Origin of the sequence: Allobosea sp. 67-29, assembly GCF_001898115.1 — a bacterium.
Classification (GTDB): domain Bacteria; phylum Pseudomonadota; class Alphaproteobacteria; order Rhizobiales; family Beijerinckiaceae; genus Allobosea.
Genome location: NZ_MKSQ01000019.1, coordinates 24,047 through 74,526 on the forward strand (window position 1 = coordinate 24,047; position 50,480 = coordinate 74,526).

At 67.5% G+C, this 50,480-nt stretch carries 69 protein-coding genes and 2 tRNA genes (1 of these 71 cut by a window edge); 39 read left to right on the forward strand and 32 right to left on the reverse strand.

From position 1 onward, the window contains the following. Positions 1 to 274: 274 nt before the first annotated feature. Genes BGO20_RS14895 through BGO20_RS14905 form a run of 3 tightly spaced genes read right to left on the reverse strand, consistent with a single transcriptional unit; the run spans position 275 to position 2,727 of the window. Positions 275 to 892 (reverse strand): ParB/Srx family N-terminal domain-containing protein, encoded by a 618-nt coding sequence (locus BGO20_RS14895; protein ID WP_291664482.1) that lies wholly within the window; start codon positions 890 to 892, stop codon positions 275 to 277. Then, positions 889 to 1,647 carry a hypothetical protein gene (locus tag BGO20_RS14900; protein WP_291664481.1) on the reverse strand — a complete coding sequence of 253 codons (759 nt, stop codon included), beginning with the start codon at positions 1,645 to 1,647 and terminating at the stop codon, positions 889 to 891. The genes BGO20_RS14895 and BGO20_RS14900 overlap by 4 nt, the downstream gene beginning before the upstream one ends. Positions 1,648 to 1,698: 51 nt before the next feature. Then, positions 1,699 to 2,727: a hypothetical protein gene (locus tag BGO20_RS14905; RefSeq protein ID WP_291664480.1), complete on the reverse strand. Its 1,029-nt coding sequence runs from the start codon at positions 2,725 to 2,727 to the stop codon at positions 1,699 to 1,701. 377 nt (positions 2,728 to 3,104) lie between these two features. Between BGO20_RS14905 and BGO20_RS14910 the strand changes: the two genes are divergently transcribed. Further along, positions 3,105 to 3,533: a type II toxin-antitoxin system HicB family antitoxin gene (locus BGO20_RS14910; RefSeq protein ID WP_291664479.1), complete on the forward strand. Its 429-nt coding sequence runs from the start codon at positions 3,105 to 3,107 to the stop codon at positions 3,531 to 3,533. Between the two features lie 77 nt (positions 3,534 to 3,610). Here BGO20_RS14910 and BGO20_RS14915 read toward each other — a convergent pair whose 3' ends face one another. Then, positions 3,611 to 3,763, reverse strand: a complete 153-nt coding sequence (locus BGO20_RS14915; RefSeq protein WP_291664478.1) for a hypothetical protein — start codon at positions 3,761 to 3,763, stop codon at positions 3,611 to 3,613. Positions 3,764 to 3,837: 74 nt separating this feature from the next. Between BGO20_RS14915 and BGO20_RS14920 the strand changes: the two genes are divergently transcribed. Next, complete coding sequence (locus tag BGO20_RS14920) at positions 3,838 to 4,590, forward strand: hypothetical protein (protein WP_291664477.1); 753 nt, start codon at positions 3,838 to 3,840, stop codon at positions 4,588 to 4,590. A gap of 11 nt (positions 4,591 to 4,601) precedes the next feature. On the opposite strand, the gene BGO20_RS14925 is transcribed toward BGO20_RS14920, so the two are convergent. Genes BGO20_RS14925 through BGO20_RS14975 form a run of 11 tightly spaced genes read right to left on the reverse strand, consistent with a single transcriptional unit; the run spans position 4,602 to position 12,226 of the window. Beyond that, positions 4,602 to 5,390: a hypothetical protein gene (locus BGO20_RS14925; protein ID WP_291664476.1), complete on the reverse strand. Its 789-nt coding sequence runs from the start codon at positions 5,388 to 5,390 to the stop codon at positions 4,602 to 4,604. Beyond that, the gene (locus tag BGO20_RS14930) at positions 5,387 to 5,593 is read right to left on the reverse strand and encodes a hypothetical protein (protein ID WP_291664475.1); all 207 of its coding nucleotides are present in this window, start codon (positions 5,591 to 5,593) and stop codon (positions 5,387 to 5,389) included. The genes BGO20_RS14925 and BGO20_RS14930 overlap by 4 nt, the downstream gene beginning before the upstream one ends. Further along, on the reverse strand, positions 5,590 to 5,940 hold the full coding sequence (locus tag BGO20_RS14935; RefSeq protein WP_291664474.1) for a helix-turn-helix domain-containing protein: 351 nt from the start codon (positions 5,938 to 5,940) through the stop codon (positions 5,590 to 5,592). The genes BGO20_RS14930 and BGO20_RS14935 overlap by 4 nt, the downstream gene beginning before the upstream one ends. Then, the gene (locus BGO20_RS14940; protein WP_291664473.1) at positions 5,937 to 7,778 is read right to left on the reverse strand and encodes a ParB/RepB/Spo0J family partition protein; all 1,842 of its coding nucleotides are present in this window, start codon (positions 7,776 to 7,778) and stop codon (positions 5,937 to 5,939) included. The genes BGO20_RS14935 and BGO20_RS14940 overlap by 4 nt, the downstream gene beginning before the upstream one ends. After that, positions 7,775 to 8,485: a hypothetical protein gene (locus BGO20_RS14945; protein ID WP_291664472.1), complete on the reverse strand. Its 711-nt coding sequence runs from the start codon at positions 8,483 to 8,485 to the stop codon at positions 7,775 to 7,777. Before BGO20_RS14945 ends, BGO20_RS14940 begins: the two co-directional genes overlap by 4 nt. Then, positions 8,482 to 8,751, reverse strand: coding sequence for a hypothetical protein (locus tag BGO20_RS14950; RefSeq protein ID WP_291664471.1), 270 nt, complete (start codon positions 8,749 to 8,751; stop codon positions 8,482 to 8,484). The genes BGO20_RS14945 and BGO20_RS14950 overlap by 4 nt, the downstream gene beginning before the upstream one ends. After that, entirely contained in the window at positions 8,751 to 10,643 is a 1,893-nt protein-coding gene (locus BGO20_RS14955) for an ICP22 family protein (RefSeq protein WP_291664470.1), read from the reverse strand. The genes BGO20_RS14950 and BGO20_RS14955 overlap by 1 nt, the downstream gene beginning before the upstream one ends. Next, the gene (locus BGO20_RS14960) at positions 10,640 to 11,275 is read right to left on the reverse strand and encodes a hypothetical protein (RefSeq protein WP_291664469.1); all 636 of its coding nucleotides are present in this window, start codon (positions 11,273 to 11,275) and stop codon (positions 10,640 to 10,642) included. The genes BGO20_RS14955 and BGO20_RS14960 overlap by 4 nt, the downstream gene beginning before the upstream one ends. A 2-nt stretch (positions 11,276 to 11,277) precedes the next feature. After that, positions 11,278 to 11,451 carry a hypothetical protein gene (locus BGO20_RS14965; protein ID WP_291664468.1) on the reverse strand — a complete coding sequence of 58 codons (174 nt, stop codon included), beginning with the start codon at positions 11,449 to 11,451 and terminating at the stop codon, positions 11,278 to 11,280. Next, positions 11,451 to 11,918 (reverse strand): hypothetical protein, encoded by a 468-nt coding sequence (locus tag BGO20_RS14970; protein ID WP_291664467.1) that lies wholly within the window; start codon positions 11,916 to 11,918, stop codon positions 11,451 to 11,453. The genes BGO20_RS14965 and BGO20_RS14970 overlap by 1 nt, the downstream gene beginning before the upstream one ends. A gap of 53 nt (positions 11,919 to 11,971) precedes the next feature. Further along, positions 11,972 to 12,226, reverse strand: a complete 255-nt coding sequence (locus tag BGO20_RS14975) for a hypothetical protein (RefSeq protein ID WP_291664466.1) — start codon at positions 12,224 to 12,226, stop codon at positions 11,972 to 11,974. 96 nt (positions 12,227 to 12,322) lie between these two features. Between BGO20_RS14975 and BGO20_RS14980 the strand changes: the two genes are divergently transcribed. Beyond that, entirely contained in the window at positions 12,323 to 12,958 is a 636-nt protein-coding gene (locus BGO20_RS14980) for an XRE family transcriptional regulator (protein ID WP_291664465.1), read from the forward strand. On the opposite strand, the gene BGO20_RS14985 is transcribed toward BGO20_RS14980, so the two are convergent. Further along, complete coding sequence (locus BGO20_RS14985; protein WP_299858221.1) at positions 12,955 to 13,323, reverse strand: hypothetical protein; 369 nt, start codon at positions 13,321 to 13,323, stop codon at positions 12,955 to 12,957. The two genes, BGO20_RS14980 and BGO20_RS14985, sit on opposite strands and share 4 nt — an antisense overlap. A gap of 176 nt (positions 13,324 to 13,499) precedes the next feature. Here BGO20_RS14985 and BGO20_RS14990 point away from each other — a divergent pair, with 176 nt between their 5' ends. The 15 genes from BGO20_RS14990 to BGO20_RS15060 are packed head-to-tail and all read left to right on the forward strand — an operon-like array spanning position 13,500 to position 19,318. Beyond that, positions 13,500 to 13,733 carry a hypothetical protein gene (locus tag BGO20_RS14990; protein WP_291664463.1) on the forward strand — a complete coding sequence of 78 codons (234 nt, stop codon included), beginning with the start codon at positions 13,500 to 13,502 and terminating at the stop codon, positions 13,731 to 13,733. A gap of 3 nt (positions 13,734 to 13,736) precedes the next feature. Then, a complete protein-coding gene (locus BGO20_RS14995; RefSeq protein WP_291664462.1) occupies positions 13,737 to 14,195 on the forward strand; it encodes a hypothetical protein in 459 nt (152 codons plus the stop codon). Beyond that, positions 14,192 to 14,458, forward strand: a complete 267-nt coding sequence (locus BGO20_RS15000) for a hypothetical protein (protein WP_291664461.1) — start codon at positions 14,192 to 14,194, stop codon at positions 14,456 to 14,458. The genes BGO20_RS14995 and BGO20_RS15000 overlap by 4 nt, the downstream gene beginning before the upstream one ends. After that, positions 14,455 to 14,868, forward strand: coding sequence for a hypothetical protein (locus BGO20_RS15005; protein ID WP_291664460.1), 414 nt, complete (start codon positions 14,455 to 14,457; stop codon positions 14,866 to 14,868). The genes BGO20_RS15000 and BGO20_RS15005 overlap by 4 nt, the downstream gene beginning before the upstream one ends. Beyond that, entirely contained in the window at positions 14,868 to 15,635 is a 768-nt protein-coding gene (locus BGO20_RS15010) for a methyltransferase (protein ID WP_291664459.1), read from the forward strand. Before BGO20_RS15005 ends, BGO20_RS15010 begins: the two co-directional genes overlap by 1 nt. Next, a complete protein-coding gene (locus BGO20_RS15015; RefSeq protein ID WP_291664458.1) occupies positions 15,632 to 16,069 on the forward strand; it encodes a hypothetical protein in 438 nt (145 codons plus the stop codon). The genes BGO20_RS15010 and BGO20_RS15015 overlap by 4 nt, the downstream gene beginning before the upstream one ends. Then, entirely contained in the window at positions 16,066 to 16,344 is a 279-nt protein-coding gene (locus BGO20_RS15020) for a hypothetical protein (protein WP_291664457.1), read from the forward strand. The genes BGO20_RS15015 and BGO20_RS15020 overlap by 4 nt, the downstream gene beginning before the upstream one ends. Beyond that, on the forward strand, positions 16,341 to 16,733 hold the full coding sequence (locus tag BGO20_RS15025) for a hypothetical protein (protein WP_291664456.1): 393 nt from the start codon (positions 16,341 to 16,343) through the stop codon (positions 16,731 to 16,733). The genes BGO20_RS15020 and BGO20_RS15025 overlap by 4 nt, the downstream gene beginning before the upstream one ends. A 1-nt stretch (position 16,734) precedes the next feature. Beyond that, entirely contained in the window at positions 16,735 to 16,977 is a 243-nt protein-coding gene (locus BGO20_RS15030; protein ID WP_291664455.1) for a DUF2312 domain-containing protein, read from the forward strand. Further along, positions 16,974 to 17,255 (forward strand): hypothetical protein, encoded by a 282-nt coding sequence (locus BGO20_RS15035; protein ID WP_291664454.1) that lies wholly within the window; start codon positions 16,974 to 16,976, stop codon positions 17,253 to 17,255. The genes BGO20_RS15030 and BGO20_RS15035 overlap by 4 nt, the downstream gene beginning before the upstream one ends. Next, positions 17,255 to 17,536 (forward strand): hypothetical protein, encoded by a 282-nt coding sequence (locus BGO20_RS15040; protein WP_291664453.1) that lies wholly within the window; start codon positions 17,255 to 17,257, stop codon positions 17,534 to 17,536. Before BGO20_RS15035 ends, BGO20_RS15040 begins: the two co-directional genes overlap by 1 nt. Beyond that, complete coding sequence (locus BGO20_RS15045; RefSeq protein WP_291664452.1) at positions 17,533 to 17,913, forward strand: hypothetical protein; 381 nt, start codon at positions 17,533 to 17,535, stop codon at positions 17,911 to 17,913. The genes BGO20_RS15040 and BGO20_RS15045 overlap by 4 nt, the downstream gene beginning before the upstream one ends. Further along, the gene (locus BGO20_RS15050; protein ID WP_291664451.1) at positions 17,900 to 18,166 is read left to right on the forward strand and encodes a hypothetical protein; all 267 of its coding nucleotides are present in this window, start codon (positions 17,900 to 17,902) and stop codon (positions 18,164 to 18,166) included. Before BGO20_RS15045 ends, BGO20_RS15050 begins: the two co-directional genes overlap by 14 nt. Next, entirely contained in the window at positions 18,163 to 18,342 is a 180-nt protein-coding gene (locus BGO20_RS15055) for a hypothetical protein (protein ID WP_291664450.1), read from the forward strand. The genes BGO20_RS15050 and BGO20_RS15055 overlap by 4 nt, the downstream gene beginning before the upstream one ends. Next, the gene (locus BGO20_RS15060; RefSeq protein ID WP_291664449.1) at positions 18,335 to 19,318 is read left to right on the forward strand and encodes a DUF5131 family protein; all 984 of its coding nucleotides are present in this window, start codon (positions 18,335 to 18,337) and stop codon (positions 19,316 to 19,318) included. The genes BGO20_RS15055 and BGO20_RS15060 overlap by 8 nt, the downstream gene beginning before the upstream one ends. An 11-nt stretch (positions 19,319 to 19,329) precedes the next feature. Here BGO20_RS15060 and BGO20_RS15065 read toward each other — a convergent pair whose 3' ends face one another. Next, positions 19,330 to 19,596, reverse strand: a complete 267-nt coding sequence (locus BGO20_RS15065; protein WP_291664448.1) for a hypothetical protein — start codon at positions 19,594 to 19,596, stop codon at positions 19,330 to 19,332. A 29-nt stretch (positions 19,597 to 19,625) separates the two neighbouring features. Between BGO20_RS15065 and BGO20_RS15070 the strand changes: the two genes are divergently transcribed. The 12 genes from BGO20_RS15070 to BGO20_RS15125 are packed head-to-tail and all read left to right on the forward strand — an operon-like array spanning position 19,626 to position 25,857. Beyond that, on the forward strand, positions 19,626 to 20,126 hold the full coding sequence (locus BGO20_RS15070) for an ASCH domain-containing protein (protein ID WP_291664447.1): 501 nt from the start codon (positions 19,626 to 19,628) through the stop codon (positions 20,124 to 20,126). Further along, complete coding sequence (locus tag BGO20_RS15075) at positions 20,123 to 20,395, forward strand: hypothetical protein (RefSeq protein WP_291664446.1); 273 nt, start codon at positions 20,123 to 20,125, stop codon at positions 20,393 to 20,395. Before BGO20_RS15070 ends, BGO20_RS15075 begins: the two co-directional genes overlap by 4 nt. Further along, positions 20,392 to 20,913, forward strand: a complete 522-nt coding sequence (locus tag BGO20_RS15080) for a DUF1643 domain-containing protein (protein ID WP_291664445.1) — start codon at positions 20,392 to 20,394, stop codon at positions 20,911 to 20,913. Before BGO20_RS15075 ends, BGO20_RS15080 begins: the two co-directional genes overlap by 4 nt. Then, positions 20,910 to 21,161 carry a hypothetical protein gene (locus BGO20_RS15085; protein ID WP_291664444.1) on the forward strand — a complete coding sequence of 84 codons (252 nt, stop codon included), beginning with the start codon at positions 20,910 to 20,912 and terminating at the stop codon, positions 21,159 to 21,161. The genes BGO20_RS15080 and BGO20_RS15085 overlap by 4 nt, the downstream gene beginning before the upstream one ends. Beyond that, entirely contained in the window at positions 21,158 to 22,018 is an 861-nt protein-coding gene (locus BGO20_RS15090; protein WP_291664443.1) for an HNH endonuclease signature motif containing protein, read from the forward strand. Before BGO20_RS15085 ends, BGO20_RS15090 begins: the two co-directional genes overlap by 4 nt. Continuing rightward, positions 22,015 to 22,320: a MerR family transcriptional regulator gene (locus tag BGO20_RS15095; RefSeq protein ID WP_291664442.1), complete on the forward strand. Its 306-nt coding sequence runs from the start codon at positions 22,015 to 22,017 to the stop codon at positions 22,318 to 22,320. The genes BGO20_RS15090 and BGO20_RS15095 overlap by 4 nt, the downstream gene beginning before the upstream one ends. Next, a complete protein-coding gene (locus BGO20_RS15100; RefSeq protein ID WP_291664441.1) occupies positions 22,317 to 23,714 on the forward strand; it encodes a hypothetical protein in 1,398 nt (465 codons plus the stop codon). Before BGO20_RS15095 ends, BGO20_RS15100 begins: the two co-directional genes overlap by 4 nt. Then, a complete protein-coding gene (locus tag BGO20_RS15105; RefSeq protein ID WP_291664440.1) occupies positions 23,714 to 23,983 on the forward strand; it encodes a hypothetical protein in 270 nt (89 codons plus the stop codon). Before BGO20_RS15100 ends, BGO20_RS15105 begins: the two co-directional genes overlap by 1 nt. Then, positions 23,980 to 24,216 carry a hypothetical protein gene (locus BGO20_RS15110; protein WP_291664439.1) on the forward strand — a complete coding sequence of 79 codons (237 nt, stop codon included), beginning with the start codon at positions 23,980 to 23,982 and terminating at the stop codon, positions 24,214 to 24,216. The genes BGO20_RS15105 and BGO20_RS15110 overlap by 4 nt, the downstream gene beginning before the upstream one ends. Next, complete coding sequence (locus tag BGO20_RS15115; RefSeq protein ID WP_291664438.1) at positions 24,204 to 24,719, forward strand: hypothetical protein; 516 nt, start codon at positions 24,204 to 24,206, stop codon at positions 24,717 to 24,719. The genes BGO20_RS15110 and BGO20_RS15115 overlap by 13 nt, the downstream gene beginning before the upstream one ends. After that, entirely contained in the window at positions 24,716 to 25,288 is a 573-nt protein-coding gene (locus BGO20_RS15120) for a J domain-containing protein (RefSeq protein ID WP_291664437.1), read from the forward strand. The genes BGO20_RS15115 and BGO20_RS15120 overlap by 4 nt, the downstream gene beginning before the upstream one ends. Continuing rightward, on the forward strand, positions 25,288 to 25,857 hold the full coding sequence (locus tag BGO20_RS15125) for a DUF4326 domain-containing protein (RefSeq protein ID WP_291664436.1): 570 nt from the start codon (positions 25,288 to 25,290) through the stop codon (positions 25,855 to 25,857). Before BGO20_RS15120 ends, BGO20_RS15125 begins: the two co-directional genes overlap by 1 nt. Before the next feature lie 4 nt (positions 25,858 to 25,861). On the opposite strand, the gene BGO20_RS15130 is transcribed toward BGO20_RS15125, so the two are convergent. Both BGO20_RS15130 and BGO20_RS15135 read right to left on the reverse strand, forming a co-directional pair. Next, the gene (locus tag BGO20_RS15130) at positions 25,862 to 26,110 is read right to left on the reverse strand and encodes a hypothetical protein (RefSeq protein WP_291664435.1); all 249 of its coding nucleotides are present in this window, start codon (positions 26,108 to 26,110) and stop codon (positions 25,862 to 25,864) included. 279 nt (positions 26,111 to 26,389) lie between these two features. Next, positions 26,390 to 26,464: transfer RNA gene (locus tag BGO20_RS15135), tRNA-Thr, on the reverse strand. A 230-nt stretch (positions 26,465 to 26,694) separates the two neighbouring features. On the opposite strand from BGO20_RS15135, the gene chrA reads away from it, so the two are divergent. Then, a complete protein-coding gene (gene chrA, locus BGO20_RS15140; protein WP_291664512.1) occupies positions 26,695 to 27,894 on the forward strand; it encodes a chromate efflux transporter in 1,200 nt (399 codons plus the stop codon). Between the two features lie 64 nt (positions 27,895 to 27,958). Here chrA and BGO20_RS15145 read toward each other — a convergent pair whose 3' ends face one another. Next, positions 27,959 to 29,617 (reverse strand): MFS transporter, encoded by a 1,659-nt coding sequence (locus tag BGO20_RS15145; RefSeq protein WP_291664434.1) that lies wholly within the window; start codon positions 29,615 to 29,617, stop codon positions 27,959 to 27,961. 296 nt (positions 29,618 to 29,913) lie between these two features. On the opposite strand from BGO20_RS15145, the gene BGO20_RS15150 reads away from it, so the two are divergent. Next, positions 29,914 to 30,432 (forward strand): hypothetical protein, encoded by a 519-nt coding sequence (locus BGO20_RS15150; RefSeq protein ID WP_291664433.1) that lies wholly within the window; start codon positions 29,914 to 29,916, stop codon positions 30,430 to 30,432. 90 nt (positions 30,433 to 30,522) lie between these two features. Here BGO20_RS15150 and rlmB read toward each other — a convergent pair whose 3' ends face one another. Further along, positions 30,523 to 31,329, reverse strand: a complete 807-nt coding sequence (gene rlmB, locus BGO20_RS15155; protein ID WP_291664432.1) for a 23S rRNA (guanosine(2251)-2'-O)-methyltransferase RlmB — start codon at positions 31,327 to 31,329, stop codon at positions 30,523 to 30,525. A gap of 102 nt (positions 31,330 to 31,431) precedes the next feature. On the opposite strand from rlmB, the gene BGO20_RS15160 reads away from it, so the two are divergent. After that, on the forward strand, positions 31,432 to 31,986 hold the full coding sequence (locus tag BGO20_RS15160) for an AAA family ATPase (RefSeq protein WP_291664431.1): 555 nt from the start codon (positions 31,432 to 31,434) through the stop codon (positions 31,984 to 31,986). Between the two features lie 169 nt (positions 31,987 to 32,155). Further along, positions 32,156 to 32,240: transfer RNA gene (locus BGO20_RS15165), tRNA-Tyr, on the forward strand. A 238-nt stretch (positions 32,241 to 32,478) separates the two neighbouring features. Here BGO20_RS15165 and BGO20_RS15170 read toward each other — a convergent pair. The 8 genes from BGO20_RS15170 to BGO20_RS15205 all read right to left on the reverse strand — a co-directional run bounded on the left by BGO20_RS15170 (position 32,479) and on the right by BGO20_RS15205 (position 41,048). Then, positions 32,479 to 33,225 (reverse strand): SDR family NAD(P)-dependent oxidoreductase, encoded by a 747-nt coding sequence (locus tag BGO20_RS15170; RefSeq protein WP_291664430.1) that lies wholly within the window; start codon positions 33,223 to 33,225, stop codon positions 32,479 to 32,481. A gap of 19 nt (positions 33,226 to 33,244) precedes the next feature. Then, entirely contained in the window at positions 33,245 to 34,213 is a 969-nt protein-coding gene (locus BGO20_RS15175) for a carbohydrate kinase family protein (RefSeq protein ID WP_291664429.1), read from the reverse strand. 48 nt (positions 34,214 to 34,261) lie between these two features. Beyond that, positions 34,262 to 34,954, reverse strand: coding sequence for a class II aldolase/adducin family protein (locus tag BGO20_RS15180; RefSeq protein WP_291664428.1), 693 nt, complete (start codon positions 34,952 to 34,954; stop codon positions 34,262 to 34,264). 132 nt (positions 34,955 to 35,086) lie between these two features. After that, on the reverse strand, positions 35,087 to 36,082 hold the full coding sequence (locus tag BGO20_RS15185; protein WP_291664427.1) for an MDR family oxidoreductase: 996 nt from the start codon (positions 36,080 to 36,082) through the stop codon (positions 35,087 to 35,089). Positions 36,083 to 36,136: 54 nt separating this feature from the next. After that, positions 36,137 to 36,895 (reverse strand): IclR family transcriptional regulator, encoded by a 759-nt coding sequence (locus BGO20_RS15190; protein ID WP_291664426.1) that lies wholly within the window; start codon positions 36,893 to 36,895, stop codon positions 36,137 to 36,139. Between the two features lie 98 nt (positions 36,896 to 36,993). Continuing rightward, entirely contained in the window at positions 36,994 to 38,085 is a 1,092-nt protein-coding gene (locus tag BGO20_RS15195) for an extracellular solute-binding protein (protein WP_291664425.1), read from the reverse strand. Between the two features lie 36 nt (positions 38,086 to 38,121). Continuing rightward, positions 38,122 to 39,909 (reverse strand): ABC transporter permease subunit, encoded by a 1,788-nt coding sequence (locus tag BGO20_RS15200; protein WP_291664424.1) that lies wholly within the window; start codon positions 39,907 to 39,909, stop codon positions 38,122 to 38,124. Beyond that, positions 39,906 to 41,048: an ABC transporter ATP-binding protein gene (locus BGO20_RS15205; protein WP_291664423.1), complete on the reverse strand. Its 1,143-nt coding sequence runs from the start codon at positions 41,046 to 41,048 to the stop codon at positions 39,906 to 39,908. The genes BGO20_RS15200 and BGO20_RS15205 overlap by 4 nt, the downstream gene beginning before the upstream one ends. 257 nt (positions 41,049 to 41,305) lie before the next feature. Here BGO20_RS15205 and BGO20_RS15210 point away from each other — a divergent pair, with 257 nt between their 5' ends. From BGO20_RS15210 to BGO20_RS15230, 5 genes are all read left to right on the forward strand, one after another. Further along, positions 41,306 to 42,121, forward strand: a complete 816-nt coding sequence (locus tag BGO20_RS15210; protein ID WP_291664422.1) for a CoA transferase subunit A — start codon at positions 41,306 to 41,308, stop codon at positions 42,119 to 42,121. Then, positions 42,118 to 42,867: a CoA-transferase gene (locus tag BGO20_RS15215; protein ID WP_291664421.1), complete on the forward strand. Its 750-nt coding sequence runs from the start codon at positions 42,118 to 42,120 to the stop codon at positions 42,865 to 42,867. The genes BGO20_RS15210 and BGO20_RS15215 overlap by 4 nt, the downstream gene beginning before the upstream one ends. A 37-nt stretch (positions 42,868 to 42,904) precedes the next feature. Beyond that, positions 42,905 to 44,152, forward strand: coding sequence for a CaiB/BaiF CoA transferase family protein (locus tag BGO20_RS15220; RefSeq protein ID WP_291664420.1), 1,248 nt, complete (start codon positions 42,905 to 42,907; stop codon positions 44,150 to 44,152). Beyond that, positions 44,149 to 46,461: a molybdopterin-dependent oxidoreductase gene (locus BGO20_RS15225; RefSeq protein ID WP_291664419.1), complete on the forward strand. Its 2,313-nt coding sequence runs from the start codon at positions 44,149 to 44,151 to the stop codon at positions 46,459 to 46,461. The genes BGO20_RS15220 and BGO20_RS15225 overlap by 4 nt, the downstream gene beginning before the upstream one ends. A 76-nt stretch (positions 46,462 to 46,537) precedes the next feature. Then, entirely contained in the window at positions 46,538 to 47,107 is a 570-nt protein-coding gene (locus BGO20_RS15230; RefSeq protein WP_291664418.1) for a peroxidase-related enzyme, read from the forward strand. A 550-nt stretch (positions 47,108 to 47,657) separates the two neighbouring features. On the opposite strand, the gene BGO20_RS15235 is transcribed toward BGO20_RS15230, so the two are convergent. From BGO20_RS15235 to BGO20_RS15245, 3 genes are all read right to left on the reverse strand, one after another. Then, positions 47,658 to 47,948 carry a hypothetical protein gene (locus BGO20_RS15235; RefSeq protein WP_291664417.1) on the reverse strand — a complete coding sequence of 97 codons (291 nt, stop codon included), beginning with the start codon at positions 47,946 to 47,948 and terminating at the stop codon, positions 47,658 to 47,660. Positions 47,949 to 48,371: 423 nt separating this feature from the next. Continuing rightward, positions 48,372 to 49,094: a SapC family protein gene (locus BGO20_RS15240; protein WP_291664416.1), complete on the reverse strand. Its 723-nt coding sequence runs from the start codon at positions 49,092 to 49,094 to the stop codon at positions 48,372 to 48,374. A 47-nt stretch (positions 49,095 to 49,141) separates the two neighbouring features. Further along, on the reverse strand, positions 49,142 to 50,480 hold the 3' portion of the coding sequence (locus BGO20_RS15245) for a ShlB/FhaC/HecB family hemolysin secretion/activation protein (protein ID WP_291664415.1). Its footprint extends 296 nt past the window's final position; only the last 1,339 of its 1,635 coding nucleotides appear in the window; its start codon lies beyond the right edge, outside the window — the gene reads right to left on this strand; its stop codon occupies positions 49,142 to 49,144.

Below are 50,480 nucleotides of genomic sequence, written 5' to 3' on the forward strand. Positions count from 1 at the left end.
TGACCTCTCGCTGGGGTGGGCTGGATGCCCTGCCTGAAACGACACGAGCCCCGCCGGGGCTGAACCTGCGGAGCTCGTGGGTGCGACGGTCTCGCCTGCATGCAGGCACAGTTCGTCACGGTGCATTTCTGGTGTGCCATGTGCCTCGAATTGCGCAAGGCCTTGGGGGCTAGGATCGACACTATCGACACTATCGACAGAGGCGCGCACCGATGAGAGACCGAACTTGCCCGCCTCATACCCGCTGCTGCCATGATGCCGGCTCTTCCGCCAATCATGCGTCACCCTCCGTCTTGTGCGAATCAGCGCCAGATCCCGCCGTGATCGTCGTGGAGCGGGCCTTCCGCTTCTTCCGAGCCCGCCGGGTCAGATCCTTGTCCGGGACGATGGTGCGGCCGCAGCGGGAGCAGACCTCATCGGGTGTGTCATCCTCGGGCTTCTCCTCGTCGGCTTCCTCTTCGCCGGCGAGAATGGCCTCGAGCTCTCCATCCTCGAAGCCCGTCGCCGAAAGGTCGAACCCGCTGGCCGACAAGGCCTCGATCTCGGCGCGGAGCAGTTCATCGTCCCAGCCGGCCTCCTCGGCCAGGCGGTTGTCGGCGATGACGTAGGCGCGGATCATCTCCTCGCTCCAGCCCCGGGCTATCGTCACCGGGATCTCGGCATAGCCGGCGAGCTCGGCCGCCATCACGCGGGCATGGCCAGCGATGATCGTGCCGTTCTCGTCCACGAGGGGGCCGAAGGTGACGCCGAAGCGGCGCATCGAATCTGCGATCTTCTCGACCTGCTGCGCGGTATGGGTGCGGGAATTCTGCGCATAGGGCAGGAGCTCGCGGACGCGCCGTGTTCCCCTTTCGAGCTCGGGCGGAAGTTCCGCCTTCTGGCGCCTGGTCATGGTTCCTTCCTTCCCTTGGCGGCCTTCGCGCCCTTGGGCTTCTCCTCGGGCCCGCCGGTGACGACGCGCACGATCTCGACGGCGTTGACGTCATGCCCCCAGGCGGCCTTGGCGTTGCGGGCCTTGCGGCGCTTGGTGCGGTAGAAGCCACCGGCCCAGGCCATCTCGACCATGCCCTCGACGGCGAAGCGGATCTGATCCGGCGTCGCCAAGCCTTCGTCGCGGCAGCAGGCGGTCAGCGCTTTCCAGCGCCGTTCGCCCAGCGTGCCGCCGCCCATCGCGGCCTTGGCCCGCCTGATCTCGTTCTTGATGCCTTCGGCCTGATCGATCATGCGGCGGGCCTCATCGTCGACGAGCGCGTCGGACTTTCCCGCCGCCCGCAGCGCTTGCAGTTCCAGCGCGTTGAGCCGCATTCCACCGCCGCCGCGTTCGCCGGTCGAGGACGGCGGCGACCGCCGCAGCGCCAGCACGATCTCGTCATGGGCCTTCAGCCGATCGGCGAGCCAGCTGGCGGCATCGTACTCCTCAGGCCCTATTCGGACCGGCACATGCAGGACGAACATCAGGCCCAGCGTGGTGCCGAGCCGCGGATCCAGCACCCCCTGCGCGCCCAGCGCCCGGAAACGCTGAGCCTGAGCCTGCCGGGTTCCGGCCCTGTCCTGGATCAGGGCGCTGTCGAGGATGCGCCCGGCCCTGTCTCGCTTGACCTTGAGCGGGTCTTTCCGTTTCCGTCCCGTTCTCTTCGTCGTCGTCATCGTCACCGCATCTGGTCGAAATGGCTCAGCCCCGAGTCTTTCCGATCGTGGTCAGGCCGCGGCCGGTCCGTCGCGGGTCCGCGGCATGGTCTCCGGCCGCCAGCCCGAAGGCGGGAAGCGCGTCGGCCGCCACCAGCCGGAACGGCCCTCATGACGGGACGCCGACGGCATTCCGGGCTTGCCGGCCTCGCGATAGGCGCGGTCCCAGGCCGCGAATTCGGGAGTGCCGATGGCGATGAAGACCTGCTTCGCCGGCAGCGAAGTCGTGCTGTCGGAGGGGAAGTCGAGGAACAGCCGGTCGGAGAGATAGGTCTTCAGGTGGCTGCGCTTGCGGCCGCCGCGCTCCCGGCTGCGGACATAGGCGCCGGCAGCGGCGACGGCATGGCGGCGATCCGTCTCGACAAGGCGCTGGAACGCGGCCTCGGCCTGGATCCGGCTTTCGCCATCCTCCCATGGCCAGGCCTCGGCGATCTCGTCGAACCGCGCCGGCGGCCGCGGGGGCTCGGCGATGACGTAGCCGCAGGCATCGAGAACCGAAGACGGAGCACACACACCTTCTTTGGCCGCTGCCAGGAGCGGGGGTAAGGGGGTGTGGGATAGTTCTTGGTTATTCTCAGTTCTTATATACGCGTCCGGATTTGCCGGATGCGGCAAAGCCGGATGTGGCTCGGAACACTCCGGGAACAGATCGCCTTCATGGGGCTGGGCCACGTCCTGATTTTCCGGATGTGGCTCAGCCTCCGAAACACCAGCGCTAGGCGGCGATGCTTCGTCGAGCACAACATATTCGATCCCGCAATAGGCCTTGGTCACCTCGTCACGCTTGCGCTCGCGCGTGATCCAGCCGGCCTCGACGAGCTCGCGGACAAGCTCATGCATCTTGTCGCGGCCAACTTTGAAGCGGCCGCGCAGATGCTCGACCGACAGTGACCAGTCCGAGGGCCGCGACCGCAGCCAGGCCAGCAAGCCCATCGCCGCGAGCGAGAGCCGCTCGTCGTCGAGCACCTCGTTTTCGAGGATCGTGAAGTTGCGTGTGCGGCGCCGGCGGATGATCATGCCGCCCTCAGAAGCGTCGTACATTTTTGTCCGATCCGACTTGACTTTCGGACATTTTTGTACGATACACACCTCATCGCAATCGGAGATGAGGTGTGAATAGAGATCAGCTTGTCCGGGCCCTTCGGCGCTATTGTCGGAAGCGAGGCATTTCCATCGCTGTCGACAAGAAGAAAGGAAACGGCTCCCACTACAGGATCACGGTCGCTGACCGAATTTCGACCCTGCAGATGGACCTGAACCCCGGCAGAATCGAGCGCTTCCTGAAACAACTCGGGATCGACCCCGCCGACCTCTAGTCGGCGGGAGTTCCGGGTGGCCTCTAGAGGACAAGGCTGGGAAGCAAATCGATGATCAATGTTCGACCCCTCGGATCCACAACACAGAGGAGTACTGAATGGATGGCTTGGTTTATGTTCGCCACGGCGATCACCCGCGAGGGTGACGATTACGTGGTGAGCGTGCGCGATCTTCCGGAGGTTGTGACCTCCGGCTCTTCCATCGAGGAGGCGATCGCGCTTGCAGCGGATGCGATCGAGGTCGCTGTCGTCGGTCGTATGGACGACGATATGGAGATCCCGGTTCCTTCGGCCTTGCAGCCCGGCGAGCGCGCAATCGCGTTGCCCGCCACGCTGGCCGCCAAGGCGGCTGTGTATGAAGCCTGGAAGGCAAGCGGTCTCAAGAAGACCGAATTCGCCAAGAAGCTTCATCGCAATGAGGGCGAGGTGCGCCGTATTCTCAATCCGCGCCACGGCACCAAGCTGGACCAACTCGACGAAGCAGCCCGTGCTCTGGGCGGTCGTCTGGTGGTCAGCTTCGAGCCGGCTTGAATACCGGAGTTTTAACCGGAGCAAGATGGGGCCCGCCGGGTGCAACCGGCGGGCCCTTTCGTTCGCAGAGGGCGGCCTCATGAAACCGCCCCGCAATCGCAGCGCCACATCAACACCGACCAGAAGCCGTGCACGCGACCGAGATCGCCGACGATCATCCAGCCGCGGCGATGATAGGCATCGACCTTGGGGTGAGGGACGTAGCGGAAAAGACCTGTGCGGATCTTCACACGCGCGCCCTCCGCGGATTGATCACGTCACGCCGGACCGGCACGGTGGGGACATGCAGAGGCCAACCCGGGAAATGCTCGTCGCCAGCGCGATCGTGCTGTGCCTGGCGGCCGCGCTTCATCTCTATGTCTGGCTCGAGCCGGCCTGCAGCATCGAGAGCCGCCGCATCGTGATGAAAGCGGCCGGCGGCGTCGGCTGCTTTGAATTCTGGCTGAACCGCTATCAATCGCTGATCGGCAGCATTCTGACGACGGCGATCGCCGGCGCCACGCTGCTTTGGGTCGCCCGCCAGTTCGATGCATCCCGCCGCCAGACAGCCATCGCCGGCGCCACGGTGCTGCGGCTTCGCGTTGCCGAGTTGAACTGCGAGCGCGCCTTGGTCCAAAGGATCCTCGACCTTCTCCGGCAGATCTCGCCCGCCCCGCAGGACGTCAGCGGCCCCATACCCATGGTCGCCCTCAACCAGGTCAGAGAACGGCTGGTGTCGGGCTGGGACGAACTGGCAGAGTGTCTTCGCGAGATGCAGACCTTTGATCTTGCGGGTGATGCTTCGCTGGCCGCCGCGCCGCGGAAGATCGTTCTCAACCTGCTCTTCAGCATGCAGACGAACCTTACGCTGGGGCTTGCGGCGATTGCCGAGATTCAGCGAAACGGGATCTGGCAGGATTCTCCCGTCCGCGATCGGCTCTACAAACATTGGAGCGGCAATGTCCGCCGGGCTCACGAAGCCGGCGATTTCCTCCGCCAGATGGATGGAGCCTTGCGTTCCGAGATTGCCACGACGCTGAAGCACATTCAGGCCTTCGAGCGAACGGCGATAAGCTGACGAACTGGAGGTCACATCAGCCTCCCGAACTCGCCTGCGGGCTCGGCCGGCTTCCAGTCGTCGTATAGCGCAGCGATCTCGTCGAAATTTCGCGGATGCTGCCGCTTGAAGTCCGGCCAGTGCGGCCCGGATCGCCAGGCGCCATCGATGGCGACGAGCCATTGATTGTCGAGGAAGCGGCGATGATCGATCTCGAGGTGCTTGAAGTCCTGGCGGCATAGCCAGCCACGCTTCTCCAGGACGACGGCGAGCTTGAGCGCCTTGACCTTCCATGCGGTGAGCTGCAGCGGTGATTTCACGCCGGCGGCGACATCCGGCACGACGGGAGGCAACGCTTCCCGGCTGACCGGCAGCATCTGAGGCCAGTCGCTGGTCCAGCGATCCCACTCGTCGATGTCCTGGCGGGGAACCTCTGGGCGGACGCGGCCGTCCTCATCGAGCGTGACGACCTGGATGCCCGCGCGCTGGCAGAAAAGGTGATGCAGCGCCGACCCGGTCCCTTCCGGGACGAGCACAGCCCGGCAATCCGGCCCGGGCAAGCACGCCATATGGCGGCTTTCCAGCGCCTGCAGGATGACGTCGTCGTTGAGCCTGAGCTTGGCCTGGATACCGATCTGGAATCCGTCGCGCTCTCGTACCAGCAGGATGTCCCAGCCAGCCGTCTCGGGATAGGCGATCCACCCTGTCGGCTTCGGCCCTTGGCGTTCCCAGCCGGGGCGTGCGACGGCGCCGGTGGCGATCGCGATGAACTGGGCGCACATCGCGGCTTCGCTGGCGAATTTGGCGACGCGGCGCTTCATCGAGGCTCGCCGCTCCCAGCCAGCTGCTTGCTGAATCGATTGGGTTTCCGCAGGGCGATGCCGCTGCGCCGCGCCAACAGTCCGGGATAGGAGGGATCGACGCCGAACGCCGCGGCGATCGCCCTGACCGGCTCCACTCCGGCGCTGTAGCGACGCAGCATCTCGCTGGCCTGTTCCTCCGAGAGATACCGGCGCTTCTTCATGGCGCGGCCTGCGCGGCGGCGACGAGTTCATCCAGCCCGAGGTCGAGATCCGCGGCGATCAGCAGCATCGGTTCGCCGGCGAGCAGGCGCCCGCGGATGTCGGCCGGATCGGCAGCACGGCGCGGCGCCATGTCAGCCTCCGGCTTCCAGGACATCAGCGACCGCTTGGCGCGCAGAGCGCTCGATTTTCCCGGCTGCCTCAACGGCACGCCGCGCCGTTTCGCCAGCTTGGCTGGATAGCCGATGCTGACGCCGAAGCCAGCGGCGATCGCGGCAATGGGCTCGCCGGTCTGATACCGGCGAACGATCTCGGCCTTGACGCTGTCGGCGACGGGCTGGACGATCATGCCGTCTCTCCCGGCATCGTCTGAGGCTGATAGTGCACGGTCCGCAGCGGCCCGGGCAGCCACCCGGTCGCGGTGGCGAGCTCCGTCGCCCGCTCCGCAAGCTCCGCCTTCTTGCCCTTGATCGTACCGGCCCCGGCCTCCTCGGCAGCGGCTTTCGCCACCGCGCCCGGGGCCTGCGCGAAGAACCGGCCGGGATCGAAGGCCTTCGTCACCGCCGCGCGAAAAGCGTCCGGCGCGATCGCCGCGACCAGGACGTCGCGGCCGCTGGCGAGCTTCGGATCCATATCGACCTGCGAACGGCGGGTTTCGAGCGCGCCGGCGACGGCCTTCGCGAATTCGACGAGCAGCTGCTCGCGGTCCAGAGCGGCAAGCTCGGCGAACCGGTCGGTGAAGCTGAAATCGTGATACAGCAGCTTCCGACGCGGCGAGCCGTCCTGCTGCAGCCGGACCGGCGAGCCCCAGCGCGAGGCGGTGAGCCCGGCGATCGCGGCACGCAGCGCCAGGACCGGATCCGCGACCAGGCATTCCGCGATGACGTCACCGAGGTCGTCGGAGAGGTTTTCGGAAAGCCCCCTCGGCAGATCCGGGCCGGTATCTTCCGCCGCGGTGCTGGCGGAGGAATCGGCCTCCTCGTCATCCGCATCGGCGAAATTGCCATCCGCATCGCCGTGCTCGTTGCCGGTATCGTCCTCGTCGTCGATTTCTTCGCCGTCTTCCGAGTCGACCTGGGCCGGCCGCAGCCGCAGGACATCGAGCTCGACGGAGCCGTCCCGCTGGATCTCGATGATCACGCCCGATGCCGCGCGGGCGGCTGCATCGTCCGCGGCGCGCCTGGTCGCCGCCTGAGTGGCATTCCAGCCGGCATTGCCGCCCCTCTTCGCCGCGGCCTTCTCCTCGTCGGTCATCCAGCGATCGAGCGGGAGACGGGCCCAGAGATAGCTGCGCTCGACTTCGCCGCGATGGACCGCGAAGGCCCAGCCCTTGCCGAGGAGCTCCTGCTTCAGCACCTCGACCTTCTCCGACCACAGCCGGGACAGGATGTCGGGCGCCTCGACGAGGACGATGTCGCCGAAGAGATCCTCGCGCAGCGTTCCGCCGGCGGCGAGATAGGCTTCCCTGCCGACGAAGCTCATGGCTGAGGAATTCGCCTGCTCCCGCCCGGCCCGCAGGATCCGGGAGACCTCCCATTCGTTCCAGTGGCTCTTGCTCTTCAGCCCGGCGGCAAGCGCCTCGCGCTGGACGTCGTGGTCGTCGCAGAGCGTGAAGGCTTCCGCCTTTTCCTGGCCGATCCGGCCGTCGCGCCAGGCCTTGCGGACCTCCGGAGCCAGGCCGCCGAGGGCGAGGCGCTGACGGACCTGTCGTTCCTTCAAGCCGAAGCGATCGGCGATCTCGGCGACGGCGAGCCCGGAATCCTGTAGGTCCCGGAACGCCTCGAACTCGTCGACGGGGTGCAGCTGCACCCGCATCACGTTTTCCGTCAGGCTGATCTCATGGAGATCCCGGGCGGCAGCGAAGGTCACCCGGACGGGGTGGTCCTTCGGTATCGTACCGCGCTTCGCCAGGAGCTTCAGCGCCTTCAGCCGGCGGTTGCCGGCGCCGACCTTGTAGCGGCCTCCCGCCGTCGCGACGACGAGCGGCTGCAGAAGGCCCCGATGCGCGATGGAAGCCGCGAGTGCCTCGATCTCGACTTTCGAGGCCGAGGTCCTGACATTGTCGTCACCGCCTTCGTCGAGGCGGTCGAGCGGCACGGTGGTGTCGTCGGGCAGTGGCGGCGGTATCTCGAGGGCGTCGTCGGCGGCCTTCGGCCAGACGTCTTCCTGGAAGTCGGCATCGATCATGGATTCAGCCTTTCCATGGTGGAGGAGCGGGTGAGGGTTTCGAGGTCGCGGCCGAAGCGCAGCAGGGACTCGGTGCTGGGGAGATCGGGGCCGGCCAGCGCGGCGAGCAGCTCCGCACGCAGGGACGCGGAGCCGGGGCGCCGATTGACGAAGGCGATGCCGTGGGAAACGGCGGTACGGCCGCGGCCGATCTGGCGCGCGATCGCCTTGGGTTCCGCCGCCGCCGCAATGCCGGCGAGCCAGGAGAAGCAGTGGCGGGCCCGGGCGGCTCGCAGGCTGCGGCCGGCGCCGGCGAGCTCCTGCCGGCTCAGCCCGAAGGCCAGGGCTACCGCCATCATGCAGTCTGCCAGCGGCACCGGCGCGCAGATCGCGGTCACGACTGGATACGGGGAGAGCAGGGCGGCGACATCGCGGGCGACGTCGTCGTCGGGGCGGCCGAGATCGACCCCGCGCGCCGAGATCCGGCGCCGTGCGGTGAAGCAGGCCTCGTTGACGAACGCCGGGGTGACGCCGAGCCAAGCCGCGATGTCGAGCGACTTCAGCCCGGCGACATCGCGCATCAGCCAGGCGCAAAGCCGGCGCAGCCAGAGAACGTCGGACTGGAATTCCTGCTGGCGCAACCGGTCTTCCGCGACGCCGGTGACGCGGGCGGCAAGCGCTGTCATCGATCCGGCTGCCGTCACGAATTCGCGGGAGAACACCTTCATGCCGGGTCGCCGAGGCTGACGACGTCCTGAAGCCCGAGACCGATGACGAGCTCGGGATTGGAGCGCAGCTTGACCGCGATCTTATGGGCGAGCCCCAGAGCCTCGCCCTGCCGCCGGGTCTGGGCGACGACATCCGTGTCGATGCCGTCGCGACCGAGCCGGGCGGAGGCGCATTCCATGATGTTGATGGCGAACATCTCGGTCTGAGCGGCATTGCCGAGGCGGCGGATCAGCTCGTCGAGCGGCATCGGGGTCGGCGCAGGCATCAGGCTCTCCTCAACCGGACATCGGCCTTACCGACCCGGACGACTTCGACGCCGATCGTGCCGAGATCGGCCTTCCAGTGGCTGAGCTGGGCGAGCACGGCGTCGCCGCTGCGGACCGCGCATTTCTTGGCGACGACGGTGGCGTCGAAGAGCTCCCCGGCGGCGAGCGTCATCAGCACGGCATTGATCAGCGGGAAGCCCTTGAGGACGCCGGCCGGACCGACGATCCAGCCGCGGTCGACGGCGAGGACCTCGCCTTGCTTGAGCAGGACGAGATCGCCGGGATGGTCGACGTCGCGCGCTCGACGCGAGGCGGGGGGCGCGTCCTGAGAAGGCTGGGCAATCGCGGCCGGCGCCGATTCCAGGGGCGACGCGGCGGTCCGCACGGGCTGCGGCGGCGGTTCGGCTGGTTCCACCGGTTTGAGGCGCTCGGCCTCGGCCTTCAGGCGGGCTTGATCACCGACACGGATATCGGGGCTGGCCGCCTTCCGCTTCTGGGAGATGATCGCGCCGACATAAGGGGTGCTCTTGCCGACCCGCTCGCCGATCTCGCTCTGCTTCAGCAGGGTATCGCGCCAGAGCCGCACGATCTCGTCGGTGGCCGTCGGCTGCTGCGCCGCGGCCTTCGCACGGCCGTCGCGCGCCGCCTTCTCCTCGGCGAGCTTCCGCGCCTTGATCTCGGCGCGGACGGAATCGCCCCGCGATACGCGGGCGTCGCCGAGGCTGCGCGCCGATTTCAGGATCTCCGACGCCTTGTATTCCTTCAGTCCGAGCTCGGCGGCGAGATCGCGTTGCGTCCGCTCGGTCGTGTCGTAGAGCTCGATCAACCGCTCATGCAGATCGGGGCGTCGGTCGGAAGAAGGAGAGGACGAGGAGGCCGGCTCGGCTGGGGGGGTGAAACCGGCCTCCTCTGCGGCACTCTCTCCGCCCGTCGGGGTGCTCGCGCTATCGACCCCCTCATCGCCGGTTTCCTCCGCATGAGATGGCGCTGCAGCAACCGGAAAGCCGCCCACCATGCCGTCTGCCGTATCCGGCAAATCCTGCCCGGGTCCCGCCGGCCTAGCAGCGGTGTCGGCGGGCTCCGGCGCTTCGAGCGTCGTCTCCTGCTGACGGACTGTCCCCTTTTCCTGCGCGTCCTCCTGGACGGCTGGCGGGGCCGGGAAAGCCGCGACGTCTCCACCCGAGGATTGGGCCTCGGCGTCGCGTTCGGCGCACTCTCTTGCCCCTTCGGGCAAAACATCCGGGACGAGGTCGGCCCGTCGGCCTTCCTCGTTGAACCCGGCGGGCAGAATGTCGTCGGACTTGCTCGGGAGCGCCGTCGCGCAGTCCTCACCGACCCCGTCTACTGCCATGGGCGCCTCGGCCGGGGTCTCAGTCCCGGACAAGTTGATGCCGCGCAGCCGATCACCCCGGATGATGCGGGGATCGCCTGCCTTGCGGAATTCATTGAGAAAGAAGGATACCGAGCCCGGCGTGGATCCCGTCAATTCGGCGAGCCGGCCATTCCGGAGCGCGGTCGAGCCGTAGAGGTTGGCGATCTTCTCCCGCTTCTCCGACGGCTGCAGCGCTTCTTCGATCGTGAGCAGACCGCCGAGGCTGATTTCGTCGTTCCTGAGGAACTGCACGATCGGCTGGCCGATATCGATGTCCATACGCGCATGGCGTTCTGCCTCACGCGCCATCTCGGTCGAGACGACGACATGATCCGCGGCGCGCATCCGATCGACGATGTCGGCGACCGAGGCCGGCGCTGCAGGCGGCCCCGGCAGAGGAGCGCCGTCCAGGACGTGCAGCAGTGTCTGCGTCGCCGACAGCCCGGCCCGGGAGCCGAGATCGACCAGGCGGGCGAGCATGGCGCCGGCGCCGGCGAATTCGCGGGAGAGCGCCGTCATGCTGCCCTCATCGACTTGTCGAGCTTGGCCAGCGCCTTCGGATCGAGCTTCCGCGCCTGGTTCGGCGAGTAGACCAGGGGCTTGCAGCTCCGGCACCAGGATGTCGGCTCAGCGCCGGAAGCGCCGGGCCGGAAGGTCACCGGCCGCCCGCAGACCCGCTTCTCCCAGGGCCCGGCCTGATCCCAGCCCGGCAGCGGCATCGCGCATTGCAGGAAGCCGCGCTCGAGGAAGAGAACCCCGGGATTGTCGCCGGCGGGCTCGGCAGCCGTTTCAGCGGTCTCGGCGAAGCCCGCCATGGCTTGGGCCGCGTGGTTCCGCCCGGCCTCGGCCCTGATCTCGGCACGGCGGCGCTGTAGTTCGGCCGCGACTGCTCTGGCGTCCGGCTTGGGCGGCTCTGCCGCGCGGGCCTTGCGGCGCTCGGCGGCTTCCGATTTCTGGCGGGCCAGCGCCTCGTCCTGTCCACGGAAGGCGATGCCCTTGCGGTTCGCCCGCCCGAGCACGGCCATGCGGGAGCGGTTCACGCCGAACAGGTCGCCGAGCAGGATGGAGGCTGCGGCCGCGCTCTGCCCCTGCTCGGCGCAGCGCCGTAGCAGGTCGTCCTCTTCCGGTGTCCACTGGTCCTTGAACGCCATGGTCAGCCCCTGTCGCGGTTGGAGAAGGCTCCGGCGCGTGCGAGCCAGAGCCGGTAGCGGGCGGCGGCGTCCTCGGCCGCGTCCTGCCTGCCTTGCCAGGCGGAGAGCCAGTACGAGGCCCGCCATGCGCAGAACCAGCCGCAGAGGCCGGCGAAGTGCCGCATCGGGCCGCGCATCAGAGCCGGCTCCGCGCGATCTCCGTGTCCAGCTCGGCACGCAGCGCCTGCAGGCGGGCGCCCAGCCTGTCGGCCCGCTCGACGGCGATCAGCTTGTCGAGCCAGCCCGGAAGCCCGACGGGCGAGGGCCCATAGAGCGCCTGCAGCAGCTCGGGGCCGTAGCAGGTCGCCAGCCACAGCATGGCGATGCCACTCGGCGCCGATCGGCGCTTCAGCCATTTCCGGACCTGCTCCGCCGAGATCTGGCCGCGGCAGCGCGCCGCTACGGCATCGGCGGTCTTCAGCGGGTGCTTCCGCCGCAGGAAATCGGAGAGGTGGTCGAGCCAGTCCGGGGCGACGAAGCCGAGGCGGCTGGACAGATGTCCGGATTCCGGGGCCCGCGGTTCGCGGTTCGGGGAAACCTCTCCGGTCGGCAGCTGCCAGGAAGGGTCATCGATCGCCACCGCCCCCTGGAGCCCCAAGCTCATGTCCATCGTCTCAGCCCTCGTCTCAAATTCCGGTCCGGCGTCAGCCCGGATCGTCATGCAGCAGCGGTTTCGGCCGCGCGCCTGGCCTCGGCCTTATCGGCCCGCCAGCGCGCGAAATCGGAAGCGTCGACGCAGAGCCCGGCATCGGCCGCGGCTGTCTCCAGCGCCGGCCAGTGCTCCGGAGCGATCGAGTCGCGGGACGACATCACCGTCAGGTGCTCGCGCCGCAGACCGGTTTTGTCCGCCGCCTTCGCGGGTCCGCCGAGAGCCAGGATCAGCTCCCGGAAGCATGTCGGTGTCGGCGTCATCGCTCATCCGAAACTGCGTCGATGAGGAGTGACTACAAAATGCGCTCAGATTCGTCAATCACCAAATGTAATCACGTCGCGCGTATCAGATTGTGCATGGCAACAAACCCGGACTGGTCGACCCAGTCCGCCCGGCTGCGCTGGGCACGCGAGACTTCAGGGCTGGGGTCGGCGCGACAGGTGGCCGCCGATCGCGGCTGGCCGAGCTCGACCTACATCACGCATGAGAACGGCAGCCGGCTGAAGAAGGGCCTCTCCGAGGAGGATGCCCGCAAATACGCCCGCGCCTTCCGGGTCGATCTGGCCTGGCTGATGACGGGGGCCGGTGAGCCGCGGCGGACCGCCGAACCCGGCGAGGTCGTCGCGACCATCATGGGGCGGGTCGGTGCCGGGGCCCGGGTCATGGTCGAGGATCATGCGGATGCCTGGCCGGTGGTCGGCATCCCGCTCGAGATCGCCGAGACCTGCGAGCTCTATGAGATTACAGGCTCCAGCATGCTGCCGCTGTTTCACGACGGCGACGTGCTCGCCGTCGAACGCCGCTATCTCACACCGCAGCAGCTCATTGGCCGGATGGCGCTCGTCGTGCTGGCTGACGGCACCCGGCTGATCAAGACGATCAAGCGCGGGCCCGACGGGCTTTTCAACCTGACAAGCCTAAATTTCGAGGACATCGACGAGGTCGAGATCGTCTCGGCCGGGCGCATCGCGTGGGTGAAGTTCGCCGGCTAGGGCCGCGCCATCTCGATCACGCCGGCCTGCAGGGTGACGCGCTGCACGGATCCTTCGTCCGTATCCACCATCTCCTGCGCGACAGCCCTGACCTCGACGAGCGCGTTCACCCGGCATCGGCGGGCTGCCAGATTCGCGGTGCCCTTGCAGGGGCCGATCAGGCTTTCGGCGATGGATTGATCGGTCAGCGGGCCGAGCGCGGTAGCCTGTATCACCAGGACCTGACCGTCGAGGCGCGTGGCGCACAGAAAACCGTCGCCGGGATCGACGCAGCCGATCGACGTAACGCGGACATGCTTTCCGATGAAGGCGTGCGGGTCTTTCAGGAAGGCGCGACCATCCGGCACCCTCGTCGACTCAGCCATGGCCGGCATCGCGAGCAACGCCAGCGCTGCTGCTGACGCGAATCGGATCCGCCCCATTTATGCTTCCTCCAGTCCGCGCGACAGCATAACGGGCCGGTGAATACATTTCGTGCTTGACGACTGTTGATTGCATTATGTAATCATCGCGGCATCGAAACGCATCCGGGGCTGATCCGATGTCGCCTGTCGCTGCCCGCCCGCTTGCCGGGATCATCCGCTTTGAGCCGCCTCCGGCCGCCCCCGCGGCGCCTCTGCAGCCGATCTGCTACCTCCCGACTTCTGACGAGATCCGCGCCCATGGCGCCAAGCTGCTGCTCCGCCGTGCGCTGTTGTCCCTGGTGGAGCTCGCCTGCGTCGGCGTCTTCCTCGCCGCGGTCCTGATCTGGGCCGCACTCGGCGCGGGGGCGTGAGCGATGGCCAGCCTCGCCCGTTTCGGCCATGACGCCGATCCGGCCCGGGATTTCTGTCTCGAGGTCGATTCCATCGCCGCGCAACTGGCCGAAGATCGGCCGCTCACGAATTACCTGCGCGAGCGGATCTCGGCCGCGCTCGACTTCATCGTCGGCGGCGATATCGCTGCCGTTGCGGCGAAGGCGAAACTGCGCCAGATCGCGGACGGCATCCGCGCGGAGATCGGCGCGATGTCGCGCGAGCTCGGCTCCGGCTCCATCACCCTCACGGCGCCGAACGGCGCGATCTATCACCTGACGCTGGAAGGTGACGATCTCTGGGTGCACCTCGAGGCCGCGCCCGGACAATCCGCCCGTATCGACTATGAGGCCAATGCCGGCAACGAAGGCTGGCTCCGGCCGCAGCAGCGTCCCGCGCTGCGTTCGACGATGCCGATACGGCGGGCGAGGGCGGCAGCATGATGTCGGCGTTCGTCATCGGCGCCGGAGTCGGGCTGCTGCTCGTCCTGATCGTGTGGATCGACCGGGCGCATGCCCGGACCTGGCGCCAGCGTCAGCTGCTCAACGACTACATCTACGACCAACGCGATTGGTGGCGGCTCTGGAACGAGCTCGACCAGGTTCCCTATGAGCGGCACTTCCGGGCCGTTTTGCTCGGCCGCGACCCGGCCGGGCTCTACTCGGCGCAGCTTGCCACTGCTCTGGCCGGCGAGGTGGCGCGATGACGGCTTCGCTCGATGCATCGGTCCGGCTGCCGCTGACGGATCTCGACGACGCCGCGCAGGTTGCCGCGCAGCGTCTGCGCCTGGTGGCGGCGGCGCCGGAGCTCGACGGCATCGTCACGGTGACGGCGGCCCAACGCCTGGAGCGCGCGGTCGAAGCCGATCGCCAACGCCGGGCCGAGCAGATGCTGGCCGGCTGCGGCGGGGATGTCGGCTTCGGCGCCTTCCACAACCGGTTGCGGATCCTGCTCTCGATCGACCGGCACGAGCTTGTCGAAGCCGGCGTGCTCGACACCCAGGACCTGCTGGGCTGGTCGCAGTTCCAGCACGACCCCTTCCGCGCCTTCCTCCGCCTCGATACGCGCCGGGCCTCGGCGCTTTGGGGCCTCGTCCAGTCCAGGGAGACCCGGTGATGCGTGCGATCCCGGCCGAAGTTCTCGCCGAGCTCGACAAGTCCGTCTGCGCCGGCAATTCGCTGACCCTGACCGGCCGGATCGAGCCCAAGCTCTACCGGGCCGTCAACAAGGTCGTCGAGGCCGCCGGCGGCAAATGGAACCGCAAGGCGGGCTGCCATGTGTTCGACGGCGACGCCGGCGAGGCAATCGAGCAGGTCATCCTGAGCGGGGGCGTCGGCCGGAAGCAGGAGCTCGGGCAGTTCGACACGCCTCCGGAAATCGCGGCGCGGGTCGCCGCGCTGGCGGAGATCGAGCCCGGAATGCGGGTGCTGGAACCCAGCGCCGGCATCGGGTGCCTTGCCTTGCCGGCACTGCGCGCCGGCGCCCAGGTCCTCGCGGTCGAGATCGACCCGAAGCGGTCTCTCAGGCTGGTGAGCGAACTGACCGGCCACGACGCCATGGTCCTGGAGGGCGACTTCCTCGCCTTCGCGGCGGCCGGCCAGATCGGCGTCTTCGATCGGGTGGTGATGAACCCGCCCTTCGCGCGGCAGGCCGATATCGACCATGTCATGGCGGCGGAGCGTCGCATGAAGCCGGGCGGCGTCCTCGTCGCGGTGATGTCGGCGGGCATCGTCTTCAGGACCAACTCGAAGACCTTCTTCTTCCGGCAGTGGCTCGCCGATCGCGGCGACCTCGTCGAACACCTGCCCGCCGATTCCTTCAAGGCGTCGGGCACGAGCGTAAGTGCCTGCATCGTCAAGCTGTCGGCGCGAGGCAGCCGATGACGCTCGATCTCGCCCTGGCGCGGAAGGCGAAGCGTACCGGCCTCACCGGCCACGAGCTGGGCCGCAAGCTTGGCGTCTCGCATGGCGAGGCCAATACTCTTGCCGATGTCGGCCGGAAGCTTGCCCGCATCGACGGCTATGCCCTGACCGCGGGCGAGATCCTGGTCATGAAGATCATCGCCGCCGCGACCCGCGAGGGCCTGTCGAACGGGGCGACGAAATCGCCGGAATCCCGCTGCGTTTCCACCAAGGCGGGAAAGTCGCGTGGTTGGTGTGCCGCGACCGTCGGCAAGCGCCTGTTCGTCAGCCGTCATAACCGGGTCACCGGGCGCGCCGAGCGCGGCCTCGGCTTCGTCGAGCTCGCCGGCAATGGCTATGTCTGGCTGACCCCGGCGGGCTGGGCTGTGATCCACGCCATGGAGTCCGGCCGATGAGCGTCCCCGTCGACGAACACGACCAGGCGCTGCTCGAGGCCGTGGTCCGCGGCGAGGCCTACCAGGGTGCCCTGCAGCGATATGCACATGGCAACGGCAGCTCGGACGGCGTTGCCCGCACGCTGCTGCGGGAAGCCCGGTTCTGGCATCAGCGCCAGGCGTTGCGCGCCGCGCTCCATGCCTTGCGGTCCTACGAAAACGGCAATGCCTCGCCTGACCTGGCGAAGGCGATCGCCGACATCTGCGAGATCGAACTGAAGGGAGGCGCGACGTGATTGTCGATCGCGAAGACATGGAGCGCAAGCTCGCTCCAAGCCGTGCGGCGCTCGCCTCGCGGGCCAGCGCCCCTGGCGCCGCCGGTCTCCGGGCGCGCGTTGGCTTGGCCACAACGGCGCTGGACGACTGGTATGCCGATGAGATCGCGCGCGGCAGCAGCCAAGCCGAGATTTCGACGGCGCTGGTGTCGCGTCTCGGCGAGATCGTCGGTGTGACCCTCGCCAGCTTCCGGGCGGAGAGCCCTAAAGGGCTGGAGCACGTTGCGGCCGTCCGGGCTTCCCTGGTCGAGCTGCTCGAGATCTCCATCAACAAAACGCTGGCGGCCATCGACGCGATGTCGACGGAAGAGCTCGCCCAGCATTCCTACGCAATCCACCAGGAGCAGTGACATGGACGACCCGGTTCAGGGCGATCAGCTGAAGAGCATCGTCGAGCGCATCGAGCGCCTCGAGGAGGAAAAGAAGACGATCGCCGACGACATCAAGGAGGTCTACGCCGAGGCCAAAGGCATCGGCTACGACGTCAAGGTGCTGCGCAAGGTGATCGCGATGCGGAAACGCGATCTCGACGAGCGCAAGGAGGAAGAGGCGATCATGGACCTCTACCTCCAGGCCGTCGGAGAGACGGCATGACGGACGGCGACCGCGCACTCGACTTCGACGCGGTCAGCCGCGAGCTCGCCGCGCTCGGCATCCATCGGGTCGACGGCGAGCCGTTCACCGAGCGGCAGGTCCGCCGGCTCGCCGACGACCACAAGCTGCCGTTCTTCAAGGCGCCGCATGGTCGCCGGCTAATCATGCGCAGCGCGCTGATGGAAACCGTCGCGGCGTGGCAGGTCAACGCCCGCCGCGAGATGTCCAATGCCCGGGCCGAAGTGGAACGGGCGCGCCGTCCGAAGGGGAGGGCGTGATGCACCCGATGACGATGTCCGGCATCTCGGATCACGAGCGTGACTGCCTGCAGCACGCCCTGGGGCTGAACCGCGCTCGCAACCCCTATCGCAACATGTTCATGGCCGAGCCCGGCTCGCCTGACGATCTCGTCTTCCAGGAGCTGCAGCGTCGCGGCCTCGCCCGGCTGCACAGTGGGCCGCGCCCCGGCCTTTACCCCGACAACAGCTGGCGCGTCACCGAGGCCGGAGCCCGTGCCGCCGGTGCCACCCCCGACCAGGCCAGGAGGATCGCAGCATGACACAGACGACGGAGGAGGCGGCCGTGGCCACCGAGGATGACGGCTGGGATTGGTGCGTCGTCGAGATCTTTGGGCATCGCCGCCATGTCGGCCGCGTCCGCGAGGAGGAGCGCTTCGGGACCAAGATGCTGCGCATCGACATCCCGAAGGTTGATTACGAGACGCAGGCCATCACCGGTTTCAGCAGCCACTACTACGGCGGTGCCTCAATCTTCTCGATGACGCCGACGGACGAGACCTCCGCCATCCGCGTCAACCGCGGCTATGCGCCGCCGTCGCGCACCGCCCTGCCGGCTCCGGCCGAGTCTCCCGACGAAGACCAGGATGACGATTTCCTCGCCGATGACGACGAGGAGGACAACGATGTCGACGGTTGATCGCAGCCAACACGTCATGGAGGCGGTATCGCGCGATCTGCGCCGTATCGCCGGTGTCGTCGACGAGGAGATCCGCGAAGCGGCCGGCGAGCCCGTCGCGTTCACGCTGTTCGTCTGGACCAAGGGCCGCTGCAGCTACATCAGCTCCGCAACCGAGCGGGGCGAGATCATCACCGTGCTCGGGGCGATGATCGCACGCTGGAAGGCGGGCGAGGCGGATATCCCGGCGCACCTGGCGAGGCCGGACCAATGATGCCGCTCTTTCAGGCCGGCGCCGCCGTTTTCGGCGTGTTCGGAGCGCTGGAAGGCGTCCGGGCAGTCTCCCTGTTCCGGGATCGTAACCCCCAGGCCTCATCCGCCGCGGGCGCTGCAGCACTCCTGCTGAGCCTGGGCCTGATCTTCATCGTGATGGCGCGCATCGATGGGTGAGAATTCCGCGATCGAGTGGTGCGACCACACCTTCAACCCCTGGGAGGGCTGCCAGAAGGTCGGCCCGGGTTGCGACCACTGCTATGCCGAGACCCGCAATCGCCGCTTCGCCGGCGTTGCCAACTGGGGGCCGCACGCTCCGCGGCGCCGGACCTCGGCCTCGAACTGGGCCCAGCCGCGGATCTGGAACCGGAAGGCGCAGGCCTTTCGAGCGAAGCATGGCCATTGGCCGCGGGTGTTCTGCGCCTCGCTGGCGGATGTGTTCGACAGCGCCGTCGACCCGACCTGGCGCCGCCAGCTCTGGGAGCTGATCCGCGATACCCCGGATCTGCGCTGGATCTTGCTCACCAAGCGAGTCGGCAACATCGCCGGCAAGCTGCCGTTCGGCTGGCTCGATGGAGCTTTCGACCATGTCGGGCTGATGATCACGGTCGTCGACCAGGACGAGGCCGATCGTGACATCCCCAAACTGCTCAACGTTCCGATCGCAGGCCGGCAGTGGTTCGGCGTCAGCCACGAGCCGGCGCTCGGCGCGATCCGCTGGAGCGGGGTGTCGTCGGACGGCAAGCGGATGTGGAACTGGCTGACCGGGGAGAGCGGGACCATGTATCCCGATGGCCCGGATTTCGATCATGGCCCGCGGCTGTCCTGGATCATCTATGGCGGCGAGAGCGGGGCTGACGCTCGCCCGTCGCATCCGGACTGGGCTCGCGCCGACCGCGATCTCTGCGCTGAGACCGGCACCGCCTTCATGCTGAAGCAGTGGGGGGAGTATGGGCCCTGCGAACTTCATCCCCCGGGCACGGCCGAATGCTCGGTCGTAACCTCCACAGGACGTCATCTGGTCGGCCAGGACGCCGTCTGGGGTGATCCCAGTGATGAGCGGGCCGAGATCATAGCGCGCTTCGGCAAGACCAAAGCCGGGCGCCTTCTCGACGGCCGCGAGCATCTCGAATTCCCGGAGGCGCTTTCATGAGGCGCCAACTCTTAGTGCCGAGGCAGTCCGTTCGCCCGGAGAACCTCAACTTGGCCGAGGGCGTGAACGACCAGCCCCAGGGCGGCATCGATCACCGCGTCCGAGACGTCCGGAGCAACATTAACGAGCAGCGCGCGGAGCGCCTTGTCGCTGTCCGGCACTCGGTCAGCCATGCCCAACACCTGCATCGCAAGCGCCGCGACCGATGTGGCGAGTGCGACGCTCGATACTTCGACAGCTCGCTGTTCCCAGCCTTCAGGCATCGAATCATTGGACATGCCGGCATCATGAACAGGAGAGCCCGGGCATGAAAGCCCTTACCGTGTGGCAGCCCTGGGCCTCGCTGATTGCCATCAAGGCGAAGCCTTTCGAGTTCCGCGGGTGGCTGCCGCCGCCGGCGATCGTCGGTCAGCGCATCGCGATCCACGCCGGGGCTCGGCCGGTGCGGGGCTCGGAGGTCCGTGCCCTGCTGCTGGCGCTGAAGGGCGATGCCAGGATGACCAATCCCTGTCTCAACGCCGAGATCGCCATCCCGGCGCTGGAGCAGATCCTGGCCTCGCTGTCGAAGTCGCCGGATACCCTGTTCGGCACAGCCAGCGAGCGTTCGATCCCGCTTTCTCATGTCGTCTGCACTGCCGTCGTCGGCCGGCCGCGCCGCGGCGACGACATCGCGGGAGAGTTCGGCGCCGGCAACGATTCCGACCGCGACGGCACCTTCAACTGGGGCTGGCCGATGCTCGACGTCCAGCCGCTGGAGCCGCCGATCCCGGCGAAAGGCGCGCAAGGGCTATGGGAGTGCAGGCTATGATGACTGCCGGAGAGCGCTTCCGCCCGGCCTGGCGCGACCTCAGGCCCGGCGACCCATGGACATTCATCACGTCCGATCCGATCCGCATGGGTATTCGGGGTGGCATGCATGCCGAGGCGGGCAGCATCATCGAATGGCTGCCGGGTGACGGCCTGCCGCTGCTGTTCCGCGTCGACGAGATCGCGTGGTCCGATATCCGCCGGAAGCGCCTCGCCTATAGCTGCACGCATATCGCCCAGCCGCCTGTTTTCGAGGGGCGAGAGCCATGACGCTGTTCCCCGCCACACCTCCCGCCGGGTCGGCTGTGACCTCGCCTTGCGGACGGTACCGCTACCTCGCCGTTCGTGAATTCGGCGGGCCCGGCCCGGTGATCTCGATCGGGTTGGTCAACCCGTCGACGGCCGATGGCGAGCAGAACGACGCCACGATGCGCCGGATGGTCGGCTTCGCCCGCCGCATGGATGCCAGCCGGCTGCTGGTCTGGAACAAGTTCGCCTGGCGCGATCGCGATGTCCGCGCGCTACGCGGAGTCGGTGATCCGATCGGTCCGGAGAACGACCGCTACATCGAGCAGGCTCTGCGGGAATCGGAGATCCGGGTCGTCGCCTGGGGGCCGCTGGCGAAGCTACCTGCGCGGCTGCACGGCCGCTGGCGCGAGGCCTGTGCGATCGCCGATCGGATCGGCGCCGAGCTGCAGTGCTGGGGCAGGGCCGGGGACGGCCATCCCCTGCACCCGCTGATGCTGCCTTACGAACTGCCGCTGAAACTCTGGGAGCGCCCGCTGTGAAGAACAAGCTGTCAGACCTCAACGATCATCTCTTCGCGCAGCTCGAGCGTCTCGGCGAGGAGGGGCTGACGCCCGATCAGATCGCCAGCGAGGTGAAGCGCGCGGAAGCGATCGTCCAGGTCTCCGGTCAGATCGTCAGCAACGCCGCTCTGCAGGTAAAGGCGGCATCGCTCATGGCCGAGCACGGCTCGAAGATCGGGCCCTATATGCCGGCGATCGAAGGCCGTGGCCTCAAGGCGATCCCATGAAGCGCCGGGTCATCCCCTACAGCGACGAGGAGATGGCCTGGCTCGAGGCCACCCGGATGATGGTGATCTCCGATTATCACAGCGGTTTCGTCACCGCTTTCGACAGGCCCGATGTTCGCATGGAGCACCTCCATGCCTTGCGGAAGCGCAAGGGCTGGAAGGTCGGCCGGGCCGGAGGCCGCTATGCCGGGCGGCTGCGGCTGTTCAATGCTGAGGAGGTTGCCTGGCTACGGGCCAACGCCACCCTGCCACACGAGGAGTATTATCGCGGGTTCCGCGCGGCTTTCGGCCGGGAGGACGTTTCTCCTGCCCAGGTCAGGGCGGCGCGGAAGCGCCAGCGCTGGAAGACCGGGCGTACGGGCCGGTTCGAGAAAGGCCAGGCGCCGCGGAACAAGGGCAAGCGCTGCGCGCCGGGTACCGGCGGGCTTCATCCGAACGCCGTCCGGACGCACTTCAAGAAGGGGCAGCGGCCTCACACCTATCGCGGGCCCGGGCATGAGCGCATCGACGAACAGGACGGCTACGTCATCCTGATCGTCGAGGAACGCAACCCCTGGACCGGCGCCGCGACCAGGCAGGTCCACAAGCATCGCTGGCTTTGGGAGAAGGCCAACGGCCCGCTGCCGGAAGGCTTCGTCCTGAAATGCCTCGACGGCGACAAGACCAACACCGATCCGTCGAACTGGGAGGCGGTGCCGCGCGCCGTCCTCGCCCGCCTCAACGGTGGTCGGCACAAGACCTTCCTCGCCTTCGACGACGCGCCTGCCGAGCTGAAGCCGACGCTGCTGGCCAGGGCGAAGCTGCAGCACAAGCTCAGCACCCTCAAACGCCGCACTGAGAAGGAATCGCAGCGATGACGACCTATGGCATCGGCCAGATGGCCGCGGAATTCGGCCTGACCCTGCGGGCCCTGCGCTTCTACGAACAGCGCGGCCTGATCAAGCCGACGCGCAAGGGCCGCGAACGCCTGTACTCCGACGCCGATCGGGAGCGGATCCGCAGAATCGTCGAGCTCACAGGTCTGGGCTTCAGCCTGCGCGAGATCCAGGCCGGGCAATTCGACCGAGAGAGGCTCCAGCAGCAGCTCGAGCACATGCGCCGGCAGCGCTCCGATATCGATGGAGCCATCGCCGAGCTCGAACGGAGGATCGTGGCGTGACGTCCCCAGCAGAAGCCTTGCCTTCCCAGACGAGCGGAGCGTGGGAATGGCGCAGTCGGGTCAAGGGAGGCGCATGGGACGCATGGGAACAGGGTCGCTTCGGTCAGGAAATTCCGCCCTTCGCGGACGTGCAGGAACGCTGGACAGGCCCCGCCACCCTCGCCAAGTCCGCCTCGGAGCCTGCGGGCGGCGGGGACGGATGGAGAGATATCAGCACGGCGCCTAAAGACGAACGCGTCACCTTCATCGCATGCGAAGGGCCTTTCACCTATCAGTGCGGCTGGCAGGTCGAGGATGATGGCGAAGGCCGTCGTCGCGAGGGCTGGTATGATTTCGAGAACCAGTCTTTTGAGAACCCAACCCTGTGGCAGCCTTTCCCCAAGGCGCGTGACGCCGCCCTGTCCGCTCCCGCGTCGCCATCCCCTGCCGAGGCAGAAGCGCGGGAAGATGCTTGTCTATTCGGCGCGGGGTACTTGCGCGTCAATGCGGACGGTTCGCTGGACCGGATCGAGCCGCGTTCTGTGAAGTTCAAGGCTCCCCGTGCCGAGGCAGAAGCCTTGCCGACCGGGGGGGATGCGGTGGCGAGCTATCCTAGCCGGGTGGCGCAGGCGTGCGCGGTTCTGTTCGATGGCGACCCCACCGACGTTGCCGAGCGCCGTGATCGCTTTGCGGAGGAGGCCAACGAAGTTTGTCAGGCTTTCGGCATGACGCGCGAGGAGGCACACGCTCTCGTCGATTACACCTATGGTCGCCCGGTAGGCGAGCCCGGCAAGGAGATCGGCGCGGCTATGACCTCGCTGACATCGTTGGCCAATGAGGCCGGATACGGCCTGATGGAATGCGCCGAAGCCGATCTCGCAAACCTCATCCGGCCGGAGACGATCGCGCGCATCCGTGCCAAGCGAGCGACACGCCACGGTCGCGGCCCCCTACCGGGTCTCTCGACACCTGCCGAAGCAGAAGCGCGAGACAGCGTTGCGCGCGCGATAGCGAGAGGCGATGGCATCGAGCTCGATTGGCTCCCCGATCAGTCGAGCCCTCGCTGGCAGCGCTACCGCAAGCTGGCCGACTTCGCGCTGGCATCCCTCCCGACCCCGAAGGCAGGGAAGATGGTCTGCGCAGCGGATTACGTCGTCTGGTCCAACGAGCATAGCGCATGGTGGGGGCCTGACGAAGCTGGCTATCGCGCCAAGCTCGAGGAAGCAGGCCGTTATGACCGCGAGCAGGCGCTCGCCATCTGCGCCGGCGCGCGCGGCGGCCGCCAGTATAACGAAAACCCCTCCGAGGTCCCGGTCCTCTTCGAGGATGCGGCGCGGTTCTGGCCGAATGACGCGCCCGAATGGCGCAGCGAACGCTGGCGCCGAAGCATGCCCGCCGATGAGGAGGGGGCGTGATGCTGGCGAACGAAGACGAGTGCCGCGCGATGGGGCTTGACGTGAAAGCCGTCGACAGGATCGCACGCCGCATCAATAGAGCCATGAAAGACGCGAACAGACTCGGGCTGATCCTTTTTGGCGGCGCCGGCAGCGGTTCGCTTCGCGGCGATGCCGACGAGCGCGGCCGTCGCCTGATCGTTGCAGATTTCGACGGCACCAATTGGGATGGTGGAGACGGCGGCGGAGGCCAATGCGAAGACGGCTTGCTGCGTGGAGAAGGTCTATGAAGCCGGCCATGCTCACGGCCCTGCACTGGCCGGGCGAACTGCCGCGGCTGGGCGACTACATCATGGCGGCGCGCGGCCGCACCGCCTTCAAGGTCGTCGAGATCCTGATGCCGACGAAGCCTGGCGCCCGGTATGTCGCTCGATTCCGCTGCGAGCGTCACTACGCTCTCCCGCATGATGCCGTGATCCATGGCTGGGAATGGGCGAAGAGGGAGCGGTCATGCCGGTCCTGAGCTACGGCGGCGCCATCGTTCCCTGGAATGCGTCCTGGACCGGCGAGGACCGCTATGAGGTCCGACCGTGCCGCTGGGCCAAGGGCAAGCGGGCGATGTGCTCGCCGCACAATCCCGGCGTCGGCAAGCCGGTCTTCGCGAAGCCGCATTTCGTCCGGCAGCGCCGCTCTATCATGGAGATGCGCTGCACCGTCTGCGGGGACGAGACGCCCGCCGGCGATCGCTGGTGGTTCAAGCTCGGCGAATTCAATGAAGGCTGGTTCATGACGGCCGAGTCGCCGGTGCATCGCTGCTGCGCTGAGCTCGCCTTGAAGCACTGCCCGCACCTCCGCGGCCGCGCCGGGGACCTCGAGCGCTTCCCGGGCGGAGCGTCCGTGCTGTTCTCGATCATCGCCGGCGCCGCCGTGGAACGGGATTTCGGCGTGGCGGTCACCGCGCATCAGCCGGCGATCGGGCATCTCAAGCTGGCCTGGCCGGCCTCGCACTTCAGGGTGAAACGATGACGACTCCCTATCCGCTGTCCTGGCCGCACGGCATGCCGCGCGCGAAATCCCGTCGGACATCCCAGTTCCGGACCAGCCTGTCAGGCGCCCTGGCGAATGTCCGCGACTCGCTGCGCCGCTTCGGTGCCGACAGCGGCCGTCCGGTCAGCGAGATCATCATCTCGTCCAACGTCAGTCTGGGCCAGGACAAGCCGTCCGATCCCGGCGTCGCCGTGTGGTTCCTCTGGGACGGCGAGCAGCGCTGCTTCGCCGTCGACATCTACGGGAAGCCGGCCGAGAACCTCCAGGCCATTCATCACGTCCTCGAGGCGCGCCGCACCGAGATGCGTCATGCCGGCGTCGCCATGGTGAAAGCCGCGATGGCCGGTTTTGCCGCGGCGCTTCCTCCGCCGGGCAGCAAGCCCTGGAACGAGATCCTTGGCGTCGCCGCCGATGCCTCGCCAGCGGCGATCGATGCCGCCTACCGGCGCCTGGCGGCCGAACGCCACCCCGACAAGCCCGGGGGATCCGAGGCGATGATGGCCGAGCTCAACGCCGCGCGCGACCAGGCCCGCAAGGCGCACCGCTGATGGCGCAGTATGGGCAGCGGATCCAGCGCAGCCGGAAGCCTGGGGCGCGGGTTCCCAGCGATACCGTCTATGTCGGCCGCTCCGGGAAAGGCCTCGGCCGCTGGGGCAACCCCTTTCGCGTCGCCGGCCCGGCTGCGATCGCGCTGGCCGGCTGCTGGCATCTCGACACCTGGAAGGCCCGGCAATGGGCGGCGGCGAAGCTCTTCGCCCACTGGATCGCCGGCCGGCTCACCGATATGACTCAACCGGTCCAGGATGCAGCCCTGGCCGAGCTCCGGCAGCAGGGGAGCCCGCTGCCGCCGACGCTGGATCAGATCCGCGCGGAGTTGACCTGGCACGCCGGCGGCGACGGCCGCGATCTCTGCTGCTGGTGTTCGCCTTTCGTCGACTGCCACGCCGACATCCTGCGCGCCGTCGCGATCGGCGCCGATCCCATCATCGCTTCGGGGACGTCGCCGCTCTGGGCGGACAATTTCCGGATGACAGAGCGGAATCGCGAATTCGCCCGCCGCGAGATCCGTGAGAACATTCGCCGCCGCGGCTATGTGAAGGGCTGGACGGCGTGGTGATAGGCTAGGCGCCTATCAGTCTCGGCAGCAGAAGTGTCCCGGCCTGCGCAAAGGCCGAAATAGCGGCGAGCCAGGCCGCGATCGCATTTCGCCGCGCCTGCTTCTCGATCTTGTTCACCACGGACCACGGCGGCCCGCTAGCCCACGCTGTAGGCATTGGGGTGGCGATAATCGCTGCTGCCACCCAGAATCCGCCGGACCCGAGTGCAGCGATGGCCGCCACTGCCGGCAGCCAGGTCAACAACGTCGCCATATGATTCCCTCCCGCTCTTGAGATGCGACGATCGCTGCCGATGGTCGACGTGTCCAGCGAGGGGTGAAACGTGAACACCGAGGCTGGGTTTTGTACGGATTTTGTCGAGGCGCGACCGTGGCAGGCGAGGGCAGTGGCGGGCCTAGGCCGGTGCGGCGCGGGCAGAGGCCGCAACCGCATCACAACGAAACCTGCGACAAATATGCGTAAAATTATGCCTGAAGGCTCGAATCCCGGCCGAAACAGCCAAGAACTCAACTGCTGGGTCGCAAGTTCGAATGGTGCCGGAAGAGGGGATCGAACCCCCGACCTTCGGTTTACAAAACCGCTGCACTACCGCTGTGCTATTCCGGCGCCGATTGCCGGCCGGAACGGCCGGCAGCCGCCCTTCGGACCCGAGCCCGTCGGCGACCCCTAGCGGTTACCAGCCGGCGGGCAGGAGAGCAAGCACGGCGAGCGGACCGCGCGGCAGCGGCTACCGCCGCCGGGCGACAGGCGATAAAGCGCTTCTCCTGTCCCTAGGCCACGGATGCGGAGCGCGCTGCGCCATGAACTCCTCCTTGCAAGCGGATGTGCCGCAGGACATGGCCGGGCGGACAGAGCCCCCGAGACCGGGCGAGGTCTTTCGCGCATTCCTCAAGCTCGGGCTGACATCGTTCGGCGGGCCCGTCGCCCATCTCGGCTATTTCCGCGACGAGCTCGTGCTGCGGCGCAAATGGATCGACGAGGCCGGCTATGCCGATCTCGTCGCCCTGTGCCAGTTCCTGCCCGGCCCGGCCTCGAGCCAGGTCGGCTTCGCGCTCGGCCTGCTTCGCGGCGGCCCGTTGGGAGGGCTGGCGGCGTGGTGCGCCTTCACGCTGCCCTCGGCTGCGCTGCTGGTTCTCTTCGCCATGGGGGCGGGCGCCTTCGGCGGGCCGGTCGGGTCGGGCCTGGTTCACGGGTTGAAGCTGGTCGCGGTGGCGGTCGTGGCGCAGGCCGTCTGGGGAATGGCGCGCTCGCTGGCTCCGGACAGGCCGCGCGCGGCGATCGCTCTTCTCTCGGTCTTCGTCGTGGTTTTCGCGACAGGGTCGATCGGGCAGATCGCGGCGATCCTGGCCGGTAGCCTTCTCGGCGTCTGGTTGTGCCGCGACGGCGCGCCCGCGAGCCCGGCCCATCTCGCATTTGCGCTGTCGCGCCGCGCGGGCGCCTGCGCCCTGGCGGCCGCCTGTCTGCTCCTCGCGGCGCTGCCGCTGGCCGCGGCGGCGAGCGGCAGCCACGCCCTCGCGCTGTTCGACGTGTTCTATCGGGCCGGCGCGCTGGTGTTCGGTGGAGGACATGTGGTTCTGCCGCTATTGGAAACGGCGGTGGTGCGGCCCGGCTGGATCGACGCGAACGGATTCCTCGCCGGCTATGGCGCGGCTCAGGCCGTTCCCGGCCCGCTGTTCAGCTTCGCAGCCTTTCTCGGCGCCGCGATGGAACCCTGGCCCAACGGCATGCTCGGAGCCGCGATCTGCCTGGTCGGCATCTTCGTGCCCGGGCTGCTGCTCGTGGCGGGGGCGCTGCCGTTCTGGAACGCCTTGCGCCGGCGGCCGCTCGCACAGGCCGCGATGCGCGGCGCCAACGCCGCCGTCGTCGGGGTGCTCGCGGCGGCGCTCTACAGCCCGGTCTGGACAAGCGCGGTGACCGGCCCGCCCGATTTCGCGGTGGCACTCGCCGGCTTCGTCCTGCTGACGGTGTGGAAGGCGCCGCCCTGGCTGGTGGTGGTGCTGACCAGCGCGACCGGCGTGGCGCTCGCACTGCTCTGAACGCTGGCCATAAAAAAGGCCCCGCCCTTGCGGGCGGGGCCGTGATCGCCGCCGCGGGCGGCGATCACTTCAGGATGTCGCGATCCTTCGTCTCGGGCAGGAAGAGCAGGCCGATCACGAAGGTGCCGAGCGCCACGATGATCGGATACCACAGACCCGAGAAGATGTTGCCGCTCGCCGCCACGATGGCGAAGGCCGTCGGAGGCAGGAAGCCGCCGAACCAGCCGTTGCCGATGTGGTAGGGCAGCGACATGCCGGAGTAGCGGATGCGGGTCGGGAAGAGCTCGACCAGCAGGGCGGCGATCGGGCCGTAGACCATCGTGACGAAGAGCACGAGCACGAACAGGATGCCGACGGCCTTGAGCGCGCGGCCGTCGCTCAGGACCTGGCCGATCGAGGGCGTCTTCAGGATGCTGGCGTCACCCGCCTTGGGATAGCCGGCAGCCTGGGCCGCCGCGACGAGCTCGGCTGCTCCGCTGGGGGCGTCCGTGCCGTTGACCGTCGCCTTGAGCGGCGAGCCTGCCGGGCCGGGGACCAGCTCGTAGTGGATCGAGTTGGTCGCCAGCGTGCGGCGGACCACGTCGCAGGGCTTGGTGAAGGTGCGCACGCCGACGGGGTCGAAGAGCGTGCCGCAGGCGGCCGGATCGGAGGTGAGCACGACCTTGACGTTCTCGGTCGCGCTGGTGAGCTTCGGGTTCACCGTGTTCGCGAGCATCGTGAACAGCGGGAAGTAGGTCAGCGCCGCGATCAGGCAGCCGGCCAGCAGGATCGGCTTGCGGCCGATCTTGTCCGAGAGCCAGCCGAAGAAGATGAAGAACGGCGTGCCCAGCAGCAGCGAGAACGCGATCAGCAGGTTGGCGGTGGTGCCGTCCATCTTGAGCGTCTGGGTCAGGAAGAACAGCGCGTAGAACTGGCCGGTGTACCAGACCACGGCCTGGCCGGCGGTGCCGCCGAGCAGCGCGACGATGCCGATCTTGGCGTTGGCCCAGGTGCCGAAGGCTTCGGTGAGCGGAGCCTTCGAATGGGTGCCTTCCTCCTTCATCCGCAGGAACGCCGGCGATTCGGCGAGCTGCAGGCGGATCCAGACCGAGAAGCCGAGCAGGATGATCGAGAGCAGGAAGGGCACGCGCCAGCCCCAGGCGGCAAAGGTCTCCGGCGCCATGCTGAGGCGCAGGATCAGGATGACGATCAGCGACAGGAACAGGCCGACCGTTGCCGTGGTCTGGATCCAGGAGGTGTAGAAGCCGCGGCGACCCATCGGGGCGTGCTCGGCGACATAGGTCGCGGCGCCGCCGTATTCGCCACCGAGAGCGAGGCCCTGCAGCAGGCGGCAGGCGATGAAGATGGTGGGAGCGGCGTAGCCGATGCTCTGGAAGCTCGGCAGCAGGCCGACCAGGAAGGTCGAGAGGCCCATCACCACCATGGTGACGAGGAAGGTGTATTTGCGGCCGATCATGTCGCCGAGGCGGCCGAAGAACAGCGCGCCGAAGGGGCGCACCGCGAAGCCCGCGGCGAAGCCGAACAGCACGAAGATGAACTTCGCCGTATCGTTGTCGCCGGGCACGAAGGTCTGCGCGATGTTGGCGGCGAGAGAGCCGGCCAGATAGAAGTCGTACCACTCGAAGACCGTGCCGGCCGACGAGGCGATGATGACCTTCCGTTCTTCCCTGGTCATCGGCCGCGGCGCGGAGGCCGATCCCGATGTCTGCGATGCCATGCTCATGGCGTGTTGCCTCCCCTGGTGAAATGCGCTTCCGCAGCGCGGCCCGGCTTCGATCGATCCGGTTTCCGCGCCGCCGGAACGGCGGGATTCCCGCACCGTTCCGGATCGACGCTGAGGTTTGCGCGCGGAAAGACACGGGCGCAATCAAGCACTTGGTCTTGCACCGTTGGTCTTAAGACTATCGATGGAGGAGCGATGCGGCGGGGAAGCGCCGTCGATGCAGGCTGGTCAGCGGCCGCCGGTTCACTATAATCCAATTGCGGAGGCCTGACGAGATGCGGATGAGGAGACGCACCATGGCGTTGCGTATCATCGGCCTGTCCTGCGGACTGCTGCTGGCCGCGAATCTGTCGCTCGACCCGGCTCTGGCCGGCGGTCGCGGAGGCGGTGCCGGGGCCCGTGCGACGAGCACCGCCTCGATCCATCACCCCGAGATGCGCGCCTTCCGGAGCAATCCGCGGGCTGCTCGCGCGGATTTTCGTCGCGGCCGGCACCATCGCTGGGCCTGGGGCGGCCCGGGCTTTGTCGATCCCTGGCTCTTCTATCCGCCGGGGAGCAGCGCAACGGTCGCCGTCATCGCGCATCCCGCCGAACCGGCGCCGCCCGTCGATGCCGATTCCTTCGAGAACCTGACGGCGCGCGCCGGCATCCGCCGGGGGCCGCCGCCCGAGCCGACGATCTACCGGCTGGAAGGTCCGCGCCTGCGGCCCGCGGCGCGGGTCATCCGCATCGGGGCGGCCGAGCCCGCCGGCAGGCGGACGCGCTATGCCCATGCCGAGACCGGAGCCTTGCTGCTGACCGTGCCGCGGCGGTAGGCCGATCCCGCAGGAGAGCGCCTGGCGTTGCGGCCAGGCGCGCCGCCTCGCCGCCGGTGGTCCGACGGAAACCGGCGGCCGACGTACCGGTCAGCGCCGGCGGCTCGCGGCGTAAAGCGCGATCGCCGTCGCGTTGGAGACGTTGAGGCTGGTGATCGCGCCGGGCACTTCGAGCCGGGCGACATGATCGCAGAGTTCGCGGGTCCGCTGGCGCAGACCCTTGCCCTCGGCGCCCATCACCATGACGAGCGGCCGGCGCAGGGCGACCTCTTCGAGCGCGACATCGCCTTCCGAATCGAAGCCGAGGCGCAGGAAGCCGCGTTTGCCCAGCGTCTCCAGCGCGTCGCCGAGATTGCGGACGGCGACGAGCGGGACATGTTCGAGCGCGCCGGAGGCGGATTTCGCCAGCACGCCCGTCGCGGCCGGGGAGTGGCGGATGGTGACGATCACCGCCGCCGCGCCGAAGGCGGCAGCCGAGCGCAGGATCGCGCCGACATTGTGCGGGTCGGTGATCTGGTCGAGCGCGAGGACGACGGCATCGTCCGGCAGGCTGTCGAGATCGGGCGAGGGCAGGGGCTCACAGACCAGATAAAGTCCCTGATGCACCGAATCGGGCGTCAGCAGCCGATCGATCTCGGACGGGCGCACGAGTTCCGCCTCGACCGGCAAGTCACCGATCTCCTCCCGCAGGCGGCGCAGCGCATTCTCGGTGGCGAGCAGGCGCCGGAAGCGCCGGTGCGGGTTGCGCAGGGCCTCGACGACGGGGTGGACGCCATAGAGAACGGCCTCGTCGATATCGCCGGGACGGTGCGGCGGCGGGGCGCCGGCGCGGCGGGCATGACCGCCCGGCCGGTTGCCGGCCGGCCTGGCCTGTTTGGGACGGAATGGCGGCGCCATCGCTTTCTCCAGAATTTCTCCGCCTGCCGTGCCACGGCACGGCGCTCTTGACCAGCGCGGAACGATCCGCGCGCCCCTCCTTCCCTTCGAAAGGTTCAAACCATGGCAGATGCCAGTCAGCGCTTCGTGGTCATCACCGGCGGCCCGGGCTCTGGCAAGACTACCCTGATCGAGGCTCTCGCGGCTTCCGGCCATGCGGTGATGCCGGAAGCGGGCCGACAGGTCATCCGCGAGCAGCTCGCGGCAGGCGGGCAGGGGCTGCCCTGGGCCGATCGCGAGCGCTTCGCGGCATTGATGCTGGCCCGGGACCTGCGCAATCATGCGGCGGCGCGGAGCAGGACCGGCTTCGTGTTCTTCGATCGCGGCATTCCCGACATCGCCGGCTATCTTTCGCTGTGCGGATTGCCTGTATCGCAAGCCGTCGAGCGGGCCGCCCGCGAATGCCGCTACCGCCGGAGCGTGTTCATCGCGCCGCCATGGCCCGAGATCTTCGCCGGGGATGCCGAGCGCAAGCAGGACTTCGCCGAGGCGCAGCAGACCTGTGAGGCGATGCTCCAAGCCTATCCGCGCTTCGGCTACGCGCTTCTGGAACTGCCGCGGGCGAGCATCGCCGAGCGCGTCGCCTTCATGATGAGGCATCTCGCAGCCCCGGCGTGAGCGCGTTTGCACAGGAACGGCCTTCCGACGGGAAGGAATTTGCGCCGGCGACCTTTTTGCCGTTGACACGCCGCGGCCCGGTCACCATAAGTCCGGCCGCGCCTGCCGGTCGTCACGACAGTGACATATCGGTGGCCCGCGGCTCGAAGAGCCGGTCATGGGCGCAGGCGGGGGAATGTCCCGAGCGGCAAAGGGGGCGGACTGTAAATCCGCTGGCTATGCCTTCGCAGGTTCGAGTCCTGCTTCCCCCACCATTTTTTTCCTAAGTATTTGATTTTTCTTTTTTTAGTGGCGTTCCCTGCGCCTGACGATGAGGTGTGGGAATAAGGCGTTCGATTTCGGTTCCGGAATCAGGAGCGCAGCGGCCTCTCGGGCAAGCCGAGTGCGGTTCGCTGCACGTGTGGCGCCAGCCTTGCGAAGGCCGTGGGTCGCTTCAACCCCGCGGCTCGTCCGAGCAGGCTGGCGACAACCTCGGCCTGATGCTTTTAACAGCTAGCTGTAGAAGATGCCGCCATCCACGTTCAGGGCCTGTCCGGTCACGAAGGCGGAATCGTCCGAAGCGAAGAACGCGACGGGACCCACGACATCCTCGGGATTCCCGAGCCTGTGGAGATCCGTGACTTTCTCGAAATACGCGACCCGCTCGGGGTCGCGCAGGTTGTTCATGCCCATCTCTGTCTGGATGATGCCAGGGCAGACTGCATTCACGGTGATGCCGTACTGCCCCAATTCCATCGAGGCGACGCGGGTGAAGCCGACTACCGCTGATTTCGACGCGGCATAGTGCGACTGGCCGGGGCCGCCAGTGCGCGCGGCGAGTGAGGCGATGTTGACGATGCGGCCGTATCGCCGTTCCCGCATATGGGGGATCATCGCCTGGGTCATCTGGAAGACCCCACGCGCATTGACGGCGAGCGTCGTGTCCCAGAGTTCCGGCGTCAGCTCCTCGATCGAGGCGAGCTTCAGGATGCCGGCATTGTTGACGAGGGCGTCGACATGGCCGAGACCCTGCACCGCTTCCGCCACCGAGCGGCGGCAATCGGCGGGATCGCTGACATCGGCCAGAGCGATGACGCAACGGCGGCCGTGGTTGCCGATCTCGGCCGCGGTTTCATCCAGCGCGGCTTTCTGGGTCGCAAGATCGGTCAGCGCCAGGTCGTAGCCGCGCTCGGCGAGCCCGATGGCGATGGCGCGGCCGATGCCCCGGCTGGCGCCCGTGACGATGGCTTGTCTGGTCATGTCTGTTCTCGCAGCAGCTTCAGGATAAGGGGCAGGTGGGCTTGCGCACCGGCAGGCTGTTCATCGCGTTCACGGTCTCGTCGAAGGAGACCAGATTCGCGCCGGAGCCGAGGCCGGTGGCGACGAGTGCAGCTGTCGCAGTCGCGAGGCGCGCGCATTCCGGAAGTGTCCAGCCGCGGGCAAGGCCGGCGATGAAGCCTCCGGAATAGGCATCGCCGCAGCCGGTGGTATCGCGCACCGGGACCTCGAAGGCCGGCATCGTGAACGCCTGGCCGTCTCGAGTCATGACGAAGGAGCCGTCCCCTCCGAGCGAAATCGCGCAGGCGCCGGCACCCTTGTCGAGGAAGAAGCGCGCGCAGGCGGCAGGATCGTGGGTTCCGACCATCGCGGCGGTCTCGTCGATGCTCGGCATGAAGAAATCGACCTCCGGCAGCAGCGGCTCCACCAATGCGAGGGTCTCGGCACGGGCCGAGATCAGGTCGAGCGTGGTGGTGCGGCCAGCTTTGCGCGCATCGGCGAGCAGTGCGCGCGATGGTTCGCCATCCATCGCCAGCAGCGAGCCGACACCGCCGAGATGGACGATCCGGCCCTCGCAGGCACGCGCCTGCGCTGCAGGCGAGATGCGCCAGCGGGCCGAGGCGCCGCGAGCATGGAGGGCGGGCCGCGATCCGTCGGGCCGGATCGGCAGAATAGTGGCGGAGGTCGGGCTGTCGGCGATGCGCTCCATCACGGAGACGTCGATGCCGTCGCGCTTCAGCGCGTCCAGCACCCAGTCCGCCTTCTCGTCCGCGCCGACGGCGCCGACCGCGAGCGCCTTCAGCCCTAGCCGTGCGCAGGGTACGACGGTTCCGCCCGCGGTACCGGCGACCGTGAGGCGGATCTCATCGATCAGGTAGCGCGTGCCGCCGGGCGGAATCTCGGTGACGGGCACGCCCAGGATATCGAGGATGTAGGAACCGCAGACGCTGACATCATGGGTGTGCGACATCGGAAGTCTTCTCGGAAAGAGAGGGAAAATGGCGGCGGCAGCGTCGGATCAGGCGGCGCCGGTCGGATCTGCGGCCAAGGGCTTCCTCTCGCGCAGGCCGTATTGGCCCCAGCGCTTCAGGATGCTGTCGATCTCCTCGTCCGGCAGGAGCGGCGGCGTGCCGATCTGAAGGCAGCCATGATACTGTTTCGCCAGGGTCTCGACCTCGATGGCGAGCCACATCGCCTTGCGCAGGCTGACGCCGGTGGCGATCAGGCCGTGATGGGCCAGGAGACAGGCACGTCGTCCGGTCAGCGCCTCGAGCGCCAAACGTGACAGTTCCGCCGTGCCGTACTGGGCGTAGGGCGCGCAAGGGATGTCGTTCCCGCCAGCGGCGGCGATCATGTAGTGGATGGCAGGGATGGTCTTGTGCATGATCGCGAGGATCGTGCAGTAGGTCGGATGGGCGTGGACCACCGCCTGCGCCTCGGGCTTGGCCTTGAGGATGTCGAGGTGGAAGCGCCATTCGGTGGAGGGCACATTGCCTTCTCGCGCCTTCCAGCCGCCACCCCAGTCCATGAAGACAATGTCCTCCGGGGTCATCTGATCGTAGGGCAGTCCTGACGGCGTCAGCAGGATGCCGCCGTCGACGCGAACGCCGATATTGCCCGAGGTGCCCTGATTGATGCCCGACGCCGTCATCTCCCGGCAGGCGTCGACGATGGATTGCCGCAGATCGCGGTCGTCCTGGTTTCCTCCCATCCCGCAGAGCCTCCCCGCTCCGGCGATCCCCGGGCGGTGCCGACGATCTGTTCTGCAGTTCAGAACACAATTTCATTTTATTGAAAGCGCATGCAACTTTTCAATGGCTGCATGCGGTACGGCGGACGAAGCTCAGCGCGAAACGTCGATCACCACGCGGCCGCGAATCCTGCCGGCGACAATGTCCTCCGCCAACTCCGGCAGGGAGGACATCGGCTCGATGCGAGCGATCCGGCCGAGCTGCGCCTTGTCGAGATGCTTGGCCAGCGTCTTCCATGCGCTGTCGCGCTTCGCGGCCGGCGCCATCACGCTGTCGATGCCGAGAAGGCTCACGCCGCGCAGGATATGCGGCGCCACGGTCGCCGGAAGGTCCATGCCGCCCGCCAGTCCACAGGCCGCGACGGCACCACCATAGGCTGTCTGCGCCAGCACATTGGCCAGGGTCGTCGACCCCACGGAATCGACCGCGCCACCCCAGCGCTCCTTCTGCAGCGCGCCTCCCTTCTCCGCCAAGGCCGTCCGCTCTACGAAGGCGGTGGCGCCGAGCTCGGCAAGATAGGGGTGCGTCTCGGGTCTGCCGGTGGCGGCTGTGACGGTGTAGCCCTTGCGCGCGAGCAGGCTGATCGCGGTCGAGCCGACGCCGCCGGCCGCGCCCGTCACCAGCACCTCGCGGCCGCCCGGCGCGATCGCTCCCCAACCCTCGAGGGCATCGATGCAGAGCGCGGCGGTATAACCGGCGGTGCCGATGCCCATGGCCTCCTCGAAGGTGAAGGCATCGGGCAGCGGCGTCAGCCATTGGGGCTTGAGTCTCTGGAAGCGGGAATAGCCGCCCCATTCCGTCTCTGAAAGGCCCCAGCCATTGACCAGAACCTTGTCGCCGGCCTTCCAATCGGGCGAGCGGCTTTCGACGACCGTCCCTGCGAGGTCGATTCCCGCCACCATGGGCAGCCGGCGCGCGATCCGTCCCTTGCCGCTGATTGCGAGGCCGTCCTTGTAATTCAACGTCGAGAAGGCGATGGCCACGAGCATATCATGATCGGGAAGATCCGCCACGGTCAGGTCCCGGAACTCGGCACGCGGGCGTCCGTCGTGCTCGACGATTGTCATGGCGCGGAAGCTGTCGGTCATGGCGGTGCCTTTCGCGGCGGTGTGGGTCCGGTCGTGCGGCGCATGGGGATGGCGTCAGTGCGGGGGCGAATGGCCGAGGGCCGTGCTGATCGACAGGGCGGCCTTTCGAACCTCTTCCGAGAACTGCTTCAACTCCTTGCGTTTCAGCCGGGAGTCGGGTCCCGATATGCCGATCGCGCCGACGACCTCGCCGGCCCGGCCGAGGATGGCGCAGGCGCAGGCCGCGATGCCGTCCCGCCATTCGCCCTGCAGGACCACGGCGTAGCCCTGCTGACGGATCTGCGCGATATCGGCCATGAGCTCATCGAGCGTCACGCGGGTCGTCGCGGTGTAGCGCTTGAAGAGCGGCCGGAAGCGTTCGAGGGCCTCGTCGGGCTCATGCGCGAGCATGGCCTTGCCGGTCGCCATGGCGAATGCGGGCGCGCGCATGCCGACGCTGGTATGGGCACGGATCTGATGCTGGCTCTCGATCTTGTCGACATAGACCACGTCGGTGTCGTCAAGTACGGAGAGATGCACCGTCTCGCCTGTCGCTTGCGCCAGCTTCTCCATGGCCGGCCGCGCGGTGGAAACGAGGTCCATGCGCCTGACGACGCAGCTTCCGAGTTCCCAGATCTTCAGCGTCGGCTCGTAGGTGCTGACCGGCGGAGGCGCCTGCCGGACGAAACCCTGGGCCTGAAGGGTCGCCAGCAGCCGATGGACATTGCTCTTGGTCAACCCGAGCTCGCCGGCGAGGTCCGTGATGCCGCGCGGCTTGCTGCTTCGTGCCAGAACCTCGAGGAGCCGGAGCCCCTTCGTGAAAGCCTTGTCCATCGTGTGACCCGTTTCCCCTGAGCCGGAAATCTCTATGCCCCGGCATAGGCGACGGGAAGACGGCCGCCAACCGGGGCAGCCGCCTTCCCGCCGGCCGGCTATTTGGCCAACAGCGCGTTGAGCTTCTCCTGCCCGAATTCCTCGTTGGTCGCGCGGCCGTCGTGTGCTGGGGCCCCCCAATAGTCAGGGCTCCATTCGATGGCCTGCGCCAGGTTCTTCGGGTTGTTGGCCCAGTAGGTGCTGATTTTCGGGTCGGCCGCGTCGAACACGACCGAAGAAGGCAGCGCGACCGGGAAATTCGACGTCAGCTCGGCGGCGCGCTTGGGGTCGAGCCGCCAGGACAGCACCTTGAGGGCGTTGTCGTAATTGGGCGCGCCCTTCGGGATCGAGAAGAAGTCGTAATAGACGAAGCCCTGGTTCCAGGTCAGCGCGACGGGGGCGCCTTCGAGGGCGAATTTGCTCATCGAGCCGGTATAGGCCATGCACATGTCGGCCTCGCCGTCGAGGAGCAGCTGCGGCGGCTGCGCGGCCGTCGTCCACCATTTGGTGATATGCGGCTTGATCTCCGCGAGCTTCTTGAGCGCCCGCTCCATGTCGATCGGATAGAGCTTGTCCTGGGGCACGCCGTCCGCCATCAGCGCCGCCTCGAAGGTGAAGCGCGACCAGGCGGGCATGCAGCGCCGGCCCGGGAACTTCTTGACGTCCCAGAAATCGGCCCAGCTCTGCGGTTCGTTGCCGGGCTTGTACTTGTCCTTGTTCCAGGCGAGGCCGACGCCGATCACCTGCAGCGCGACGCCCTTGGGCCGCTTGAGGTTGTCCGGCATCGCCGCGAGCGTCTTCTGCGCGGATTCGGAGAGCTTCTTGTAGTCGATGTCCGCGAGGCAGCAGTCGCCGAGCAACTTGGTCTCCTGGTCGAAGATGAAGGCGAGATCCCAGGCCGCCTTGCCGGCATCCGCCTGGGCCTTCAGCCGCGGGCCGCTGCGGGCTTCCTGGACGGTCACGACCTTGATGCCCGTCTCCTTCTCGAACGGCCCGTACATGATCTTGCGCAGGGCTTCGCCGTAGGCGCCGCCCGGATCCTGCACGATCACCTCTTTGCTCTGGGCATGGGCGCTCTGCGCCAGGCCGGCAGGCAATGCCACGGTGGCCAGGACCGCAAGCATCCGCCAGGTCGTCATGCGTCTCGTCATGTGCTTCATCCCTCCCGTTTTTGTTTGATTTGTTAGTCAGGCGCCGGCGCGTGTCCGCGCCAGCACCGGGCCGGCGAGCGCGAGCCCGATCACGACCAGCAGGACCTCGAGCGAGGAAACCACCGCCAGAACCGGGTTGAGCTGGTAGTTGATGTCGGCCCAGAGCATCAGCGGCAGCGTCTTCAACTGCGCGCTGGACAGGAACAACGACAGCACCAGTTCGTCGAAGGAGTGCAGGAAGGCGAAGAAGGCCGCTGCAGCGAGGCCGGGTGCGATCGCCGGCAACGTCACCGTGCGAAACACGGTGAGCGGGGGGGCGCCATGCAGGGCGGCCGCCTGTTCGAGCCGCCTGTCGACGCCCTGGAGCGCGGCCGAGACGATGATCACGACGAGCGGAATCCCGCCGATCGCATGGGCTGAGGCGAGCCCCCAGATCGTTCCCACGAGGTCGAAGCGCAGGAACAGGCTGTAGAGCGACAGACCGAGCACCACCGGCGGCACGATGACCGGGCTCACGAGCAGCAGCATGATGATCGATTTGCCGCGGATCTCGCTGCGCACGATTCCCATCGCGGCGGAGGCGCCGAGTGTCACCGAGATGATAGCCGAGGTGGCGGCGATCACCGAGGATTTCCAGAAGGCCTCCATCCAGTTGGGGTCGGAGAAGAACTTCTCGTACCAGCGCAGCGACAGCCCCGGCGGCGGGAAGGTGAGGTAGGAAGCGCTGCTGAACGAGATCACCATCACGACCAGGATCGGCAGGATCAGCGTGGCGATGACGGCGCCGCCGAGAAGGATCACGGTCCAGCGGCCCCAGGCTGGGTTGAGCCGGCTCAGCAGCCGCAAGGCGGGCCAGCCGACACGGTCTGCAACTCCGGCGAGAAGCCGCCGCTGCGGAGTGGGCACCGCCTCATGCGCGGTTGCCGGACGAGGTTGCCCCTCCGCGAGCTGGCCGCCGCCCCAGATGAAGGAGAAGCCGAGGAAGTGGCCGGCCAGCGCGACGAAGAGCAGCGTGATGATCAGCAGCACCACGGCCAATGCCTGAAGGAAGCCCTCGCTGCCGATGAAATCGGCCTGTTGCACGATGTGCATCGCGAACATCTGGTCGCCCGGTCCGCCGAGCAGCGTCGGGGTGATGAAGAAGCCGAGAGCGGCCACGAAGACGAGCAGGAAGCCCGCGCCCATCCCGGGCAAGGTGAGGGGCAGGAGAATGCGCCAGAAGGTGGCGATCGGTCCGGCGCCGGAGGCTTGCGCGGCCCGCGGCAGCGCCACGTCGAGACGTGAGACGCTGGAATAGATGCTGAGCACCATGATCGGCAGCAGCACCGCCGTCATGCCGAGCAGGACCGTGCCGCGGTTGAAGAGGAACTGGGCGGGTTCGCCGAGCAGTCCGAGCCCGGTCAGGAGCTTATTGACCGGGCCGTTGCGGCCGAGCAGCACCATCCAGGCATAGGTGCGGATCAGGATGGCGATGAAATAGGGCAGCAGCACTCCGGCCGTGACCAGGATTCTGGCGATGCCGGATGTACGCCGGATCAGGAGCGCCGTCGGGTAGCCGAGCAGCAGGCACAGCGTCGCTACGGTAAGGGATATCTGCATCGTCCGGACGAGCGCGTCCCAGTAGAGCGGCACCGAGAAGACGCGTTCGAAGAAGGTCGACCATGTCGGGCCGCTGACGCTGATGCGGAAGAGATCGACGACCGGCAACAGGTAGATGAAGCCGAGGAAGAGCGCGGCCGGCAGCAGGAGCAATGCCGGGTTGGATAGCCTGACGGCGAAGCCCGCCGGGCGGCGAGGATGGGAGGCTGCGGCAAGGGCGGTCACGAGAGCACCCAGCAATCGGCGGCACCCCAGCTTACATGGAGGCGTTCGCCGACATCCGGCAGCGACCGCCCTGCCGTGTCCATGCAGCGGATCAGCAAGGTCTCGCCGCTTTCGGTCCGGGCCTCGATCCGCAGGACTTCGCCGAGGAACAGGGCCGACGTCACCGTGACCGGCATCGTGTTCGGACCGGGGCTGCCTGCGATGGCGATTCGCTCCGGCCGCACCAGCACCGCCGCACGCCCCACCTCGATGCCGTGCCCGGCATCGGCCTCGAAGACGTAGCCGGCCCGGTTGCGCAGCGCCATCGTGGCGCCGCGGCGTTGCACGATCTCGGCCTCAATCAGGTTGCTCTCGCCGACGAAGGACGCGACGAAGCGGTTCTGCGGGTGCCGGTAGATGTCGGTTGGAGTGCCGATCTGCACGATCCGCCCGGCGTCCATCACGGCGATGCGGTCGCTCATCGTCAGGGCCTCGCCCTGGTCGTGCGTGACGAACAGGATGGTGCTGCCTATGGTGCGGTGCAGTGCGCGGATCTCGATCTGGATGGATTCCCGCAGCCGCCGGTCGAGCGCGCTGAGCGGCTCGTCCATCAGCACGATCTTCGGGCGCCGGACGATGGCGCGGGCGATGGCGACGCGCTGCTGCTGGCCACCCGACATCTGCGAGGGCGTCTTTGCGGCGTGTTCGGAAAGACGCATCATCTCGAGCGTTTCGCCGACGCGGCGCTGTGCACTTTCCCGGTCGACGCCGGCCATGCGCAGCGGAAAAGCCACGTTCTGCGTGACGGTCATGTTGGGAAACAGCGCGTAGCTCTGGAACACCATGCCGAAGCCGCGCCTGTGGGTCGGCACATGGTCGATCGGCGCGTTGTCGACATGCATCTCGCCGCCGTCGAGCTTCTGGAACCCGGCGAGCAGGTTGAGCAGCGTCGTCTTGCCGCTTCCGGATGGGCCGAGCAGGGTGATGAACTCGCCCGGCCGGATATCGAGGGAAATACGGTCGGCCGCACGGAAGGCGCCGTAGTTCTTGACTACCTCGCGCATGACGATGCCCGAGCCGATCGAGCCCTCTGCACGAGCCGCTCCCGGCTGTCCCACCTGCGCCGCCGGCATGGCACGAGAGGCCAGTTCCGTCGCCATCACGTCTCTCCCGTCGTTCTGAATTATAGAACGCAATTCTGTTTTCTTTCAGTAATCAGCTTGCTCTGCGCGCTGTCAAGCTGTCTCATCGAGCTCGGTGACAGGAGTGCGGACGATCGCTTCGGGTGCCGTGGAGGGCATGTTGACACCGCGATCGGCGTGCCGCTAGGGTTATTTCAGAATTGCGTTCTATATTATAGAACAATAACCGCGGCGCCGCAGAGATCGCGGGGTCGGCTCGGAGGGAGAAGGACGCGATGGACCTTCGGGGCATGGCGGCCCGTGTCGAGGCGGGAATGCAGCTCGCGCTGCCGGTCGATTATGCGGGAGTCTCGATGGCGATGACCCGGGCGCTGATCGAGCGCGGCGCCGGCGATCTCGACCTGTTCTGCGTTCCGACCGGCGGCCTGCAGGTCGACCAGCTGATCGGCGCCGGGCTCGTCCGCTCGGTCGAGACGAGCGCGGTCTCGCTCGGCGAGGCGGGCGGGGCTCCGCGCTTCAACCAGGCCGTCGGCGAAGGACGGATCGTAGTGCGCGACGCAACCTGCCCGGCGATCCATGCCGCGCTCATGGCGGCGCAGAAGGGCAATCCCTTCCAGCCTCTGCGCGGCCTCGTCGGTAGCGATGTCCTGCGCTTCCGGCCTGACTGGCGGATGATCGACAACCCCTTCGCCGAGGACCGCGACCCGATCGTCCTGATCCCGGCAGCACGTCCCGACATCGCCATCTTCCACGCGCCGATGGCGGACCGGAACGGCAATGTCTGGATCGGGCGGCGCCGCGAGCTTGCTGCGATGGCTTATGCCGCAGGGCAGACCCTGGTCACGGTCGAACGCATCATCGACGAGAACCTGCTCGGCAGCGAGACGAGCGCAGCGGGAACCTTGCCGGCGCTCTACGTGACAGAGATCGCGGTCGCTCCCAGAGGTGCCTGGCCTTACGGGCTCTGGGGAGAATACGCCACCGACACAGCCGAGATCCTGCGCTATGCCAAGGCCGCCCGCACGGCGGAAGGCTTCGCCACCTATATGGCCCAACCTGCCGCGGGACGCGCCGAGGAGCCCGCGCAGTGACCGAGGTGCATCCCCGCGAAATCCTGATCGCCACGATCACGCGACTCCTCGACGGTGTCCGGCATGTCGCGGTCGGCGCCTCCTCGCCGATCCCCGCCGCAGGCGCGATGCTGCTGCGGGCCATGAAGAAGCGCGCGGGCGCGCCGCCGGTCAGGATCTCGATCCTCGGCTCGGTCGAGCATAATTTCTTCACCAACGGCTCCGCCGAATTGTTCGATTGTGCGGGTCAGGGGCGAATCGACGCCTTCTTCCTCGGCGGCGGCCAGATCGACGGACAGGCCAACATCAATCTCGTCGGCGTCGGCGATTATCCGGCATCGACGCCGCGCTGGCCGGGCTCGTTCGGCTCGGCCTATCTCTATTTCGTGGTGCCGCGCGTCATCCTCTTCCGCGAGGAACACAGCCCACGCGTCTTCGTGGACAAGGTCGATTTCATCAGTGCGCCCGGCACCAGCGCGCCCGGCGTCCACCGGACCGGCGGGCCGGTGGCGCTGCTGACTGGCAAGGCGCTGTTCAGCTTCGACAAGACCCGGCCGGGCTTCACCCTGGAGAGCCTCCATCCCGGCCACGCGCTGGAGGAGGTCCGGGAGGCGACGGGATTCGCATTTGCGGATCCCCGGGACACCGGCCGGACCCCGGCGCCGGATCGAGAGACGCTCGCGCTGCTGCGCGGACAAGTGATGGACGAGCTCGCGGAAACCTATCCGGAATTCGCAAGCCAGATGCGGCGCGAGGTCCATGCGTGACGCTTCGATCCGCAAGAGACAATCGGCAGGACAGGATATGAATTCTCGCATCGGTTCCCTGGCCAGCATCAAGGTCATCGACGCCAGCCGGGTTCTCGGGGGACCCTATGCCGGCCAGATCCTCGGCGACCATGGTGCGGACGTCGTCAAGATCGAACCTCCGGCGGGCGACGAGACGCGCGGCTGGGGGCCGCCCTTCCTTGAAGGCGCGGCGAGCTATTTTCTGGGCCTCAACCGCAACAAGCGCGGCATGGCGCTCGACCTGACGCAGAAGGCAGGCCGCGAGCTGCTGCTGCGCCTGCTGGAGACGGCCGACGTCTTCATCGAGAACTTCAAGACCGGCACGCTCGACCGCTGGGGCCTTGGGCGTGCGGAACTCGAGCGGCGCTTCCCGCGCCTCGTCCATTGCCGCGTCTCGGGCTTCGGCGGGGACGGGCCGCTCGGCGGTCTGCCGGGCTACGACGCGGCGATCCAGGCCTCGGCCGGCATCATGAGCGTGAACGGTGAGCTCGGCGGTGCGCCGCTGCGCGTGGGATTGCCAGTCGTCGACATGGTGACGGGGCTGAACGCCGTGATCGGCATCCTCATGGCGTTGCAGGAACGGGAATCGAGTGGGAAGGGGCAGTTCGTCGAGACGACGCTCTATGATTGCGGGGTCTCGCTGCTGCACCCCCATCTGCCGAATTTCTATCTCTCGGGACAGGTTGCGGGCCGCTCTGGCAACGCCCATCCCAACATCACCCCCTATGACGTCTTCACGACACGCGATGCGCCGCTCTTTCTGGCCGTCGGCAACAACCGGCAGTTCGCGACTCTTTGCAAGGTGATCGGCCGGCCGGAGCTGGCCGAGGATGCGCGCTACGCAACCAACAAGGACCGCAACATCAACCGCGACGCGCTCAAGCGAGATCTCGAGGCGGCGATGGCGGGCTTCGACTGCGGTCCGCTGGCCGAGCTGCTGATCAAGTCCGGCGTGCCTTGCGGCGCCGTGCGCTCCATCGACCAGGTGATGGCGGATCCGCATACGCATCACCGCGGCATGGTGGTCGATATCGGCGCCTATCGCGGCACGGGCAGCCCGATCAAGATGTCGCGGACCCCGGCCTCCTATCGGCTGGCGCCGCCGCGCTTCGGCGAGCATACGGCGGAGGTGCTCGAAGAGGTCGGGGTGCAGGGCGATCTCTTCGCCGGGGTGCTGCCGGGTTTCGAGCCGGCGCCGAAGGGCGGGGCCAGGGGGGATGAGACGCAGGCAAGCATGCCCGCGTCGCGGAAGGTGCTCGGATGAGCTCGATCCAGCGCTACCCGCATTGCAGCCATTGGGGCGCCTACACCATCCTGGTCGAAAACGGCAGGATCGTCGGCATCGAGCCCTTCGAGCATGATCCTTCGCCGTCGCCGATCAACCAATCGGTCCGCGATTGGGCGAGCACGGAGCGCCGTGTCCTGACCCCGCTGGTCCGTTCGGGCTGGCTCGAAGGCCGCGAGAGGAGCGATCGCCGCGGCCGGGGGCGCGACAGGTTCGTGCCGGTGAGCTGGGAGGAGGCGACCTCGCTCGTCGCGGGCGAGATCAAGCGCGTCTCGGAGAGCTTCGGCAACGCCTCGATTTTCGCGGGGTCCTATGGCTGGACCAGCTGCGGCCGGTTCCACCACGCGCCGTCGCAATTGAAGCGCATGTTGAACCTGGTCGGTGGCTATACCGGCCACGCCGACACATATTCGATCGCAGCCGGGCCGGTGATCCTGCGCCATACGCTGGGCGACGACAGCGCCTGCGGCGGCGAGGCCAATACGCTGGACACCATCGCGCAGCACAGCGAGACGCTGGTCGTTTTCGGGGCGCTTTCGCCGCGGACGGCGCAGAACGAGGCCGGCGGGATCGCCAGCCATGCGCTGGAAACCCATCTGCGCAAGATCGCCGAGAGGGGCGTGAGGGTCGTCCTGGTTTCACCGCTGCGCGATGACGTGCCCGGCTGGCTGGGCGCCGAATGGTGGCCGATCCGGCCGAATACCGATGCGGCCTTGATGCTCGGGTTTGCCGGCGAGATCCTGAGGCGGGACCGGCACGACCGCGCCTTCCTCGAGCGCTGCACGAGCGGCTCCGAACGGCTGATCGCCTATCTCGACGGCAGCCTGGACGGCGTGGCCAAGGACGCGGGCTGGGCCGCCGGCATTACCGGGCTGGAGGCGAGCCTGATCGTCGCGCTTGCGCAGCGGCTGGTCGAGACGCGCTCGATGCTGACGGTGAGCTGGAGCCTGCAGCGCGCCCATCACGGCGAGCAGCCCTTCTGGGCGGCGCTGGCGCTGGCGGCGATGACGGGCCAGATCGGCCTGCCGGGCGGCGGGGTCGGCTATGGCTATGCGTCGCTCGGGGGCGTCGGTGCGCCGATCAATCTCGCGAAGTCGCCGGCGATGCCGCAATTGCGGAAGGCGCTGAAAAGCTTCATTCCGGTCGCCCGGATCAGCGACATGCTGCTGCATCCGGGCGAGGCATACACCTATGAAGGTGAGACCCGCACCTATCCCGATGCGCGGCTGGTCTACTGGGCCGGCGGCAACCCCTATCACCACCATCAGGACCTCAACCGCCTCGCGGAGGCCTGGACCCGGCCGGAAACGATCATCGTGCAGGACCCGATGTTCACCGCGACCGCGCAGCGCGCCGACATCGTATTGCCGGCCAACACGTCGATCGAGCGCAACGATATGGCGGGCAACAAGCGCTCCGACTGCATCATCGCCATGCACAAGGCGATCGGGCCGGTCGGGGAGTCCCGCTCCGATTTCGACATCTTCCGGGCGATCGCCGAAAAGCTCGGCATCGGGCGGGAATTCGACGAAGGCCGCGACGAGATGGGTTGGCTGCGCCACCTCTACGAAACGACCCGCGACGATGCCGCGGCGCGTCTTGGCTTCAAGATGCCGGATTTCGACACTTTCTGGGCCCAGGGCTATGCTCGCTGCCCGACGCAGGCCGAACACACTTATCTGTCCGCGTTTCGCGATAAGCCGCAGGATAATGCTCTCGCGACCGAAAGCGGGCGGATCGTCCTCGGCAGCAGCACTCTCGCGGCGCTCGACTACGACGATTGCCCGGCCCATCCGGCCTGGATCGAGCCGGTGGAATGGCTTGGTGCGGCCGGTGCCGCCGATCAGTTCCACCTCATCTCCCACCAGCCCGAGGGGCGGCTGCACAGCCAGCTCGAGACGAGCGCTGCCAGTATGGCCGGCAAGCGCGGCGGCCGCGAGCAGGCGCGGCTTCACCCAGAGGACGCGGCAGCCCTCGGCATTGCCGACGGCCAGACGGTCCGGCTCTGGAACGAGCGTGGGGCCTGCCTCGCGACGGCCCAGATCAGCGACGGGGTGCGGCGCCGGGTTGTCGTCCTGCCGACCGGCGCCTGGTTCACGCCCACCGGCAATAGCGGCCTCGACGTCGCCGGCAATCCGAACGTCCTGACGGTCGATATCGGGACATCCCGCTTCGGGCAAGGCTGCTCGGCCCATACCTGTCTCGTCAGGATCGAGCCTTATGAAGGCGAGGCCGGCGATGCGGCGCAGCGTTATCGCGAGCAGATGAACCGGCTGGTCGCCATATAGCGCCGCGCCTCACGAGGACTGGACGAGCGGGACGCAGCAGCAGCGCCCGCCTTCGTGCAGGAAAGGAATCGATGACATGACGCAGCCCGCTATCAGCCGTTTTCCCGTCCCCGAGATCGATGCGTTGCCGGACGATATCCGCGAGCGGATCCTCGCCGTGCAGGAGAAGTCCGGCTTCGTACCAAACGTCTTCCTGACGCTCGCGCATCGTCCGGACGAGTTCCGCGCCTTCTTCGCCTATCACGACGCCCTGATGAACAAGGCGGACGGGCTGACGAAGGCCGAGCGCGAGATGATCGTGGTCGCGACCAGCAATGCCAACCAGTGCCAGTATTGCGTCGTGGCTCATGGCGCGATCCTGCGGGTGCGGGCGAAGAATCCGCTGATCGCGGACCAGGTGGCGGTGAACTACCGCAAAGCCGACATCACGCCCCGGCAGCGCGCGATGCTTGACTTCGCGATGAAAGTCTCCGCTCGCGCCTATGAGGTCCGGGACGACGACATCGCCACGCTGCACGAGCACGGTTTCAGTGAGGACGATACCTGGGACATCGCCGCCATTGCGGCCTTCTTCGGCATGTCGAACCGCCTCGCCAACGTGACCAGCATGCGCCCGAACGACGAGTTCTACGCAATGGGGCGCTAGACAGCTCTCGGCTCCTTGGAGGGCGCTCGGGTGCGGGGGGACGCCATAGCCGGGAACTCACGGGCAAGGCGCTACGACCTCAGGCGAATGGAGATGGGCGCGCATCGATCCAGCGCCCTGCCAGACTTCAGGACATGGGCGGTACCACTGACCGCCCGCCAGTTATGTGCAGCTCGCCTTGCGTATCCGGCGGCAAAGCGCCGATCGCGGTGTCACTTTTGACGGTATGTGGGATTATATAACAATTTCAATTACATAAATGTTCGTTGATTTGTCCGGCCCGGCCCACCACTTTTTCTCCGACGTGTCGGTTCTGGATGCGGCCCGCTCTGGCGCGGGGCCGTGCGCGGTCGACGGTGACCGCTCAAGCACCGTTAGAACAGCAGGCGCCAGGTGCTCCATCCGAGCAACGAAAGCCAGCCGAGCATCGCGGCGGCAGACGCAGTCAGGAACATCGGGACGAGCAAACGTTCCTTGATCCCGTTCACGAGCATTCTCCCGAAGCAATGGGCGGATCGGAGTGCCGGCCGATCGGCTCGGCTTGGCTAGGCTAGGCGCCGGTCGGCAACGGATCTGACTGAATGGCCGCCGAGCCCTGATCGATCGACCCTGCCGGCTGTCGGGGGGAGCGCCGCTTTCGCGGAACGAACGGCAATACCTGTGCCGAGGAGGTGATGTTTCTGGCCTCATGCAAAGCGACGATCGCATCTTCGATCATCTTTCGCAGGTGAGCGTCGTTACGATTGTTGCCGATCAAGCAGAAGAATGCGCTCAATAGAAAGATATTACACTGATCGTAGTCAGAGTGACTGATTCCGCGCTTCGCCTTCTCTATCCTCATCTCGGCCTCCGCTCACTACAGAACTCGAGAGTGATCCCGAATTCGGACCGCGCTGAATGAAAGCATGGACGCGCCACTGCCGATTTGATCTGGCGCAAAAAAGGAGCCCCGCGGCGAAAGGGCACGTGCCGCTAGCGGCGCAGCATCAGAGGGAGTGCGAGCAGCAGGGCGGCGGCGAACACGATGGCGGCGCGCAACCACACGGCGGAATGTCGTTCGCCCGGCATTTCTTTTGCTTCGTCTTATTAATGATGACGTAAGGGAACATGATGACTGTCCGTTCGCAACCGCATTCTGCGGCAGATGTTCGCCGCCGGCGACTCAGCGGCTGGCGTCACAAGCCCGGGCGGTGCGTTGCGCCGCCTGTCGGGAGGATGGGCTCGATCCCCTCCACGACTGTCCGCGTGCCGGCCGGCGCGGTGTTCAGGCCGGGCGCGTGGCCCATTCTCCCAGCAGCGAGACGTTGGTGAGGCTGATGAGGTGAGCCTGGATCGGCCCGAGATAGCCTTTCCGGCGCAAGTCGAGCCAGGCGTCGTCGGGCAGCGCGTTGAGCCGCTGCTCGTCGACGGCCGCAAAGCCGCTGAAGCTCGAATGTCCGCCATCGGCCGAACGGATCTCGATGGTCACGGTCTGCAGCAGGTCGAGGGTCTTGAGCTGGGCGCCGAAGGCGGCGGTGCGCTCCGCCGCCTCGCTGTACTCGGCCACGAAGGCGATGACTCGCTGCAGCGCCTCGGCCGGCTCGCCATCGTCCTGGAACAGGCGCTCGCCCTCGGCCTTATCGAGCCCGGCGAAGCCGCCGTCGATGCAGACGACCTGCCGCTCGCTCGAGATTTCCCCGCCGATGAACGGATAGCGTCGCAGATAGGCCGGGGCGTGACGGCCGCGCCAGCGCCCGTCGCCGTCGACGAAACAGCTTTCGCCCGGCCGCATGCCGACCATGAACAGCGGCGAGACCGTGCCGTTCTCCTCGAGGAAGAGGATCGGCATGTCGCGGCAGCCGGGCACGAACTCCGCCAGCAGCGCCGGGAGCACGTGGCTGCCGGCGGCGAAGGCATAGGGCCTCTCGGCCGGGGCGATGCGAGCCTGGCGATGCGTATCGCGGTCGATGACGGCGATGCTGGAATAGAAGAGCGGGAGCGAGGCCATGGCGGGTCCTTGTCCGTAGGGAAGTCGGGAGAAGCCGTTCGGGCGGCTCAGAGCGTCTTGCGCAGGGTGAGCCGGAAATAGAGCTCGACGTCCCGCTGCGCCGCCGAGACGCGTTCGAGCGGGTGCCCGACGCCGCCTTCCAGCGAGGCCCATTCGACGGGGCGCCAGATCAGCCCGGCGCCCAGCGACGTCGCGCGGAAATGCGTCGCGGCGTTGTAGTCGGTGCGGCCGTGGTCGAGGAAGACGAGCGCCTCGAGCGACTTCAGCGGCTCGGGCAGAATGTAGTGCAGTTCTGCCTGGCCGTAGAAGCCGGAATTGCCGAAGGCGCTGCCGATCGGATAGCCGCGCACTGTGGTCGGGCCGCCGATCTGGAAGATCTGGTCGCCGGGCAACTGCGATTCTCCGGTAACCTGCCAGGCGCCGACGAGCGACCCGTAGAAGTCGTCGGTCAGCCGCCAGACGGACGCCGTGTTGCCGGTCCAGATCGTATAGTTGCGCCGGGCGCCCGACAGCCTGTCACGATGCGCGACCTGCGACCAGTTCACCGTCGACTGGTGCGAGAGGTTGGGCAGGGTCACGGTCAACGCCGCGCCGGCGGTGGCCCGCGTGTAGCCGGTCTCGACCGTCGTGAAGCCGAGCTGCTTGCTGCTGCCGCTGCCGGCGCCGAGCGCGCCTGTCGCCTGCAGCAGGATCGCATCGGTGGCGAAGACGGGTTGCGACAGCGTCAGCGAACGGCTTTCCGAGACGCCTTCCGGCCGCAATTCACGGATCGCGCCAGTGACGATCCGGTAGGCGGAGCGGGTGAGGCTGAGACCGAATCGCGTGCCCCATGGCGAGACCGGGAGGGTATAGCTAGCACTGCCAAGGATGCTGCCCCGCCCCCGCGAGCCGTAGAGCACGAGCTTGTCGTCGATGCCGAGCAGGTTGTGATGGCGCCAGAACAGGATGCCCTGGTAGCGGCCGGTCGAGGAGACGCCCTGGTTATCATAGGAGAGCTGAAGCGTGTTGCGCAGCGGCTCCGTTACGGCGAGGTCGAGATCGGTCAGGCCGAAGCCGGCTCCGGCCTGGAGCTGGGCGCGGATCTGCAGCTCGTTGAGCCGGTTGAAGATCGAGATGCTGCGATTGAGCGCGGGGGCGTCCACGATCTCGCCTTCGCCGGCCGGCACCTGCGAGCGAACGTACCAGGGCCAGGTCCGAACCGCCCCGGAGACGCCGATCCTGCCGACGCGCCCCTCGACGAGGCGGATCCTCAGCACGCCGCCATCGAGCTTCTGCGGCGGCAGAACCGCGCGGGCGGTGACCTGTCCCTTATCGGCATAGAGGTCGTTGACCGCCTGGACCAGCAGGCCGATCTCCGCGAGGTCGACGCGCCGGCCGAGATAGCGC

What these genes read in the sequence shown, in the direction of transcription:
- BGO20_RS15180 (WP_291664428.1), bottom strand. Translation starts at nt 34,954, where the DNA reads ATGGGAGGAAACCAGGACGACCGCGATCTGCGGCAATCCATCGTCGAC.
- BGO20_RS15205 (WP_291664423.1), bottom strand. Translation starts at nt 41,048, where the DNA reads ATGGCGACGGAACTGGCCTCTCGTGCCATGCCGGCGGCGCAGGTGGGA.
- BGO20_RS15145 (WP_291664434.1), bottom strand. Translation starts at nt 29,617, where the DNA reads ATGAGCATGGCATCGCAGACATCGGGATCGGCCTCCGCGCCGCGGCCG.
- BGO20_RS15015 (WP_291664458.1), top strand. Translation starts at nt 15,632, where the DNA reads ATGACGCTCGATCTCGCCCTGGCGCGGAAGGCGAAGCGTACCGGCCTC.
- BGO20_RS15050 (WP_291664451.1), top strand. Translation starts at nt 17,900, where the DNA reads ATGTCGACGGTTGATCGCAGCCAACACGTCATGGAGGCGGTATCGCGC.
- BGO20_RS15190 (WP_291664426.1), bottom strand. Translation starts at nt 36,895, where the DNA reads ATGGACAAGGCTTTCACGAAGGGGCTCCGGCTCCTCGAGGTTCTGGCA.
- BGO20_RS15115 (WP_291664438.1), top strand. Translation starts at nt 24,204, where the DNA reads ATGCCGGTCCTGAGCTACGGCGGCGCCATCGTTCCCTGGAATGCGTCC.
- BGO20_RS15105 (WP_291664440.1), top strand. Translation starts at nt 23,714, where the DNA reads ATGCTGGCGAACGAAGACGAGTGCCGCGCGATGGGGCTTGACGTGAAA.
- BGO20_RS15065 (WP_291664448.1), bottom strand. Translation starts at nt 19,596, where the DNA reads ATGTCCAATGATTCGATGCCTGAAGGCTGGGAACAGCGAGCTGTCGAA.
- BGO20_RS15055 (WP_291664450.1), top strand. Translation starts at nt 18,163, where the DNA reads ATGATGCCGCTCTTTCAGGCCGGCGCCGCCGTTTTCGGCGTGTTCGGA.
- BGO20_RS14930 (WP_291664475.1), bottom strand. Translation starts at nt 5,593, where the DNA reads ATGAAGAAGCGCCGGTATCTCTCGGAGGAACAGGCCAGCGAGATGCTG.
- chrA (WP_291664512.1), top strand. Translation starts at nt 26,695, where the DNA reads ATGGCCGGGCGGACAGAGCCCCCGAGACCGGGCGAGGTCTTTCGCGCA.
- BGO20_RS15240 (WP_291664416.1), bottom strand. Translation starts at nt 49,094, where the DNA reads ATGGCCTCGCTCCCGCTCTTCTATTCCAGCATCGCCGTCATCGACCGC.
- BGO20_RS14995 (WP_291664462.1), top strand. Translation starts at nt 13,737, where the DNA reads ATGGCCAGCCTCGCCCGTTTCGGCCATGACGCCGATCCGGCCCGGGAT.
- BGO20_RS14965 (WP_291664468.1), bottom strand. Translation starts at nt 11,451, where the DNA reads ATGCGCGGCCCGATGCGGCACTTCGCCGGCCTCTGCGGCTGGTTCTGC.
- BGO20_RS15045 (WP_291664452.1), top strand. Translation starts at nt 17,533, where the DNA reads ATGACACAGACGACGGAGGAGGCGGCCGTGGCCACCGAGGATGACGGC.
- BGO20_RS15080 (WP_291664445.1), top strand. Translation starts at nt 20,392, where the DNA reads ATGACGCTGTTCCCCGCCACACCTCCCGCCGGGTCGGCTGTGACCTCG.
- BGO20_RS15070 (WP_291664447.1), top strand. Translation starts at nt 19,626, where the DNA reads ATGAAAGCCCTTACCGTGTGGCAGCCCTGGGCCTCGCTGATTGCCATC.
- BGO20_RS15210 (WP_291664422.1), top strand. Translation starts at nt 41,306, where the DNA reads ATGGACCTTCGGGGCATGGCGGCCCGTGTCGAGGCGGGAATGCAGCTC.
- BGO20_RS14985 (WP_299858221.1), bottom strand. Translation starts at nt 13,323, where the DNA reads ATGGCTGAGTCGACGAGGGTGCCGGATGGTCGCGCCTTCCTGAAAGAC.
- BGO20_RS14940 (WP_291664473.1), bottom strand. Translation starts at nt 7,778, where the DNA reads ATGATCGATGCCGACTTCCAGGAAGACGTCTGGCCGAAGGCCGCCGAC.
- BGO20_RS15075 (WP_291664446.1), top strand. Translation starts at nt 20,123, where the DNA reads ATGATGACTGCCGGAGAGCGCTTCCGCCCGGCCTGGCGCGACCTCAGG.
- BGO20_RS15040 (WP_291664453.1), top strand. Translation starts at nt 17,255, where the DNA reads ATGCACCCGATGACGATGTCCGGCATCTCGGATCACGAGCGTGACTGC.
- BGO20_RS14895 (WP_291664482.1), bottom strand. Translation starts at nt 892, where the DNA reads ATGACCAGGCGCCAGAAGGCGGAACTTCCGCCCGAGCTCGAAAGGGGA.
- BGO20_RS14955 (WP_291664470.1), bottom strand. Translation starts at nt 10,643, where the DNA reads ATGACGGCGCTCTCCCGCGAATTCGCCGGCGCCGGCGCCATGCTCGCC.
- BGO20_RS15160 (WP_291664431.1), top strand. Translation starts at nt 31,432, where the DNA reads ATGGCAGATGCCAGTCAGCGCTTCGTGGTCATCACCGGCGGCCCGGGC.
- BGO20_RS15125 (WP_291664436.1), top strand. Translation starts at nt 25,288, where the DNA reads ATGGCGCAGTATGGGCAGCGGATCCAGCGCAGCCGGAAGCCTGGGGCG.
- BGO20_RS15225 (WP_291664419.1), top strand. Translation starts at nt 44,149, where the DNA reads ATGAGCTCGATCCAGCGCTACCCGCATTGCAGCCATTGGGGCGCCTAC.
- BGO20_RS14980 (WP_291664465.1), top strand. Translation starts at nt 12,323, where the DNA reads ATGGCAACAAACCCGGACTGGTCGACCCAGTCCGCCCGGCTGCGCTGG.
- BGO20_RS15110 (WP_291664439.1), top strand. Translation starts at nt 23,980, where the DNA reads ATGAAGCCGGCCATGCTCACGGCCCTGCACTGGCCGGGCGAACTGCCG.
- BGO20_RS14910 (WP_291664479.1), top strand. Translation starts at nt 3,105, where the DNA reads ATGGCTTGGTTTATGTTCGCCACGGCGATCACCCGCGAGGGTGACGAT.
- BGO20_RS14950 (WP_291664471.1), bottom strand. Translation starts at nt 8,751, where the DNA reads ATGCCTGCGCCGACCCCGATGCCGCTCGACGAGCTGATCCGCCGCCTC.
- BGO20_RS15060 (WP_291664449.1), top strand. Translation starts at nt 18,335, where the DNA reads ATGGGTGAGAATTCCGCGATCGAGTGGTGCGACCACACCTTCAACCCC.
- BGO20_RS14935 (WP_291664474.1), bottom strand. Translation starts at nt 5,940, where the DNA reads ATGATCGTCCAGCCCGTCGCCGACAGCGTCAAGGCCGAGATCGTTCGC.
- BGO20_RS15170 (WP_291664430.1), bottom strand. Translation starts at nt 33,225, where the DNA reads ATGACCAGACAAGCCATCGTCACGGGCGCCAGCCGGGGCATCGGCCGC.
- BGO20_RS15195 (WP_291664425.1), bottom strand. Translation starts at nt 38,085, where the DNA reads ATGACGAGACGCATGACGACCTGGCGGATGCTTGCGGTCCTGGCCACC.
- BGO20_RS14960 (WP_291664469.1), bottom strand. Translation starts at nt 11,275, where the DNA reads ATGGCGTTCAAGGACCAGTGGACACCGGAAGAGGACGACCTGCTACGG.
- BGO20_RS15095 (WP_291664442.1), top strand. Translation starts at nt 22,015, where the DNA reads ATGACGACCTATGGCATCGGCCAGATGGCCGCGGAATTCGGCCTGACC.
- BGO20_RS15090 (WP_291664443.1), top strand. Translation starts at nt 21,158, where the DNA reads ATGAAGCGCCGGGTCATCCCCTACAGCGACGAGGAGATGGCCTGGCTC.
- BGO20_RS15175 (WP_291664429.1), bottom strand. Translation starts at nt 34,213, where the DNA reads ATGTCGCACACCCATGATGTCAGCGTCTGCGGTTCCTACATCCTCGAT.
- rlmB (WP_291664432.1), bottom strand. Translation starts at nt 31,329, where the DNA reads ATGGCGCCGCCATTCCGTCCCAAACAGGCCAGGCCGGCCGGCAACCGG.
- BGO20_RS15185 (WP_291664427.1), bottom strand. Translation starts at nt 36,082, where the DNA reads ATGACCGACAGCTTCCGCGCCATGACAATCGTCGAGCACGACGGACGC.
- BGO20_RS15230 (WP_291664418.1), top strand. Translation starts at nt 46,538, where the DNA reads ATGACGCAGCCCGCTATCAGCCGTTTTCCCGTCCCCGAGATCGATGCG.
- BGO20_RS14920 (WP_291664477.1), top strand. Translation starts at nt 3,838, where the DNA reads ATGCTCGTCGCCAGCGCGATCGTGCTGTGCCTGGCGGCCGCGCTTCAT.
- BGO20_RS15030 (WP_291664455.1), top strand. Translation starts at nt 16,735, where the DNA reads ATGGACGACCCGGTTCAGGGCGATCAGCTGAAGAGCATCGTCGAGCGC.
- BGO20_RS14900 (WP_291664481.1), bottom strand. Translation starts at nt 1,647, where the DNA reads ATGACGACGACGAAGAGAACGGGACGGAAACGGAAAGACCCGCTCAAG.
- BGO20_RS15000 (WP_291664461.1), top strand. Translation starts at nt 14,192, where the DNA reads ATGATGTCGGCGTTCGTCATCGGCGCCGGAGTCGGGCTGCTGCTCGTC.
- BGO20_RS15020 (WP_291664457.1), top strand. Translation starts at nt 16,066, where the DNA reads ATGAGCGTCCCCGTCGACGAACACGACCAGGCGCTGCTCGAGGCCGTG.
- BGO20_RS14945 (WP_291664472.1), bottom strand. Translation starts at nt 8,485, where the DNA reads ATGAAGGTGTTCTCCCGCGAATTCGTGACGGCAGCCGGATCGATGACA.
- BGO20_RS15220 (WP_291664420.1), top strand. Translation starts at nt 42,905, where the DNA reads ATGAATTCTCGCATCGGTTCCCTGGCCAGCATCAAGGTCATCGACGCC.
- BGO20_RS14970 (WP_291664467.1), bottom strand. Translation starts at nt 11,918, where the DNA reads ATGAGCTTGGGGCTCCAGGGGGCGGTGGCGATCGATGACCCTTCCTGG.
- BGO20_RS15005 (WP_291664460.1), top strand. Translation starts at nt 14,455, where the DNA reads ATGACGGCTTCGCTCGATGCATCGGTCCGGCTGCCGCTGACGGATCTC.
- BGO20_RS15010 (WP_291664459.1), top strand. Translation starts at nt 14,868, where the DNA reads ATGCGTGCGATCCCGGCCGAAGTTCTCGCCGAGCTCGACAAGTCCGTC.
- BGO20_RS15130 (WP_291664435.1), bottom strand. Translation starts at nt 26,110, where the DNA reads ATGGCGACGTTGTTGACCTGGCTGCCGGCAGTGGCGGCCATCGCTGCA.
- BGO20_RS15150 (WP_291664433.1), top strand. Translation starts at nt 29,914, where the DNA reads ATGGCGTTGCGTATCATCGGCCTGTCCTGCGGACTGCTGCTGGCCGCG.
- BGO20_RS15035 (WP_291664454.1), top strand. Translation starts at nt 16,974, where the DNA reads ATGACGGACGGCGACCGCGCACTCGACTTCGACGCGGTCAGCCGCGAG.
- BGO20_RS14925 (WP_291664476.1), bottom strand. Translation starts at nt 5,390, where the DNA reads ATGAAGCGCCGCGTCGCCAAATTCGCCAGCGAAGCCGCGATGTGCGCC.
- BGO20_RS14905 (WP_291664480.1), bottom strand. Translation starts at nt 2,727, where the DNA reads ATGTACGACGCTTCTGAGGGCGGCATGATCATCCGCCGGCGCCGCACA.
- BGO20_RS15120 (WP_291664437.1), top strand. Translation starts at nt 24,716, where the DNA reads ATGACGACTCCCTATCCGCTGTCCTGGCCGCACGGCATGCCGCGCGCG.
- BGO20_RS14990 (WP_291664463.1), top strand. Translation starts at nt 13,500, where the DNA reads ATGTCGCCTGTCGCTGCCCGCCCGCTTGCCGGGATCATCCGCTTTGAG.
- BGO20_RS14975 (WP_291664466.1), bottom strand. Translation starts at nt 12,226, where the DNA reads ATGACGCCGACACCGACATGCTTCCGGGAGCTGATCCTGGCTCTCGGC.
- BGO20_RS15235 (WP_291664417.1), bottom strand. Translation starts at nt 47,948, where the DNA reads ATGAGGATAGAGAAGGCGAAGCGCGGAATCAGTCACTCTGACTACGAT.